We start from the raw sequence: 54,904 nt of genomic DNA, 5'->3' as shown, positions 1-54,904 counted from the left end.
CCATCGCATTTCATACGGGGCTGCTGACCGGACTCCTGGCCGTACTTTTGACTTTCACGCCCGTGGGGAAACTCTACGCGCATCGATACGGCAATGCGCTGGTCGTTGGGGTCCTGACAGCGTTGGGCGATGCATATTCACATACGAGTCACTACCGTATCCCCTACGTCGAGCACATCTTGACGGGAGCGATCTCAGGTCTCCTGACGCTTGCAGCCTCATATCTCTTTGAAGACCACGCGCGACGCCTTCGCGCGGTGTGGGCTCGGGTTTCCGGACAGCTTATCCGCTGACTTTCCGGGCAAGGTGTCGATAAGTGACCACGCCCGGGCCAGCCACAGCCGAACGCATTGGGCGGCATCCGGCCAGAAGTCGCCATTCGACATTAGCTGGCCAGGTCGTTCAGCCGACTGCTATCGCATTGATCGCACCTTTCGCGAGCGTAGTGTCTTCAATCGATCAGCCTTTCGAGCAAATGAGTCGCCGCCTTCAGGAGCCGGCGCTCCTCCGGGCTCGTCTTGACGAGCAGCCGCTCGGTTAGCCAGTGCACGCGCGCGGCCCTCTCTCGTGCCATCTGGTGCTGCCCGGCGTCGGACATGTGCACGAGGTAGGCGCGACGATCGTCGGGATCCTGCTTCAAGGTCAAAAGATTTTGCTCGACCAGTTTCATCACGATCAGCCGCATCGTTTGATGCGTCACATTCCTGCGTTCGGCCAGCGTCGCAATGCTTACCGGCCCCGTGCGCTCCAAAGCTGCGAGGGTCTCGCTCTGGGCGTTGGAGCCCGTGCCACTTTGTTCCCGGGCGCTCTTGACGAAACGGCTCACCACCTCGCGGAGGGATTCAGCAAGAAGCGCAGCTTCCGTAGCGTCGGAAGGTTGTGTTGTCGCTCGCCTTGACTGACTCATGTCGCGAGATTTCCCGCTTGCCGGAGTTGGGCCACAACCGCGGCCAGTGTATTGACACCCCAGTGCTCGAAGTAGCGCCCATCGCGGATGTGAACGATGTCGATCACGTCGATGGCAACATCCTTGCCGGTTGCTTCGATGCCAAGCAGAGGTCCGACGTGTTTGCCCGAGATGGTCTTTCGCGTGATCACTTTGTCGCCATCGCACAGTTGCTCGTGAATGTGCACTTGCAGACCCCCGATTGCGGGACGCAACACGGTGGCAAAGGTCCTCCACATCGTTTCGGCACCGCGTTGTGCTTCACTGGGCGCTGACCAGTTGACGAAGTCCGGCGCCATCAGTGCTTCGAAGGACTCACGATTGCCGTCCTGGATAACCTCGCGATTGAATCGCGTGACGATGGTTTTCAGATCGTGGCTGTTCATACCTTGTCCGGGCGTTTTGACGCAAGTGGGCGCGTCATGGAGTAGACGCGTCAACGGATGATATACAGCATGACTGTATATTTCAAGTTGGCGGCTTCCTCTGTCCGTCACGCCTGCTGCTCGGGCCGTACGTCGGTACGCTCGGCGATCACCACTGCGTAACGGCCAACCGCATCGGCGATGCGCTGTGCCAGTTCGGGATCACGCACCGCACGCGCGAGCGTGACGCCGCCGGAGAGCAGCGCGAGGAATGCGATCGCGCGGTCGTCGTCGGGCGTGTCGCCGAGCCCGGACGACACTTCGTCGACGATCTGCCGCAACGCCTGTTCATAGGCGTCGCGCGTATCGTCGTCGGCGCGCATCACTTCGGGCGACAGGCTCGGCAGCGCACAGCTTTCGCCGAGCGCGCAGGTGCGCCGCGGCCCCAGGTAGAACGACACGAACGGGCGCCGCCAGCGCGCGCCGTGCTCGGCCTTGAATGCCGCGACGCCTTGCCGGAGCTGGTCGAGGCCGTCGAGCACGATCTGGCGGAATGCTTCGCCCTTGGATTTGAAATGTCCGTAGAACGCGCCATTGGTGACGCCCGCCGCTTTCGTCAGCGGACCGATGCCGGAGCCGCCATAGCCCTCCTGGCGGAACAGGCGGCTCGCGGCTTCGAGGATGCGCGTGCGGGTTTCGTTCTTGTGCTCGGCGGAATAACGCATGACAGGCTCGCTTCAGAGCGATCGCTCTTTATCGCTTGCATAGAGAGCGATCAGTGTCTAATGTATAGAGAGTGACTGGTATTTATATCACGTCACGATTCCGATGACTTCCGATGACCTGACCTGGAGAAAGTGCGATGCCGATTACGCTGACAGTATCCGAAGGAGTTTTCACGCAGGAAGACGAAGGGCCGGTGTTTGCCGAACTGACCGATGCGCTGCTGGATGTCGAAGGGCTGACCGGGAACGCATTCCTGGCGCCGAACGTGATCGGCACGCTCAACGTGCTGCCGCGCGACCGGACCTTCGTGCAGGGCCGAGCGGAGCCCGCAGCGTTCGTCGAGCTGAAGCTGCCGGCAGTCGCGCTCGCCGCGCCCGACACGCAGCGGCAATTCGTCGAACGGGCGACCGAGATCGTGTTGCGCCGCGCGGGTGGACGACTCGCGCCCAGGCAGGTCTGGGTCAACGTCGTTCACGCGGTCGACGGCGGATGGGGTATCGCCGGACGACGTTACGACAACGCAGCGCTGGTCGATTCCATCCAGAGCGCGGCGGCGCAGTGACCGCAACTAACGGTCAAACCGTCGCGCGTTGACGGACGGTGCGGCGATGCCATCGCCGCACCGCTCAATGCCGGCCGTCTTCAGCGCGGAGCGCCCGCACGAGTTCCCCGGCGGCCTTGCCGATCCCGGCATGTTTCAGCCGCCGCAAAAACACGGGCAACGACAGCCCGTTGCGGATGTTCGCGAACACGAGCGGCGCGAGTTCGCCGTCGGCGACGTAGGGGCCGATCATCGACTCCGGCAAGTTCGCCCAGCCATGCCCGGCCTTCACGAGTGCGATCGCGGTCGCCATGTCGGTCGCTTTCCACGTGCGGTTGCCGATCAACGGCCGCACGTCGGTCAACGGCCGTTCGGGATCGGCGATCACGATCTGCCGGAAGCCCGACAGTCGCTCGATCGCCTCGGGTTGCGCACATTCGGCGATGGCCGGATGGCTCGGCGCGGCGACCGCGACGAGCGTCTCGGTCCACAACGCATGAATCTGTTCCTGCGGATGCAGATCGAGCCCGCCGAACGCGACGCAAAGGTCGACGGCGCCGCGATGCAGCGCATCGACGATCGCATCCTGCGGCGCCGTGACGATGCTGATCGCGAGCGCCGGATATTTCGCGGCCACGGCCGTGAGCGCGCGGGCGACCGGCGCGCCGTCGAGTTCGGCCGCGAGCCCGAGCCGCAGCGTGTCCTCGACACCTTCCGACAGGTGCTGCGCATGCGCACGCAGCGCGTGCAGCCGTTCGGCGATCGAGCGCGCGTCGGGCAGCAGCGCGGCCATTGCGGCGGTCGGCGTCGGCTCGCGCGTGCCGCGGTCAAACAGCACGAGGTCGAGTTCGGCCTCGAGGTTCGCGATCGCCATGCTGACCGCCGACGGCGTACGGCCGAGCGCACGCGCGGCGGCCGAGAACGAGCCTTTGTCGATGACGGTCAGCAGCATGTCGATGTGATCGCTGGTCAGCATGGTCAGCCGCCTCCTGTCAGAAAAATTGAAAGGACCTGACTTTTGCGGACGCCAGGCCCGCTGTAGTCTCGCCACCTTGTTCGAAACGAAGGTGGTCGGTCATGCAAGGATGGAAGAGACGCATAGTCTACGTCGTGATGTTCGAGGTGCTCGGCATCCTCGTCGCGTCGTCGGTGCTCGGCATGCTCAGCGGCGCGAGCGCGGCGACGAGCGGGCTGCTCGGCGTGATGATCTCGACGACGGGCGTCACCGTCAATTTTCTGTACAACCTCGGGTTCGAGGCATGGGAGCGACGGCGTGCGGAAACGACGCGCACTGTCGGGCGGCGCGTCGTGCATGCGATCGGGTTCCAGGTCGCGCTCGTGACGTTCCTGATCCCGCTGATCGCGTGGTGGCTCGACGTGTCGCTGCTGCAGGCGTTCCTGTACGACGCGGTGCTGATCGTGTTCTTCCCGATCTTCACGTTCACGTACAACTGGGCGTTCGACAGCGTGTTCGGGTTGCCGGATGCGGTCACGCGCAAGGCGGCGCCGGTGGCATGACGCAAAGGGATGCGAAACGATCCGACGCGGGCAATCCGCGTCGTTTCGTTTCGGTAGCCGTGCGGCAACAGCAGGGGAGACGGGCGGCGCGCATGCCGCCCGCGACGTTACGCGGCGACGAACTCGTGCACGTAGCGGTTGAACACGGCAGGGCTCGCAGCATTCATCCCGTGCGACGCGCCGGCGACGGTCTGCCGTTGCGCGTTGCCGATCCACTGCGACAGCGTATCGACGTTGTTGCGGAACATCTTCGGGCTGCGCTGGCCGTCGATCAGCAGCGTGCGGCATGCGATGTCGCCGGCCGTGTGCTGGGAGTACGCGGGCAGCGGGTCGCGCAGCTGCTTCGGCAGCGTGCTTGCATTGTCGATCGCCATCGTGCGGAAGCGCGACGTGCTCTTCTTCCACGCGCCCGGCAGGCTCACGGAATCGACGAACATCTCGAGGCCGGCTTCGACGTCGCCTTGATCGATCAGGTTCACGGCCTTCGTGCGCAGTGCGAGTGCGGCGGCCGGCAGCGCGGCTTCGCGCACGCCCGGCTGTTGCAGCGGGCCGCCCGGATCGGCGAGCGTCAGCGACTCGACGAGGTGCGGATGCTGGCGTGCGACGTTGAACGCGACGCTGCCGCCGCGCGAATGGCCGACCAGGTGCACGGCGCCGAGATCGAGCGCATCGATGAATTCGGCGAGCTCGTCGACGTGGTTCTGCCAGCTGAACTCGTCCTGGATGCCCGCCTCGACGGCCGGCCAGTAATGGCTCAGGCTCGGCGCGATGCAGCGGTAGTGGGCCGACAGCGCAGCGAGTTGCGGATCCCAGTAGCGGTAGTCGCACAGCGAGCCGTGCACGAACACCATCGGCGCACCGCTGCCCCGCTCGACATACGGCAGGCTGATGCCTGACGAAAGCGTCGCAAATTGCAGGTCGGGGTTCGCGAGCACGGACGGCTCGATTCGCATGTTCATGACTGAAAGACTCAAAGGTGCGTCAACACGACGCAACTATGCATCACGGCGACCTGCAAGGAAAACGCATAATTTTCATCGTGACGATCAATTTTTTTGATGGCTGCGCCGGAAACCCTTGTCGGAGCGTGGACATGTGTCGAAGCCTTCAATCGTCTAACGATTCATTTCACCGCTGAAAGGGCGTGCGGCGGCCTGCGCGCACGCGCCTTTGCAGCGGAAAAGGGGGCGCGCGTCAGCGCACCGTCAATGCGGGTGCGGTCTGAAGCTCGACGGGGAGATCGTTGTCGGCGGCGAACTGCATCGCGAAGTCGAATGCATCCGCGCACACGGTGCGCAATTCGTCCGACACGAACAGGCATTTGGCGCCGCCGTCGACGACGGGCATCGCGAGCCGCGACAGCGCGCACGGATAGCCTGGCCGCCGTTCGCCGACGAACAGCGTGATGACGCCCGCGAGGCGCTCGGGCCAGTCGCTGGGGCGGAAGGTTTTCTGCGCGCGGGTGACGCCGCGGATCAGGTGGCCGGCGATGCGGCCGTGTTCGGTGACTTCGATGCGATCCATGCTGTTCTGCGTATCCTCGTTCGCGTCATTCGCCGCCGTCGGCCGCCGCATCGCCGCGCGCGGGGATCCGCAGGTTGCGCAGCTTGTGATAGAGCGTCTTCTTCGGCATGCCGAGCGCGACGCTTGCGTCCGCAACGTTGCCGTTGTGACGCTGCAGCATGTCCTCGATCAGCATCCGTTCGAAGTACGCGAGCTGTTCCGCGAGCGTGTCGCCGACGGCCGGCGCTTCGCCGGACGACAGCAGGCTGTCGCCGGTCAGCCCCAGCACGAAGCGGTCGGCCACGTTCTGCAGCTCGCGCACGTTGCCGGGCCATGCATGCGTCATCAGTTCGGATACCTGCGCAGCCGTGACGACCGGCGCCGGTTGCCCGAAGCGCCGCGCGGCCGCGAGCACGAAGTGCTCGAACAGCAGCGGCACGTCCTCGCGCCGCTCGCGCAGCGGCGGCAGCTCGATCTGCGCGACGTTGAGGCGATACAGCAGATCCGCACGAAAGCGCCCGTCGGCCGCGAGTTCGGCGAGATCGGCCTTAGACGCGGCGACCACGCGGCAGTCGACCGGAATCAGCTCGTTCGCGCCGAGCCGCTCGACCACGCGCTCCTGCAGCACGCGCAGCATCTTGATCTGCAGCGCAACCGGCATCGTCTCGATCTCGTCGAGGAACAGCGTGCCGCCGTCCGCCCATTCGATCTTGCCGATGCGCTTCTTGATCGCGCCGGTGAACGCGCCGGCTTCATGGCCGAACAGTTCGCTCTCGAAGATCTGCTCGGGCAGGCCGCCGCAGTTCAGCGCGACGAAATGCGCGTCGCGCCGGCCGCCGAAGTCGTGCAGGCTGCGCGCGATCAGCTCCTTGCCGGTGCCCGTTTCACCGGTGATCAGCACCGACACCGACGTATCGGCGAGGCGCATGATCTTCTTGCGCACGTCGGCCATCGCGGGCGACTTGCCGAGCACGAACGCCTCGATGCCCTGCCAGTTGTTCAGCGCCGCGCGCAGCCCCTGCACCTCGAGCGTCAGGCGGCGCTTCTCGACCGCGCGCGCGACGCGGCCGGCGATCACGTCCGATGAAAACGGCTTCTCGATGAAGTCGTATGCGCCGACCTGCATCGCGCCGACGGCCGTCGAGATATCCGCGTGGCCGCTGATCAGCACGACCGGGATCTGCGCATCGATGGCCATCACGCGATCGAGCAGCTGCAGCCCGTCGATGCCCGGCATCCGCACGTCCGACACGATCACCACCGGCGCGCCGGGCGCGACGTGCGCGAGCGCGTCGGCAGCGGACGCGAATGCGTCGACCGGGAACCCGGCGAGCGCGACGGCCTGCTCGACGCCGATCCGGACGTTTTCATCGTCCTCGACGACCAGCACGCGAATCTCATCTTCCATGCTCTATCCTCTGTTGCGGCGTCGCCGCCGCGAATTCGATACTGAACTGCGCGCCGCCCTCGTCGCGGTTCGTCGCGTCGATCTTCGCGCCGAACGCCTCGACGATGCGCGACGTGATCGCCAGGCCGAGCCCGAGGCCCTGGCCGCGCGGCTTGGTCGTGACGAACGGCTCGAACAGGTGCGGCAGTACGTCGGGCGCAATGCCGGCGCCGCTGTCGGCCACCGTGAAGCGCACGCGGCCGGCATCGTCCGGCCCGCTGGCTTCGATGACGATGCGGCGCACCGGCGCGTCGTGCACTGCGTCGAGCGCATTGCCGAGCAGGTTCACGATCACTTGCTGCAACTGGCTCGATTCGGCCGACACCGTCGTGCCGGGCGCGATGTTCACGTCGAGCCGCACGCCTTCGTCGCGGATCCGCGCATCGTAGATCAGCCGCGCATGCGCGACGGCCTCGTTCAGCGACACCGCGACGCGCTCGACGTCGGGCTTGCGCGCGAAGGTCTTCAGCTCGCCGGTGAGCACGGCCATGCCGTCGACCAGCTTGCCGATCCGTTCGAGGTTCGCGAGCGCCGGCGCCGGCTGGCCGCGCTCGAAGAACGTGCGCGCGTTGTCGCACAGCGTGCGGATCGCGACGAGCGGCTGGTTCAGCTCGTGCGTGAGGCCGGCGGCCATCTGCCCGAGCACCGCGAGCTTGCCCGCATGCACGACTTCCTGCTGCGACGCGCGCAGCCGCTGCTCGGTGCGCTCGCGCTCGACGATCTCGCGCTGCATCCGCTCGTTGGTTGCCGTCAGCGCGGCCGTGCGCTGCGCGACGGTGAGTTCGAGCCGGTCGTTCGCACGGCGCAGCGCGTCCTGCGCATTCAGCCGTGCGACGATCGCCCGGCGCCGCTGGATCGCATAGCCGGCCAGCAGCGCGGCGATCAGGAACGCGCCGGTGACGAACACGAAGGCCGTCTGCTGCTGGCGCCGCGCACCCGCGATGTCGAGCAGCACCATCAGCGAATCGCCGGCCTGCGGCGCGGGGCGCGACATCACGAGATAGCGCGTGGTGCGGCCGGTGCGGCGCGGATCGGGGAAGGTGCCGAACCACGCGGCCGAGCTGCGGTCGCCGATGCGGCGGTACGGCAGCGCGTCGACGGTGCGGCCTGCATATTGGCGCGATGCCTGGATGTCGCGCTGCTGCTGCGCGGTGATCGGGCGCAGCGAGGTGAATTTCCACGCGGGCTCGGTCGAGATCACGACCACGCCGTTGCTGTCGACGACCATCGCGGCGACGCCCGGCGCGCGCCATGCCGATTCGAGCGGATCGACGCTGATCTTCACGGCGGCCACGCCGATCGGCACGCCGTCGTCGCGCACCGCGCTCGCGAAGTAGACGCCCGGCACGCCCGTGTTGGTGCCGATCCCGAAGAAGCGGCCGCTGCCGCGCGCGAGCGCGTCCTTGAAGTACGGCCGGTACGACACGTTGGTGCCGACGAAGCTGATCGTCTCGTTCCAGTTGCTGGCGGCGATCACGTCGCCTTGCAGATCGATCACGTCGACCGCGCCGCTGCCCGCGTCGCGGTTCACGGCTTCGAGATAGGTGTTCACCGCATGCACGAGCGCGGGCGCTTCGTTCGGCGCGGCTTTCAGCATCGCACGCACGCCGTCCTGCCGCGCGACCAGGCCGGGCAGGATCTCGAAGCGGCCGAGTTCGCTTTTCAGGCTCGACGCATACAGGTCGAGCCGGTGCGCGCCGGCTTCCTCGAGTGCGTCGATCGCGCGTTCCCATGCGAAATCGACAGCCGCGCCGGCCACGCCGACATACAGCACGGCGGCCGATGCCCAGCCCCACCACGGGATTCCCTTGAAGCCTTTCTGCACGTTCGCCCTCGTCGATGCCTGCTATCGGTCCGCCGCAACCGTGAGCCGGAACGACGCGCGCCGCGCGCCGGCAAGGCCGGCGGCGGCGCGTGCGAAGCAGCCTGCGCGACGGTGCGCGCGGCCGCGCATCATCCGAAGTGCGCGACCAGGATCAGCGTCACCGTGACGACGATCGCGCCGCCGATGCGCGTGGCGATCTGCGCGAACGGCATCAGCTGCATCCGGTTCGCGGCGGTCAGGATCGCGACGTCGCCGGTGCCGCCTTGCCCGCTGTGGCAGGCGTTCACGATTGCGGTGTCGATAGGGTACATCTTCAGCAGGCGGCCGACCACGAAACCGGTGCCCATCAGCGTCGCGACGGTCGACACGATCGTGACGACGTTGACGATCGTGAACGCGGCGGTCAGCTTGTCCCACGGCGTCATCGCGACGCCGATCGCGAACAGCAGCGGATACGTGACGGCGGTCGAGAAGAACTTGTAGACGACGAATGCGCCTTCCTGCAGCGGCGGCGACACGGCGCGCGCGAGCTTCACCAGCACCGCGAGGAACAGCATCGCGACCGGCGCGGGCAGGCCGAACAGCTTGTGCGCCATCAGGCCGACCAGGTACAGCGTGATCGCGGTGATGCCGGCGCCCGCGATGTGCGTGACGTCGACGTGGCCGCGGATCTCTTCGTTCTCCGGCGTCATGTCGCCGCTCTCGCCGACCTGCAGGCGGCCGTTGCCGGTCAGGTGCGGCAGGCGCTTGCCGAGCATGTCGAGCGCGCCCGACAGGATGATCGCGGTCAGGCTGCCGAGCATCACCGGCGGCAGCACCATCGCGAACATCTCGCCCTGCGGCAGGTGCATCAGTTCCGAATAGCCGATCGACAGCGGAATCGCGCCTTCGCCGACGCCGCCGGCCATGATCGGCACGACGATGTACAGCAGCGTGTGGCGTGCGCCGAGGCCGAGCGCGGTACCGACCGCCGTACCGACGATCGCCGCGGCGACCGAGCCGGCCGCGAGCGGGATGAAGATCTTCACGAAGCCCTGGATCAGCACGCGGCGATCCATGCTCAGGATGCTGCCGACGATGATCGACGCGATGAACAGGTACAGGAAGTTGGTCGACTTCGTGAATTCGACCGTCAGGTTCAGCACCGGCTTCGGCAGCACGTGGTAGTACGTGAGCGCCGACGGCACGAAGGTCGCGAAGATCGCGGCCGCGCCGATGTTGCGCAGCAGCGGCAGGCGCTTGCCGAGTTCGGCGCAGGTGAAGCCGAAGAATGCGAGCACGGCGATCGCCATCGAGATCTCGCCGGGCACCTTGCCCGTCACCGCGAAGCCGACGATCAGCGCGAACAGGATCACGTAGACCGGCAGCGGAATGATGCCGATGCGGATTTCCATCAGCTTCCACCAGCCTTCCGGCCAGAAGCGCTCGCGCGTGGCGGGGCCGGCTTCGGCAATCGGCTCGGGATGGGACGGGGTATGGATAGAGGTCTGCAAGACGTGTCTCCTGATGTTTGGAATGCCTGCATTGCTTCGCGGCATCGTGTGCCGTCTATTACGCAACCCCCGTGCCAGAATTCCGGCCGGCCTGAATATTTTCAGTGCCTTGATTCATAAGGGATTTGTTTCGTCTGCGGAAAGGGTTGGCCGGCAGGCTGGCCGAGATTTCGGAATTCGTCCGGCGCCCAGGCCGAGATTTCGGCCAGAGGGTCGGCCGGGCACCCGGTTCGGCGGTCGGCCGGGCCCGCGACCGAGCCTGGCCGCCCGCCATATCGCCGCGTGCGATTTTCTTCGCACAATCGCTTCGTAGACCGCCTTCCCGCGGCTCTCTATCATCGCCTGATCTATTTCCGATGCGACGACGACTGTCCGGAGAACGCCCGTGCGTTCGCCGCGGTGCCGCTCATCCATCGATACCGTCTTTGGACAGGAGAGTGGTTCCATGCTGCATCCCGTTTTTACCGCCCGCTTTTCCGCCGGCCGTGCGGCCCGCGTGCTGATGGCCGCGCTGCTCGGCGCCGTGCTGCTGAACGGCGCGCGCGCCGACACTGCGCCGCTGAAGGTCGGCATCTCGACCAGCCCGCAGATCGAAGCGCTGAAGATCGCCGCCAAGGAGGCGAAGGAGCAGGGGCTCGACGTGAAGATCGTCGAGTTCACCGACTGGAATACGCCGAACGCCGCGCTCGCGAACAAGGACATCGACGTCAACTACTTCCAGCACATCCCGTTTCTCGAGAACGCGAAGAAGCAGGGCGGCTACAACTTCATCTCGATCGCGCCCGGCACGATCATGAAGATCGGTCTCTATTCGAAGAAGGTGAAAAGCTTCGCCGAGCTGAAGGACGGCGCGCGCGTCGCGATCGCGAACGATCCGGTGAACGGCGGGCGCGGGCTGTTGCTGCTGCAGCGCGCGGGGCTCATCACGCTGACGCCGGGCGCCGACTACCGCGCGACCACGCACGACATCGTGGCCAACCCGAAGCACCTGAAGATCATCCCGCTCGAAGCGTCGCAGCTCGCGCGGTCGCTCGACGACGTCGATCTCGCGCAGGGCTACCCGAGCTTCATCAAGCTCGCCGGCACGACCGATCCGAACAGCGCGCTGCTGTTCGACGGCACCGAGAACAAGAACTTCGCGATCCAGTGGGTCGTGCGGCCCGAGAGCGCGAACGATCCGCGCATCCGCAAGTTCATCTCGATCTACCAGCACTCGCCGGCCGTGCGCAAGGCGCTCGACAACGCGTTCGGCTCGCTGTACGCGATCGCGTGGTGACGGAGGCAGGCATGACGACGGCGAACCGCAAGAAGATCCTGCTCAACGCGTTCAACATGAACTGCGTCGGGCACATCAACCACGGGCTGTGGACGCATCCGCGCGACCGCTCCGCGCACTACACCGATCTCGACTACTGGGCCGATCTCGCGAAGACGCTCGAACGCGGCAAGTTCGACGGGATCTTTCTCGCGGATATCGTCGGCGTGTACGACGTGTTCGGCGGCGGCCCCGACGCGGCGCTGCGCGAATCGGTGCAGGTGCCCGTCAACGATCCGCTGCTGCTCGTGCCCGCGATGGCGCAGGTCACGCGGCATCTCGGCTTCGGCGTGACCGCGAACCTGACCTACGAGCCGCCTTACCTGTTCGCGCGCCGCATGTCGACGCTCGATCATCTGACGAAAGGGCGCGTGGGCTGGAACATCGTGACCGGCTACCTCGACAGCGCCGCGCGCGGCATGGGCCTCGCGCAGCAGATCGGCCACGACGACCGCTACGAGCGCGCGGACGACTACATGGACGTCGTCTACAAGCTGTGGGAACAGAGCTGGGACGACGACGCGGTGATCCGCGACGCGCAGGCGCGCGTGTTCGCGCAGCCGGGCAAGGTGCGGCGCGTAAAGCACGACGGGCCGTTCTATTCGATCGACGCGATCCACCTGAGCGAGCCGTCGCTGCAGCGCACGCCGGTGCTGTACCAGGCCGGCTCGTCCGCGCGTGGTGTCGAGTTCGCGGGCCGTCACGCGGAATGCGTGTTCGTGAACGGGCAAAGCAAGGCCGCCGCGCGTGCGGCGACGCTCGACATCCGCGCGGCTGCCGCGCGGCAGGGACGCGACCCGGCATCGATCAAGATCTTTGCCGGCGTGAGCGTCGTGACGGCCGAGACCGAACTGCTCGCACGCGAAAAGTTCGACGAATATCGGCGCTATGCGAGCCCCGAAGCCGGCCTCGCGCATTTCGCGAGCTCGACCGGCATCGACTTCGCGCAGTACGGCCTCGACGAACCGATCTCGTACGTGAAGACCGATTCGATCCAGTCGGCCGTCGACGCGATCTCGCGCAAGAGCACGACCGGCACGTGGACCGTGCGCCGGATGCTCGAACAGATGTCGCTCGGCGGCCGCTATGCGCCGATCGTCGGCTCGCCGTCGCAGGTCGCGGACGAGCTGCAGTCGTGGATCGACGAGACCGGCATCGACGGCTTCAACCTGACGCGCACCGTGATGCCCGAGTCGTTCGAGGATTTCGTCGACTGGGTCGTGCCCGAGCTGCAGAACCGCGGCGTCTACAAGGAAGACTACGATCCCGCGCCGACGCTGCGCGAGAAGCTGTTCGGCGCGGGCCCGCGCCTGCCTGCGTGGCACACCGGCGCGCAGCACCGGCCGGCCGCCGTATCCGAACCCGCGCATCCCGCGCATGCCTGACCCTGACGGAGCGAAGCGATGACGCAATTGTTCGAGACGCTGGGTTTCATCGAGCCGTCGGCCGTGCGGGCCGGCGCCGTTGCGACGGCACATGAAGAAGCGGGTGCGTCGGCCGCCGGCGGCGCCGCCGTGTCGCTGGAGCAGGTCGGCAAGGTATTCGCGACGCCGCGCGGCCAGGCTGCCGCGCTGCGCGACGTGACGCTCGACGTGCGGCGCGGCGAGGTGTTCGGGATCATCGGCCGCAGCGGCGCGGGGAAGTCGACGCTGCTGCGGCTCGTGAACGGGCTGGAGCGGCCGAGCTCGGGCCGCGTGCGCGTGCAGGGCGTCGACGTCGGCGCGCTCGACGAGGACGGTCTCGTCGCGCTGCGCCGCCGTACCGGCATGGTGTTCCAGCATTTCAACCTGCTGTCCGCGAAGACGGTGTTCGAGAACGTCGCGCTGCCGCTGAAGATCGCCGGCGTGCCGAAGGCCGAGCGCGTGCGCAAGGTCGAGGCGCTGCTCGACCTCGTCGGGCTCGCCGCGAAGCGCGACGCGTATCCGGCGAGCCTGTCGGGCGGGCAGAAGCAGCGCGTCGGCATCGCCCGCGCGCTGGTGCACGATCCCGAGGTGCTGCTGTGCGACGAAGCGACGTCGGCGCTCGATCCCGAGACGACGCAATCGATCCTCGCGCTGCTCGCCGACATCAACCGCCGCCTCGGGCTGACGATCGTGCTGATCACGCACGAGATGGAAGTGATCCGAGCGGTGTGCGACACCGTCGCGGTCATCGAACAGGGTGAGGTCGTCGAAACGGGCCCCGTGTGGCGTGTGTTCGGCGATCCGCGCCACGGCGCGACGCGCGCGCTGCTCAGCACGCTGCAGCACGACCTGCCGGCAGAACTGGCCGCACGCGTGCAGCCGCTGCCCGAGCAGGCCGCGCTGCCCGCCGGCGCGCAGGTCGTGCTCGACGTCCGCTATACGGGCGAGAGCGGCGGCGAGCCGGATGTCGGCGCGCTCGCGGCAGCGCTCGGCGGATCCGTGCGGTTCCTGCACGGCGGGATCGAACGCATTCAAGGTCATGCACAGGGGCGGCTCGTGATCGCCGCGACGCCGCGTGCGGAAGACGCCGACCCGTCGGCGCCACGTGGCGGCGCAGTTGCCGCGCTGCTCGAACGCGCGCGCCGCCACGCGAATCACGCGGAGGTGCTCGGCTATGTTTGAACTCTGGTGGCCCGAACTGCTCGACGCGATCCGCGACACGCTGTCGATGGTCGCCGCGTCGGCCGCGATCGCCGCACTGCTCGGCATCCCGCTCGCGGTGATCCTCGTGACGACCGCACCGGGCGGCATCTATGCGCGGCGCGGCGTGAACGCGGTGCTCGGTGCGCTCGTCAACGTGTTCCGTTCGACGCCGTTCATCATCCTGCTCGTCGCGCTGCTGCCGTTCACGCGCGTGCTGATCGGCACGACGATCGGCGTGTGGGCGGCCGTCGTGCCGCTGTCGATCGCCGCGATCCCGTTCTTCGCGCGGATCGCCGAAGTGAGCCTGCGCGAAGTCGATCGCGGGTTGATCGAGGCCGCGCTCGCGATGGGCGCGAAGCGCCGCCACATCGTGTGGCACGTGCTGTTGCCGGAGGCGCTGCCCGGCATGCTCGGCGGCTTCACGATCACCGTCGTCGCGCTGATCGGCTCGACCGCGATGGCGGGCGCCGTCGGCGCGGGCGGGCTCGGCGATCTCGCGATCCGCTACGGCTATCAACGTTTCGACACTACCGTCATGGCGACCGTGATCGTGATCCTGATCGCGCTCGTCTCGGCCGTGCAAATCACGGGCGACCGCCTGGTCCGACGTGTGACCCGGCGTACCTGAGCGACGCCACAAGCGTCCGCTCGCTTCATTCACGATTCTGAGAGAACCAAAAACATGACCTTGCCCATCGGCGCGCCGCGCGAATGGAACGGACAATTCGAGGAAGCGCTGTTTCTCGACGTGGCGCGACGCCATCGTCCGGACTTCCCCGACAAGGTGGCGACGCCGCCGCGCGAGCCGCGCAATGACGACGAACTGGCCGCCGTCGCCGACTACTACACGAAGATGGCGTCGCACGACCTGTTCATCGTGCAGGTCGTCGCGAAGGCGATCGACACGCTGTTCCGCGACGATCCGCATTTCCAGCTGATCCTGTCGCGCCAGCTCGGCGACGACGGCGCGCACGCGGTGATCGGCCGCGAACGCGTGACCGAGCTGACGGGGCGCGATCCGCTGCCGGAGGTCGACCGGCTCGTCGCCGCGCATTGGGCCCGTATCGGCGACATCGCGGTGCGCGACGTCGCGGGCTTTCTCGCGTTCGAATGGCATTACGAGCTGCACATCCTCGCGAAGCTGTGGATCCAGCGCAAGACCGGCCGCATCGGCGACGGCGCGATGCGCGAGCACGGCGAGAACCGGATCCGGCCGGACGAGGAGTGGCATCGCGTGCAGATCGTCCAGTGGTGGTTCGACACGCTGAAAGCGCTGCCGGCCCCCGAGCGCGACGCGCTGATCGATCGCGTGATCGCGGCCGACGAGGAAATGCAGGCGCGGCTCGACGGCTATCTGCACGACGAGTACGCGCATACCGCGCTGGTGTTCGGCGCGGATATCGCCGAATATCGTGCGATCTACGACGACTGGCGGCGCGAGATCCTGTCGCGGCTGACCGGCCGTCCGCTCGGCGCGCTGGTGCCGCTGTCGGGTGCAACCGTTGAACAGGAAGCCATTGCATGAACGATCCACGCGGCCCGGCGACGCTGGCGCCGGATACCGATGCACCGGCCGTCGACCGCGAGGCGCTGGCGCGCGCGATCGACGCGCTGCGCGTGACGGCCGCCGCGCGCGACCGCGCGGGCGGCCACGCGGCGCAGGAGAAGCAGTGGCTCGCCGACGCGGGCCTGCTGACGCTCGCGGTGCCGCGCGCGTTCGGCGGGCAGGAAGCCGCGTGGCCCGCGATCTACGACGCGATCCGGCAGGTCGCGCGCGTCGACAGCGCGCTCGCGCATCTCGTCGGGTTCCAGTGCCTGCAGGTCGTGAGCGTCGACGTGTGGGGCAGCGCCGCGCAGCGTGAACGCTATCTGCGCGGCACGGTCGACGAGCGCTGGTGGTGGGGCAATGCGGTGAATCCCCTCGATACGCGGCTCGTGGCGACGGCCACGCCCGACGGCGGCTATCGGCTCGACGGCGTGAAAGGCTTCTGTTCGGGCACGCGCGGGTCGCAGCGGATGACGGTGTCCGCGCACGATCCGGCAATCGGCCGCACCGTCTTCGGCGTCGTGCCGACCGATCGCGCGGGAATCACGGTCAACGACGACTGGGATCCGGTCGGCCAGCGCCAGACCGACAGCGGCAGCGTGCGCTTCGACGGCGTGACGCTCGCGGCGGACGAGGTGCTGCACCGTTCCGAGGCGCCGCCGACGCCGCGCGCGACGCTGCGCACGCTCGTGTCGCAGCTCGTGCTGACGAACCTGTTCGTCGGGCTGGCGGAAGGCGCGCTGGCCGAGGCGCGCGATTACGTGCGGCAGCATGGCCGCCCGTGGATCCACTCGGACGTCGAGCGGGCCGAGGACGATCCGTACACGCTGCAGCGCTTCGGCGACATGCGCGTGCGTGCGGTTGCCGCGGCGGCCTTGGCCGATCGCGCGGCCGATGCATTGCAGCGCGCGTGGGTGCGGCAGGATGCGCTGACGGCCGACGAACGCGCGGAAGTCGCGCTGGCGGTATCGGAAGCGAAGATCGTCGCGCAGCGCGCGGCGCTCGACAACGGCGAGGCGCTGTTCGATGTGTGCGGTGCGCGCGCGACGGCTGCGTCGCTCGGCCTCGACCGCTTCTGGCGGAATGCGCGCACGCATACGCTGCACGATCCGCTCGACTATCGGCTGCGCGATGTCGGCCGGTTCGCGCTGACCGGTGAACTGCCGCCGGCGTCGCTCTATACGTAAGGGAGCGTGCGCGCCGTCACTGTGATTGATCGCCGGGAGGCGGGCCTTCCGGTGCGCCGGTGGCGACCGCGGGCCTGCTGGCCAGCGGCGTGACACCGTCCGTCCCGGCGCGCTTGTACGACGCCAGTTCGTCCGAATAGCGCGCCGTCCGTACGCCGTTCGCGTCGTAGTACTCCTCGACCGACTTGACCCAGCGGCCCACGGCCGGCACGTACCAGAACGCCTTGTAGGTCTTGCCGGTCTGTTCCGCCGTCCCGTTGTTGCGGCTTTGCATCACGATCGTCGAACCGCCCGCGTTGCGGGACACGCCCGACGTGATCGACTGTCCCGGCGCGGCCTGCGCCTTCCACGTGCCTTCGGCCTCGATCTTGATCGCATCGAACTTGCCGCCCGTCACCGTGACGGTGTCGGGGCCGACGACCTTGTAATGCGTGTCGTACGCTTCCGACGCATGCTGCGGATTCGGGTGCGCTTCGCTGTACCTGATCTCCCAGGTCTTGCCGGCCGTCAGCGGAAACGCCAGCGGGCGGTTCACGACGGTTTCGGTGCCGTTGACGCTGCGCGAACGGCTCCAGTCCGAGTCGACGATCATTTCGCGCGGCGCCTGCGTCGTGCCGCTTTGCTGCGTTTCGACATAGATGTGGTCGGACGTGGTGCGCTGCACGGAAATCTGGTCGCGCGTCTGGCGCCAGCCGTTCGGGCCGATTTCGACGGTATTGATGTAGGTCCAGGTATCGCCCGGCTTCAGTGCCGGGGCCGCGATCGATTGCGCGAGCGCGATGCCCGGCAGCATCGCGCAGAGTGACAACACGGCAAGGTTGTTCTTTTTCATGGTCGGGTGTGGGTAGCCATCGGTCTCGCCGGCGAGCTTATCAAGCACACCTTTCATTCGGCATGACATGCGCGGTGCTGCCGCCGCCTTCGGCTCGCGTCGAACCGGAGCGCTGGAGGCATCGTGAATCGCAACTCGCCGCATACGACCTGCTGGACGCCTGAAATGATATGTTATATCGTTGCGATACAATATATCATTCCCACTTCGACGTCCTCTTCCGGAATCGCCCGATGCGTACCGCACTCCAACCGCCCACGCGGCTTCCCGTGACCGTCCTGTCCGGCTTCCTCGGCGCGGGCAAGACGACGCTGCTCAACCACATCCTCAACAATCGCGAGGGCCGGCGCGTCGCGGTCATCGTCAACGACATGTCCGAGGTCAACATCGATGCGGCGCTCGTGCGCGACGGCGGCGCGGGCTTGTCGCGCACCGACGAGAAACTGGTCGAGATGAGCAACGGCTGCATCTGCTGCACGCTGCGCGAGGATTTGCTGATCGAGGTCGACCGGCTCGCGCGCGAAGGGCGCTTCGACCAGCTCGTGATCGAGTCGACCGGTATTTCGGAGCCGCTGCCGGTGGCCGAGACGTTCACGTTCGAAGGCGAGGACGGCCGCAGCCTCGGCGAAGTCGCGCGGCTCGACACGATGGTGACGGTGGTCGACGCATTCAATTTCCTGCGCGACTACGCGTCGCGCGACAGCCTGCAGTCGCGCGGCGAATCGATGGGCGACGAGGATGCACGCACGGTCGTCGATCTGCTGATCGACCAGATCGAGTTCTGCGACGTGATCGTGATCAACAAGATCGACCTGGTCGACGCCGGCGCGCGCGAGCGGCTGGTCGCGCTGCTGCGCGGGCTGAACCCGCGTGCGCGGATCGAGATCGCCGAGTTCGGCAAGGTGCCGCTCGAGCGCGTGCTCGACACCGGGCTGTTCGATTTCGACGCGGCGTCGCGCGCGCCGGGCTGGCTGCAGGAGATGCGCGGCACGCATACGCCGGAGACCGACGAATACGGGATCCGCAGCTTCGTCTACCGCGCGCGGCGGCCGTTCCATCCTCAGCGCTTCTTCGCGCTCGTCGAAAGCGAATGGCCGGGCGTCGTCCGCTCGAAGGGGTTCTTCTGGCTGGCCACGCATCCGACCGTCGCCGGGTCGTGGTCGCAGGCCGGCGCGGTCGCGCGGCACGGGCCGGCCGGCCACTGGTGGGCGGCCGTGCCGCCCGAGCGCTGGCCGCAGGACGCCGAAGCCGTCGCGCAGATCCGCGCGCGCTGGGACGAGCACGTCGGCGACGCACGCCAGGAACTCGTGCTGATCGGCATGGACATGGACGAGCCCGCGCTGCGCGCGCGCTTCGACGCGTGCCTGCTGACCGACGCCGAGATGGCCACCGGCCCCGAACACTGGACCACGTGGGACAACCCGTTTAGCGACTGGTCCTGACCTGAACGCGCGCTTCCTGCATCGATCCGGATGGAGAAGGCGCTCCACCGGATGCCGAGCATGAATGCAGCCCTTCCCGATGTTTCCCTGACCGATGTCGCGCCGGGCCGCCGCCCGCTCGAATGGGTCGGCATGCAGGGCATCGACCTGCCCGTGACGGTGGTCGAACCCGGCTGCCGGCGCGACGTGCATGCGCGCGCCGACGTGCAGGTCGATCTGCCTGCGCCGCACGTGAAAGGCATCCACATGTCGCGGCTGTACGGGCTGCTCGACCGGCTCGCGGATGGCGAGGCGCTGTCGCCGGCCGGCCTGCGGCGCGTGCTGCGCGCGATGGTCGACAGCCACCGCGACTGCGACACGCGCAGCGCGCGCGTGCGGCTGCGTTTTGACCTGCTGGCCCGTCGCACGGCGCTCGTGACCGAGGGGCTGGCCGGGTGGAAGGCCTATCCGGTTCAGGTCGATGCGAGGCTGGCGGGCGAAGCGTTCGAGCTGCGCGCGCAGGTGACGGTTGCCTATTCGTCGACGTGTCCGTGCTCGGCCGCGTTGTCGCGACATTGGGTCGAACAGGCATTCCTGACGGCGTTCGGCCGCGCGGATCGCGTGGAGGCGGCGGCGGTTGCCGCGTGGTTGAAGCAGCATGCGACGGCGGCCACGCCGCACAGCCAGCGCAGCGAAGCCGTCGCCAGCGTGGCGCTGCCCGCCGATGGCGCGGCGCTGGGGCTGATCGACCTGATCGATCGCGTCGAGCACGCGCTCGGCACGCCGGTGCAGACGGCTGTCAAGCGCGCGGACGAACAGGCGTTCGCGGTGCTGAACGGCGAAAACCTGATGTTCGTCGAGGATGCGGCGCGCCGCGTGCAGGCCGCGCTGGAACGTCATCACGCGAGCCCGCGCATTCACGTGCGCCATCTGGAGAGCCTGCACCCGCACGATGCGGTGGCCTGGGCCGCGCCGGTTCCGGAAGGTGCGGACGCATGCTGATCCGCAAGCTGTTCCGGTTCGAGAATGCGCACGTCGTGCGTGGTTGCAGCACGCGGCGCTGCTCGCATTCGATCCACGGCCATTCGTACCGCATCGAGCTGCTGCTCGAAGCGCATGCGCTGGATCGCGGGCAGATGATCTACGACTTCGGGTTGCTCAAGGGCGACGTGCGCGACCTGATCGACGCGTTCGACCATGCGGTGACGCTGTGGTCGGACGACGATCCACGCTACGTCGAGAGCATGCGCCGCCATTCCGAGCGCTGGGTGCTGCTGCCCGTTTCGCCGAGCGCCGAACAGTTCTCGCGCGTGTTCTTTCGTCTCGTCGACGCGGCGCTGTCGTGCACCCGCATGTCGAACGGCGAAGCCGACGTGCGGCTGCATTCGGTCATCGTGCACGAGACCGAGACCGGCTACGCGCAGTGCTTTCGCGACGATGCCTTCAATCCGCGCATGGGCCGCATCGACCTCGATGCGATCGTGTTCGCGCCGGCCATCGCCGCGCAGTGGCGCGATCCGGGCCTGTTCGAGCGGCTCAAGCGCGGCCACCTCCTTGCCAAGCAGGAATCCTCATGATCAGAAAGAACCCGCGCGGTGACCTGCCGCGGATTCATCCGAACGCGTTCGTCGACCCGACCGCCATCCTGTGCGGGCTCGTGATCGTCGAGGAGAACGTGTTCATCGGCCCTTACGCGGTGATCCGCGCCGACGAAACGGATGCCGACGGCCAGATCGCACCGATCGTGATCGGCGCGCATTCGAACATCCAGGACGGTGTGGTGATCCATTCGAAGTCGGGCGCGAGCGTGACGATCGGCCGGCATACGTCGATCGCGCATCGCGCGATCGTCCACGGACCGTGCAAGGTCGGCGACGGCGTGTTCGTCGGGTTCAACAGCGTGCTGTTCAACTGCACGATCGACGACGGTTGCGTGGTGCGGTACAACGCGGTCGTCGACGGCTGTCACCTGCCGCCGGGCTTCTACGTGCGTTCGACCGAGCGCATCGGGCCGGAAACCGACCTCGCCGCGTTGCCGCAGGTCACGGCCGACGCGAGCGATTTCTCCGAGGACGTCGCGCGCACGAACAATGCGCTGGTGCTCGGCTACAAGCATATCCAGAACGAGTTCTGAGTCATGGGCGAGCGGCTGCGACGTGAAGCCACCGACGTGCCGACGCGCCGCCACGTCGACCTGCTCGTGCAGGGCGGCACGGTGATGACGCCCAACGGCGCCGAACGGATCGACGTCGCGTGCGCGGAGGGCCGCGTGGTCGCGCTGGGCGCGTTGCACGGCACCTGGAGCGCCGACGTCGTGCTCGATGCACGCGGGTTGCATGTGCTGCCGGGCGTGGTCGACAGCCAGGTGCATTTCCGCGAGCCGGGGCTGACGCACAAGGAAACGATCGAGGCCGGCACGCGCGGCGCGGTGCTCGGCGGCGTCACGACGATCTTCGAGATGCCCAATACGCATCCGTTGACGCTGAGCGGGCAGGATCTGCAGGCGAAGCTGGATCTCGCGCACGGCCGTGCGTGGTGCGACTACGCGTTCTTCATCGGCGGCTCCGCCGTGAATGCTGAACGGCTGCCGGCGCTCGAGCGCCTGCCCGGCTGCGCGGGCGTGAAGGTGTTCATGGGGAGTTCGTTCGGCGATCTGCTGGCCGACGACGAAACCGTGTTGCGGCGGATCCTGCGCAACGGGCGGCGGCGCATGGCCGTGCATGCGGAGGACGAGGCGCGGCTGCGCGCACGCAAGGCGATCGTGGAAGCGAGCGGCGACGTGCGCGACCATCCGCGCTGGCGCGACGAGGAAAGTGCGCTGATCGCGACGCGGCGCATCGTCGGGCTGGCTGCCGAGACGGGCCGCCGGCTGCACGTGCTGCATGTGTCCACGGCGGCCGAAATGGCGTTTCTTGCGCAGCATCGGCGGCGCGTGACGGTCGAGGTCACGCCGCATCACCTGAGCCTGCATGCGCCCGATTGCTACCAGCGGCTCGGCACGTTCGCGCAGATGAATCCGCCCGTGCGCGACCGGCATCACCGGGATGCGTTGTGGCAGGCCGTGCGCGATGGCGTGGTCGACGTGATCGGCAGCGATCATGCGCCGCATACGCGTGACGAAAAGCGCCGCCCCTATCCGCAGTCGCCGAGCGGGATGACCGGCGTGCAGACGCTGCTGCCGCTGCTGCTCGACCACGTGCATGCGGGCCGCCTGAGCCTGGAGCGGCTGGTCGACCTGACCAGCGCCGGGCCGGCGCGCATTTTCGGCATCGAAGGGAAGGGGCGCATCGCGCTGGGCCACGACGCCGATTTCAGCATCGTCGACCTGCGCGCGCGGCGGGTCATCCGCGACGAATGGATCGCGAGCGTGAGCGGCTGGACGCCGTACGACGGATGCGCGGTCACGGGCTGGCCCGTGCATACGGTCGTGCGCGGGCAGGTCGTCGTGCGTGACGAGGCGCTGAGTGGACAGCCGGCAGGAGAGGCCGTGACGTTTCTGGACACCTAGATCGGCAGGCGCACCGTCTGCTTGATGCGCTTCAGCGGAATCTCGGTCTCGACGTTGCGGACGCCTTCGATCTGCGTGAGCGTTTCCATCTGGAAGCGCTGGTAGTCGTCGAGATCTTTCGCGATCACGCGCAGCAGGTAGTCGTAGCTGCCGGCCATCAGGTGGCACTCGAGCACTTCGGGCGCCTGTTCCATCTCGCGCGCGAAGCGTTCGACCGTCGTCTTGTCCTGGCGCTCCAGCGTGACGCGCACGAACGCGGTGAAGCGCAGGTCGACGGCGGCGGGATTCAACAGCGCGACATAGGCGTCGATCACGCCCTGTTCCTCGAGCAGATGCACGCGGCGCAGGCACGGCGTGGGCGACAGGCCGGCCTGTTGCGCGAGTTCGGCATTCGTCTGGTTCGAATTTCGTTGCAACGCACGCAGAATACGCCGGTCGATCGCGTCCAGTTTGGTTGACATTTTTGACTACCAGAAACGTGAATACTAGAGAATATCTCCAAATCGTGTACCTGAAGTAGCCGAATACGCATCCAATCTCCACGGAAGGGCGCCGATAATCTGACGACCGGCCGGACGATTCTCGTGCGCCGGCCGTCCCCTTCAGGAGCTTCCCCATGTCGCATCTGTCCTGGCTACCGTTCATCGCAACGTCGCTTCTGATCATCGTCACGCCGGGCCAGGACATGGTCCTCGTGATGTCGCGCACGCTGTCCGGCGGCACGCGCGCGGGCCTCGTGACCGCCGCGGGCGTCAGCGTCGGGCTGCTCGTGCATACGCTGCTCGCGACGCTCGGCCTGGGCGCACTTCTTCAGGCGTCCGAATGGCTGTTCACGGCGCTGAAGGTGATCGGCGCGCTTTACCTGCTGTACCTCGGCATCACGCTGTTGCGCTCGTCGGGCGAACTGACGCTCGCGAGCAGCAGCGGCGCGCAGGTGTCGCGGCTTCGCACGTTCGCGCAAGGCGCGCTGTCGAACGTGTCGAATCCGAAGGTCGCGCTTTTCTATCTGGCGTTCCTGCCGCAATTCGTGCCGGCGGGCGCCGCGCATCCGATGCTGTCGCTGTTCGTGCTGGGCGCGACGTTCGCCGGACTGACGTTTCTCGTCAAGGGGCCGGTCGCGTTGTTCGCGGGCCTGCTGTCGGCATCGATCCGCCGCAATCCGCGCATCCTGACGCGCATGCATCGCGTCAGCGGGGTGGTCCTGCTGGGGCTCGGCGTGAAGCTGGCGCTCGAACGCCGCTGATCGCGGCCGCGGCGCCGGCGCGCCTGCGGGCTTCATTCCACCGGCAACGCGTCCGCCAGCGCCCGCATCGCCTCCACCGTCTCCGGGTTCGCCGGAAAGAACGCCTCGATCGCGAGTTCCGACAGCGTCACGTCGACCGGTGTGCCGAATACCGTCGTCGTACTGAAGAACGTCAGCTCGCCGGTCGCCGTGCGTAGCCGCAGCGGCACCGCGATATCCGCGAAGTCGGCGCGCGCCGGCGCGTCGTCGGGCTGGCCGGCCGGCGCCGGATAGGCGGCGAGTTCGTCGCGCAGCGCATGCAGCGTGCGGTCGCCGCTCGCATCGATCTGCCGCTGCAGCCGATGCAGGATGTGCGCACGCCATTCATGCCAGTTGACGATCTGCGACGCGAGGCCGTCGGGATGCAGGCTGAGCCGCAGCACGTTGACGGGCGGCTGCAGCAGCGCGGGATCGGCCTGCGCGACCAGCGCGCCGAGCATCCGGTTCGCGGCGAGCAGCGTCCAGTGGCGGTCCACCGCGAGCGCCGGGTACGGCTCGTGGCCGCGCAGCACGGCTTCGACCGCATGGCGCGCGGCATCCAGTTGCGGGTCCGAAAACGGCCGTTCGCGAAACAGCGGCGCGAAGCCGGCCGCGACGAGCAGCGCATTGCGTTCGCGCAGCGGCACGTCGAGGCGTTCGGCGAGATGCAGCACCATCTCGCGGCTCGGCTGCGCGCGGCCCGATTCGACGAAGCTGAGGTGGCGCGCGGACACTTCCGCATCGAGCGCGAGCGCCATCTGGCTCAGGCGCCGGCGTTGCCGCCACGTGCGCAGCAGCGGGCCGATGCCGGACGCGCGGCCGGCGGACGGGGAGGGCGAATGGAACGTAGCGGTCGGGTTCATGGAGCAGATGATAGGCAATCCCGCGCCGCTTCGGCATTACCTGCGAGGTAAGCGCCGCGCCCCGCGCCGGTGGCGCGCGGCCGCTGCGTTACCATAGCCCCCGTGCCACCTGAGAGGCGGTGCCGGACCCGCGACGACAACGCATGGGCCGGTTGCCGCGCACATTCACAACAAGGCATTCCAGGGGAATCCAACAATGAAAAAACTTGCCGTCCGGCTCGCCTGCGTGGCGACGCTCGCACTCGCCGCGACCAGCGGCCACGCGCAGACCGAAGCTGCGCAGGTGGAAATGAGGGCCGCCGCCGCGGCCGCCAACGAAGCGGTCGTGAAGGGGCCGACCGACATCGACGTGAAACACGAAGCCGTGCTGAAGCTGAAGGCCGGCGAGTCGTTCGTGCCGGCCGCCGAAGCCGGCCGCTACCTGCGCTCGATGGGCAACTCGATCGACGAATCGAAACTGGTCGGCCTCGTGCTGCCCGACGATCCCGACGCCGACTGGATTTCCGTCGTGTCGTTCGAGCCGAGCGGCTATATCCGCGACGACGACGCGAAGGACTGGAAGCCCGACGAACTGCTGAAAAGCCTGCAAGCGGGCACCGAGGAAGACAACCCGGCGCGCAAGGAGCGCGGCCTGCCGGAAACCGAGGTGGTCGGCTGGGCGAAGGCGCCCGCGTACGACGCGGCCACGCACCGGCTCGTGTGGTCCGCGATCATCCGCGACAAGGGCGCGGCGCCGAACGCCGGGAACGACGGCGTGAACTACCGGACGCTCGTGCTGGGCCGCGACGGCTACCTGTCGCTGACGATGGCGTCGACGCTCGCCGACCTGCCGAAATACAAGGCATCGGCCGACGACCTGCTGTCGAACATCAGCTTCAACGACGGCAAGCGCTACGCCGATTTCAACAAGTCGACCGACCACGTCGCCGAGTACGGCCTCGCGGCGCTGATCGTCGGCGTCGGCGCGAAGAAGCTCGGCCTGCTCGCGCTGATCGGCGCGTTCGCGGTGAAGTTCTTCAAGATCGGCGCGGTCGCGCTCTTGGCCGGCGGCGCGGCGCTGAAACGCTTCTTCGGGCGCAAGCCGAAGGCGGCCGCGGTGCCGGTCGTCGCGGAGGCGTCCGATGCAGCCGCCACGGAGCGCAAGGAATGACGAAGCTGTTGCTGCTGATCTTCGGCGGCCTGAAGCTCGGCAAGGTGCTCGTGTCGGCGGGCACCATGCTCGCGTCGATCGCGGTCTACGCGCTGTTCTACGGCTGGCGCTTCGCGGCCGGCTTCGTCGCGCTGCTGCTGGTGCACGAAGCCGGCCACTACCTGGCCGCGCAGCGGCGCGGGCTCGACGTCGGGCTGCCGACCTTCATCCCGTTCGTCGGCGCGTGGATCCAGCTGAAGGAGATGCCGCACGACGCGGAAACCGAGGCGTACGTCGGGCTCGCCGGGCCGTTCGTCGGCACGCTCGGCGCGCTGGCCTGCTACGCGGCTGCACGCCACTACGACAGCAACCTGCTGCTCGCGCTGTCGTACACGGGCTTCTTCCTCAATCTGTTCAACATGATTCCGCTGTCGCCGTTCGACGGCGGGCGGATCACCGCGGTGCTGTCGCCGCGCATCTGGTTCGCGGGCGTGCCCGTGCTGATCGCGCTGTTCGTGTATCGCCCGAGCCCGCTGCTGATCGTGATGGCGATCCTCGCGCTGCCGCAGTTGAAGCGCGCGTGGCGCTACGATCCCGACGCGCCGGAGAACCGCGTGTATTACGCGACGTCGATCGAGACGAAGACGACGTACGCGCTCTGCTACGTCGGCCTGCTCGCGTTTCTCGCGCTGATGACGTCCGGCGTGCACGACATGCTGCGCGTCGCGCATGCGTCGAGCTGATGCAAAAGCGGCGGCCGCTGTTACGCGGCCGCCGTTTTTTAGCGTGAACCTCACGCGTCGCGATGACGCAATTCGACGCGCTTGATGTCCTTCACGATCACGAGATAGCTGAACACGGTGACGAGCGCGTTCAGCCCGACGAACACGAGCGCGCCGTTGAACGAGCCGCTCGCGCCGACGAGGTAGCCGATCGCGATCGGCGCGACGATGCCGGCCGTGTTGCCGAACATGTTGAACAGGCTGCCCGACAGGCCGATCGCTTCCTTCGGCGCGGTGTCCGCGACGACGGCCCAGCCGAGCGAGCCGATTCCCTTGCCGAAGAACGACACGGCCATCAGCACGATCACCAGCGCTTCGCTGTCGACGTAGTTGCAGCCGATGATCGCCATCGACAGCGCCATCCCGCCGACGATCGGAATCTTGCGTGCGAGCGTCAGCGACACGCCGCGACGGATCAGCGCGTCCGACAGCATCCCGCCGAGCACGCCGCCGAGGAACCCGCAGATCGCGGGCAGCGACGTCATGAAACCGGCCTTCAGCAGCGACATCCCGCGCGCCTGCACGAGGTAGATCGGAAACCACGTGAGGAAGAAGTACGTGAGCACGTTCACGCAGTACTGGCCGAGGTACACGCCGATCAGCATCCGGTTCGACAGCAGCTGGCGCACGTAGTACCAGCCGGCCACGCGGCTGCCTTCCGCGCGCGTGCCGTCGGCGCCGCGTGACCCGGTCGGCCGGCCCGTCGACCGCACGAGGCCGCCGCCCTGTTCGATATGGTCGAGTTCCGCGCGGTTCACGGCCGGATGGTCGGCCGGGTCCTTCATGACGCGCAGCCACAGGAACGCGAGCGCGATGCCGGCCAGGCCGAGCCACAGGTACACCTGGTGCCAGCCGTACGCATGCGTGAGCCACGCCATCAGCGGCGAGAACACGACGGCCGCGAAGTACTGCGCGGCGTTGAAGATCGCCGACGCGGTGCCGCGCTCGGCGGTCGGGAACCAGCTTGCGACGACTTTCGCATTGGCGGGGAACGCGGGCGCCTCGGCGATGCCGACCGCGAAGCGCATCGCGAACAGCGCGGCGACCGCGAACGCGGCGCTGCCGCCGAGGCCGATCGTGCTCTGCAGCAGCGTGAACGCGGACCACAGGAAGATGCTCGCCGCATACACGCGCCGCGCGCCGAAGCGGTCGAGCAGCCAGCCGCTCGGCAGCTGCGCGAGCACGTACGCCCAGCTGAACGCCGAGAAGATGTAGCCCATCGTCACCGGGTCGATGCCGAACGCCTTGCGGATCGGCATGCCGGTGATCGACAGCGTCGCGCGGTCCGCATAGTTGAGCGTCGTGACGACGAACAGCATCGCCAGGATCCAGTAGCGCACGGCGGTCCGGCGCGCGGTGCGCGCGAGATCGAGCGGAAGATCGCGAGGGGAAGTCTGATTGTTCACTTTAAATGTATGTCGTCGTATGACATGCCCGAGAGTTTATTGAGGATGGCCGAATTCAGAAACCTCGGGTTTTCCCTTTGTAAATCATCGTCACAGTGTGGGAATGTCGCGATTTTCTGGCCGGGCAACGCTTTCGGAGGTATCGTCGGCGCCTTCGCAGGCGGCGAGAGTGATACGATGATGTCGGCAGACATCGTATCTGTTGAGCTACAATGAGCAATTCATTCCCGAACCACGGAGCAACCCCATGCAACTGACAGGAGAGATGCTGATCGGCGCCGAAGCGGTGGCCGGCTCGGCCGGCACCTTGCACGCGTTCGACCCGACGAAGGGTGCGCCGATCGACGCGCCGGCGTTCGGCATCGCGACGCAGGCCGACGTCGAACGCGCGTGCGAACTCGCACGCGACGCGTTCGATGCGTACCGCACGCAGCCGCTCGCGGCCCGCGCGGCGTTTCTCGAAGCGATCGCCGATGAAATCGTCGCGCTCGGCGATGCGCTGATCGAGCGCGCGCACGCCGAGACGGGCCTGCCCGCCGCACGGCTGCAGGGCGAGCGCGCCCGCACCGTCGGCCAGCTCCGGCTGTTCGCGCGCGTCGTGCGCGACGGGCGCTTCCTCGCCGCGTCGATCGATCCCGCGCAGCCCGCGCGCACGCCGCTGCCGCGTTCGGACCTGCGTTTGCAGAAAGTCGCGCTCGGGCCCGTCGTCGTGTTCGGCGCGAGCAACTTCCCGCTCGCGTTCTCGGTGGCCGGCGGCGATACGGCGTCGGCACTCGCGGCCGGCTGTCCGGTGATCGTGAAGGCGCACGAAGCGCACCTCGGCACGTCCGAGCTGGTCGGCCGCGCGATCCGCGCCGCCGTCGCGAAATCCGGCATGCCGGCCGGCGTGTTCTCGCTGCTGGTCGGTCCCGGCCGCGTGATCGGCGCGCCGCTGGTCGGCCATCCGGCAGTCCAGGCCGTCGGCTTCACCGGTTCGCGCCAGGGCGGCATGGCGCTCGTGCAGATCGCGAACGCGCGCCCGCAGCCGATTCCCGTCTACGCGGAAATGAGCAGCATCAACCCGGTCGTGCTGTTCCCGGCCGCGCTTGCCGCGCGCGGCGACGCGATCGCGACGGGCTTCGTCGATTCGCTGACGCTCGGCGTCGGCCAGTTCTGTACGAACCCGGGTCTCGTGCTCGCGATCGACGGCCCCGATCTCGATCGCTTCGAAACCGTCGCCGCGCAGGCGCTCGCGAAGAAGCCGGCCGGCGTGATGCTCACGCCCGGCATTGCCGATGCGTACCGCAACGGCCGCGGCAAGCTGGCCGAACTGCCGGGCGTGCGCGAAATCGGCGCGGGCGAGGCCGCGCAGACCGACTGCCAGGCCGGCGGCGCGCTGTACGAAGTCGGCGCGCAGGCGTTCCTGGCCGAGCCGGCGTTCAGTCACGAGGTGTTCGGGCCGGCGTCGCTGATCGTGCGCTGCCGCGATCTCGACGAAGTCGCGCGCGTGCTCGACGCGCTCGAAGGCCAGTTGACGGCCACGCTGCAGATGGATGCCGACGACAAGCCGCTCGCGCGCCGGCTGTTGCCGGTCCTCGAACGCAAGGCCGGGCGCCTGCTCGTCAACGGTTACCCGACCGGCGTCGAGGTGTGCGATGCGATGGTGCACGGCGGGCCGTTCCCCGCGACGTCGAACCCGGCCGTCACGTCGGTCGGCGCGACGGCGATCGAGCGTTTCCTGCGGCCCGTGTGCTACCAGGACTTCCCGGACGACCTGCTGCCGGAGGGGTTGCAGGAAGGCAATCCGCTGGCGATTCCGCGTCTGCGGGACGGGAAGGCGGAATGACGGCGCGTGGCCGTTGAAGGCAGCGTCCCGCGAGGGACGCGTTCCGGCACGTTGAAACAAGGCGGCGGTGCCTGAGGGCACCGCCGCCTTGTTTTATTCAGCGCGGGCTTCCGTGCTGGTTGTGCCCGGTCAATGAGCAGGGTGGGCGACGAGTTGCAAACGCTCCGCTGCAGCCAGCAGGCGACGGTCGCGCGTCCACAGCTTGGTGCCGTCGGTCAGCCTGGCCGAGGCAAGCAGGTGGGCATCGACGTAACCGATGCCGAGCCCGTGAAGCGGTACGACGTCGATCATGCGCTGGACTTCGTCGTCGGTCGCTGGGGTTGCGGCGGGAAGGTCGCGCAGCGCATCCAGTACGGTCTGGCGATTGCGCATGCTGCCGAGCGCGAGTTCACCGACGATGAACGGATGGATCAACACTCGCTCAGCTTCCAGCAATGTTGTGAGCGCTGCGTCGCCGGCCCGCAAGTGGTCGATCCAGACTGACGTGTCGACAAGAATCATGCGGGCTCCGACGGGCGGCGCGGAACCGATTCAAGGTCGGGCTCGGTACCGCCGAGGCGAGCAAGTCGCCGCGCGCTTTCGCGGGCGATCAATGCGCGCAGCGCTTCTCTCACGAGCGCCGATTTTTCGGTGACGCCCGTCAATTGCTGCGCTTTGGCGAGCAGCGCGTCGTCGAGGGACAAGGTGGTGCGCATGTGCGGCTCCCGAGAAATTCCATGCATCAATTATGGCATCAAACGGTGCTTATGTTGATGCTCTGCCGAGGCGAGGCGAGGTCGGCTTTCCTGTCTCCCGATTTTCTCCTACAGTAGCGATGCCTCGGGCCGCCCGGCCCGCAGGCGAGCCTGAGAGACCGACAAAAGACAACGAGGGAACCTTCCAATGAACATCAACAAGCGTGGCGATCACCTGTTCGCGGCCGGATTGTGGAAAGCGATCGGCGACGTCGCGAAATCCGTGCGCACCCAGGTCGGCCAATACAGCGAAGGACGCGTGCTCGCGAACGCGCTGCAGGAATTCCAGCACGACCTCGGCGGCAGCGAATTCGACGTGACGATCAACCAGGGGCGCCTCGTCACGGGCGCCGACGCGCATTCGCTCGTGTTCGGGCAGGCCGTGCGCCGCTTCCGGCAGGACATGGAAGCGCTGGTGTTCGCGCTTCAGTACCGGCGCAGCATCGACGAACGCGACCCGAACCTGCGCACCGAAGCGCTGATGCAGGCGAACAGCCAGCTCGCGACCGCGAAGCAGTCGGCGACGATCACGGTCGGCCGGTTCTTCGATGCGGTCGTCGACCGCGACGTGCTCGGGCAGATCCTCGACGGCGAATCGAATACGCGCGCCCGCTCGGGTGCGCAGGGCCAGATCGAGGCGACGCGGGTGAAGCTGGGGAACGTGCGCTACCGGATCGTCGGGATCATCGCGCAGATGTGACGGCGACGGCATGCATCGCGGCGGATGCGTGCGTCATTGCCGAACAGAATGGCAAGGCAACACACAGAGATGATCGCGGCCGGCGCGTGCCGGCCGCGAGGCAGGACTGCCGGCCGCGGCGCCGATGAGGGCCCGCGTCGCCGGCCATGCCCGCTTACTGCGGGCCCATCTTCTTGATCAGCACGTCGAGCTCGGCCGCTTCTTCGTCGGTCAGGTCGACGAGCGGCGCACGCACCGGGCCCGCGTCGTGGCCGACGAGCTTCGCGCCCGCCTTGACGATGCTGACCGCATAGCCCGCGCGGCGGTTGCGGATCTTCAGGTACGGCAGGAAGAATTCGTCGATCAGGCGGCCGACCGTCGCGTGGTCGTCCTTCGCGATCGCTTCGTAGAATGCCATCGCCGTCTTCGGGATGAAGTTGAACACGGCCGACGAGTACACCGGCACGCCGAGCGCCTTGTACGCGGCCGCATAGACTTCCGCCGTCGGCAGGCCGCCGAGGTACGCGAACCGGTCGCCGAGGCGGCGGCGGATCGTGACCATGCTCTCAATTTCGCCGACGCCGTCCTTGAAGCCGATCAGGTTCGGGCAGCGGTCGGCGAGGCGCTCGAGCATGTCGGCGTTCAGCTTCGAATTCGCGCGGTTGTACACCACCACGCCGATCTTCAGCGCGCGGCACACCTGCTCGACGTGGTCGGCGATCCCTTCCTGGCTCGCTTCGGTCAGGTAGTGCGGCATCAGCAGCACGCCGCTCGCACCGAGGCGCTCGGCTTCCTGCGCATATTCGATCGCGACGCGCGTGGCGCCGCCCGCGCCGGCCAGGATCGGCACCTTGCCCTTGCAGGTTTCCGTCGCGACGCGGATCACGTCCGAATACTCACGCTGCGTGAGCGAGAAGAATTCGCCGGTGCCGCCGGCCGCGAACAGCGCGCTCGCGCCGTACGGCGCCAGCCATTCCAGGCGCTCCGCGTAGGTGGACGGGCGGAAGCTGCCGTCGGCATCGAAATCCGTCAGCGGAAACGACAGCAGGCCGTGGGAGATGATCTGTTTGAGTTCTTGCGGTGAAGTCATGGTTGGGGTCGTCCGTCTAGCGCGAGTGCTGGGTTCGTCGGGAACGGCATACGAGCCGAATTGGCGATGTCGTTGTATGTCATCGTACAACGAGGGAAAAGGTGGCGCAAGCGGTTTGCTAGTGGGTCAAGGGTAGGGTCTTTCCGGATAAGGGTTTACGCAGCATCGCCGGTTGAGGTTGAATGTCGTATGATGACTAACAATATGGCCGACAGCCCTCAGGAATTGCAATGACCGCTTCCCCTCTCTACATCCGCGTGCACCCGGACGACAACGTCGCGATCGTCGTCAACGACGGCGGCCTGCCCGAAGGTGCGACGTTCCCCGACGGGCTGACGCTGTGCGAAGGCGTGCCGCAGGGGCACAAGGTCGCGCTCGTCGATCTCGCGGCCGGCGACCCGGTCGTCCGCTACAACGTGGTGATCGGCTACGCGCTGACCGACCTGCGGCGCGGCAGCTGGGTCAACGAGCGCACGATGCGCATGCCCGAGCCGCCGGGGCTCGACGACCTGCCGCTCGCGACGCGCGCCGCGCCGCCGCTCGAGCCGCTCGAAGGCTATACCTTCGAAGGGTTCCGCAACGCCGACGGCTCGGTCGGCACGCGCAACATCCTCGCGATCACGACGACCGTGCAGTGCGTGTCGGGCGTCGTCGAGCATGCGGTGAAGCGGATCAAGGACGAACTGCTGCCGCGCTATCCGAACGTCGACGACGTGGTCGGGCTCGAGCACACGTACGGCTGCGGCGTCGCGATCGATGCGCCGGACGCCGACATCCCGATCCGTACGCTGCGCAACATCAGCCTGAACCCGAACTTCGGCGGCGAGGTGATGACCGTGAGCCTCGGCTGCGAGAAGCTGCAGCCCGAGCGCCTGCTGCCGCCCGGCGCGATTCCGGTGACCGCCGACGGCGCGGCCGGCAACGGCGGCGTCGTGTGCCTGCAGGACGCCGCGCACGTCGGCTTCAACTCGATGATCGACTCGATCATGAAGATGGCCGAAGCGCATCTCGAGCGGCTGAACCGCCGCCGTCGCGAGACGTGCCCGGCGTCGGATCTCGTCGTCGGCGTGCAGTGCGGCGGCAGCGACGCGTTTTCGGGGCTCACCGCGAACCCGGCCGTGGGTTTCGCGGCCGACCTGCTGGTGCGTGCCGGCGCGACGATCATGTTCTCGGAAGTGACCGAAGTGCGCGACGGCGTCGCACAGCTCACGTCCCGTGCCGCGAACGAACAGGTCGCGCGCGAGATCATCCGCGAGATGGACTGGTACGACCGCTACCTGCAGCGTGGCCGCGTCGACCGCAGCGCGAACACGACGCCCGGCAACAAGAAGGGCGGCCTGTCGAACATCGTCGAGAAGGCGATGGGGTCGATCGTGAAGTCGGGCAGTGCGCCGATCGCCGGCGTCGTGCGCCCCGGCGACCGCGCGCGGCAGAAGGGGCTGCTGTATGCGGCGACGCCCGCGAGCGACTTCATCTGCGGCACGCTGCAGCTTGCGGCGGGGATGAACCTGCACATCTTCACGACCGGCCGCGGCACGCCGTACGGCCTTGCGCAGGTGCCGGTGATCAAGGTCGCGACGCGCAGCGATCTCGCGCGCCGCTGGCACGACCTGATGGATCTCGACGCGGGGCAGATCGCGACCGGCGCGGCGACGATCGAGGACACCGGCTGGGCGCTGTTCCGGCTGATGCTCGACGTCGCGAGCGGCAAGCGCCGCACGTGGGCCGAGCAATGGAAGCTCGCGAATGCGCTGACGCTGTTCAATCCGGCGCCGGTGACCTGACACGCGCGGGCATGGCCGGCGAGACGATGCGGGCGCCTTCGGGCGCCCGTTTTCGTTGCGGCGGCGCGGGCGCGGACGCGGCTCGCGAGATTTCCTTACCTGTCACGTAATCGACCGTCCGCGCGCGCCCGGCGACGATAGCCGCACGCGGACCCGAAACGTTCGCGACCACGTCCTCTCATCGACACAAGGAGCCTCGCCATGAACACCGCCCAATCCGCTTCGTCCGTTCACGCCGACCTGATCGACCGCTACTTCGACGCATGGAACGAGTCCGACGCCGCGCGCCGCCGCGAACTGATCGATGCGACGTATGCGAGCGACGCGGCCTACCGCGATCCGCTGATGGCCGGCGACGGCCACGCAGGCATCGACACGATGATCGCGGCCGTGCAGGCGCGCTTCCCCGCCTACCGCTTCCGTCGCACGACCGACGTCGACGCGTTCGGCCAGCACCTGCGGTTCTCGTGGGCGCTCGTATCGCCCGACGGCGCGGCGATCGTGAAGGGTTCGGACTTCGGCACCGTCGATGCATCGGGCCGCCTTGCGTCGGTCACGGGTTTCATCGACGAAATGCCGGCCGCGGCGTCGTGACGCGAACATTGCATGCGCAACTGCCGCCGGGATCGGGTAACGTTATGCGGTTTGTTCCTGATCCCGGAGACTAGCCGACATGCTGAAGAATCTCGACCCGCTGCTGCACGCCGACATCCTGCACACGCTGCGTGCGATGGGCCACGGTGACGAAATTGCGATCTGCGACGCGAATTTCCCGGCGGAATCCGTCGCGGAGCACACGGTGGTCGGCCGCGCGCTGCGGATCGACGGCGCCGATTCGGCGCGCGTCGTGCGCGCGGTGCTGTCCGTGCTGCCGCTCGACACGTTCGTCGACACGCCGGCGTGGCGAATGGAGGTCGTCGGCGACGCAACCGCGGTGCCGCCCGTGCAGCGCGAAGTGCAGGCCGAGATCGATCGCGCGGAAGGGCGCACGGTGCCGCTGACCGGTGTCGAGCGTTTCGCGTTCTACGAACGCGCGCAGCAGACGTACGCGGTGATCGTCACCGGCGAAACGCGCGGCTACGGCTGCTTCATCTTCAAGAAAGGCGTGCTGTTGAGCGACGCGGGCTAAACGCGTTTTTCGCCGCGCCGGGCCGCCGGCACCGCCGCCGCAGTGTAAAGATTTGCTACAACCTTTTTCTTGGACACGGCGAAAAGACCCTCTATGCTGGCCCATTTGCCGCGCGCCCTCCCGGGCCGCGCGGCGCCGAACCGCACGGGCGCGCCCGGCGCGGCCGGCCGAATTGCATACGAGGAGAGAGGCATGACGCGTACCGTCGATTCCGGCGTCATTTTTTTCGCACGCCTGGCGCTGGCGGCGTTGTTCTTGTGGGGCGGCATCATGAAGCTGCTCGGCTACAGCGACTTCGTCGCGTACCTGCACGGGATGAACGTGCCCTATCAACAGGTCGTCGCGCCGATCGTCGTCGCGATCGAGGGGCTCGGCGGCCTGCTGCTGATCGTCGGCTACAAGGTACGGCCGCTCGCGTTGCTGATGGCGGTCTACACGATCGCGACCGCGATGGTCGGGCACAATTTCTGGGATGCCACCAACGCCGCCGTCCAGCACGACATGGTGATCCACTTCTGGAAGAACGTCGCGATTGCCGGCGGTTTCCTGCTGCTGTTCGTCACGGGCGCCGGCGGCGCGAGCATCGACGCGCTGCGCCGCCCGAGTTCGTCGTACGGCGTGCTGCGCTGATCGCACCACGCGTACCGCCGCGCTGAAGCAAAGACAAAGGGCCGAATCCCGCGGGATTCGGCCCTTTCTTCATGGAGCGAGCGCCGACGCCGGCGTTCCGCTCAGCGCGCGTCCTTCACGTCCTTCGCATCCTTCGAGAACTGCACGGCGATGGCGCCGAGCACGCAGATCGCCGCGACGTACACGACCGGCGCGAGCGGATTCGACTTCATCATCAGCGACACGATCACCGGCGTGAGGCCGCCGAAGATCGCGTACGCGACGTTGTACGAGAACGAGATGCCCGAGAAGCGCACGACGGCCGGGAAGCTCTTGACCATCACGAACGGCACCGCGCCGATCGTGCCGACCATGAAGCCCGCGATCCCGTAGTAGAGCGGCAGCGTCGACGCGTCGGCCGCGACCTGCACGAACAGCAGGTAGTAGCACGCGGCCAGCCCGAGGCCGCCGATGCCGAGCACGCGCTTCGCGCCGATCCAGCCCGCGAGCGAACCCGCGGTGATGCAGCCGGCCGTCAGGCACAGCGTCGCGACGCTGTTCGCGAACAGCGTCGTCGCGGGCGTCAGGTGGAACTGCTTCTGCAGCAGCGCGGGCGTCATCAGGATCACGACGACGATCGCGGCCGACAGCATCCATGTGAGCAGCATCGATACGATCACCGCGCGGCCGTGGTCGCGCAGCACGGCCTTCAGCGGGATCTCGGCCGCGAGCGCCTTCTTCGCCTTCATCTCGGCGAACACCGGCGTTTCGTGCAGCCAGCGGCGCAGGTACACGGAGAACAGCCCGAACACGCCGCCCAGCAGGAACGGGATGCGCCACGCGAACGCGCCGACTTCGGCGGCCGAATAGCGGCTGTTGATGCCGGCGGCGACGAGCGAGCCGAGCAGGATGCCGGCCGTGAGGCCTGCCGTCAGCGTGCCGCACGCATAGCCGATGTGGCGCGACGGCACGTGCTCGGACACGAACACCCACGCGCCCGGCACTTCGCCGCCGACTGCCGCGCCTTGCAGCACGCGGAACAGCAGCAGCAACACCGGCGCGAGGATGCCGATCGTGTCGTAGGTCGGCAGCAGGCCCATCAGCAGCGTCGGCACCGACATCATCAGCACGCTCAGCGTGAACATCCGCTTGCGGCCGAACAGGTCGCCGAAGTGCGCCATGATCACGCCGCCGAGCGGGCGCGCGAGATAGCCGGCCGCGAAGATGCCGAACGTCTGCAACTGGCGCAGCCAGTCCGGAATGTCGTGCGGGAAGAAGAGCTGCCCTATCGCCGGCGCGAAGAACACGAAGATGATGAAGTCGTAGAACTCGAGGGCGCCGCCGAGTGCGGCAAGGCCAAGGGTCTTGTAGTCGCTGCGCGTGAGCGCGCGTTCGGCGGCGCGAGGCACGCCGCTCAATTCGGAAGCTTGCATGGTCAGGACGATCGGTTTTTGAATGTAGTTGTCGGTGCTGCGTCTCCAGGGCCCGCTTTTCGGCATGGACTGACAAGGCGCGGCTTGCGTCGTCGAAACGTGGCGCGTGCCGGGTGAGGCACGAAACACGCGCCGCCGCACCGGGATGGGGCACGACGGAGACGAGGCGTCAAAGCGGGTTGGGGGATTCTACAGGAGCGCGAAATGCCTGCGCGCGAGTGCGTGCCGGGGACGGCTTCGGACCATGCAGCCGAAGCGTGCGCGGCGCGGGCGGCCGGTGAACCGCCCACGTGCCGTGCGAGAGGGTGTCGGCGTATCCGCCGGTTCAGTTGCCGGCGATCGTGTCGACCGGCTTGAACGCGCCGCGCTCGACCTTGTAGATCGTCACCGGCGCATCCCTCAGGTCGCCCTTCGGGTCGTACGCGATGCTCGGGGCCGACACGCCCTTGACCGACACCTTGCCGAGATACGGCGTGTACACCTTCGGATCGGTCGAGTTCGCGTCCTTCATCGCGGTGAGCAGCGCGATCGTGCCGTCATACGAGTACGGCGAGTAGGTGATTACGTCCTCGTTGAAGCGCGCCTTGTAGCGTGCCGCATAGCCGGAGAAGCCCGGCATCTTTTCCTTCGGCAGGCCGCCCATGTAGACGATCGCGCCTTCGGCCGCTTCGCCGCCGACCTTCAGGAACGTCGGCGAGCGCGACATCTCGCCCGTCACGAATGCCGACTTCATCCCGAGCTGGCGCATCTTGCGGATCATCGGCGACGATTGCGCGTCGCCGCCGCCGTAGAAGACCGCGTCCGGATTGACGCCCTTCAGGTTGGTCAGGATCGCGGAGAAATCGAGCGCCTTGTCGTTCGTGAAGTCGCGCTTCACGATCGTGCCGCCGGCTGCTTCGACGGCCTTCGCGAATTCGTCGGCGATGCCCTGGCCGTAGGCCGTGCGGTCGTCGATGATCGCGATGCGCTTGAAGCGCAGCGTCTTCACCGCGTACGTGCCGACGATGCGGCCGGCCTGCGCGTCGCTCGTCAGCAGCCGGTAGGTCGTCTTGTAGCCGCGCGCCGTGTATTGCGGCGACGTCGCCATCGAGATCTGCGGCAGCCCCGCGCGATCGTACAGGTCGGATGCCGGAATGCTGGTGCCCGAGTTGAAGTGGCCGATGATCCCGCGGACGTTGTCGTCGATCAGCCGCTGCGCGACGGTCGTGCCGGTGCGCGGGTCGGCCTGGTCGTCCTGCGAGTCGAGCTGGAACGTGACGGGCTTGCCGCCGATCGTCGGATGCGTCGCGTTGAAATCGGCGATCGCGAGTTGCACGCCCTTCTGCATGTCCGTGCCGTAGTTCGACTGCGGGCCGGTCAGCGGTGCGGCGAAACCGATCTTGACGACGTCGGCGGCGATGGCGTGTGCGCCCGACAGTGCGCAGGCAGCGGCCAGCGCGACGTGCGATAACTTCAGCTTCACTTTCACTTCCCCTTGATGGCGTGGTTGGGCCGCCGCCGGCATGCGGGCCGGCGCCGGTAAACCGGGCGAGACGGTTCGGTCGGCAGCCGATGCGACGGCCGTTCAGGCGCGCCGCGTGCTGCGCGTGCTGTGCCGGAATCGGCGTGCTCGGCGGCGCTTGTGGCGGGCCTTGCGTGCCGATTGCAGCAGCAGCGAGAGGTCGTCTCGTGACCGTGAAGCGAAGTCTAGATAGCGAAAATGCGGGCGTCTTGCGCGTTCGATGCGCAGCCGGCGACGATATCGGCATATCGTCGATAACCCTGATATATGCTGAAATCGTCATGTCGAATGCGCAATCGCGCCAAGACTCGGGGCGTGCGCATTTTTAGGATGGTGAATTCGGGCGTGCGTACCCGGCACGCCGGCGGCAAGCGCGCACCTGTCGCAGTAGTTGTGTGCACAACCTGTTTTGCATGACCGATGCCCACCGATCGCGATGTACGATGCGACCGGCGGGACATCATCAGCCTGCTTGCCCCACGCTCGGCGCGCCGCGATCGAAGGGGCGCTTCTATAATCGTCGCCATCTGCCACTCGCTTCGCGGTTGCCGGGATGACGACCTTGCTTGCCGTACCGCCCATGAGCCTGTCCGAACCGTTGCGCTACCAGCCCGACAACGCCGATTTCGGCGCGATGCTCGCGCACTTCCGCCTGCTCGAACCGGTGTTCGATGCGCTGCCGGACGTCGCGTTCTTCGTGAAGGATGCGAGCGGCCGCTACGCGATCGTCAATCGCACGCTGGCGATGCGCTGCGGCTACAAGGACAAGCGCGACCTGCTCGGCAAGACCGCCGACGAAGTGTTTCCGCGCCGCTTCGGCCGCAGCTATTTCGAGCAGGACATGGCGACGATCAACGCCGGCCAGCAACTGATGGACCAGCTCGAGCTGCACCTGTATCCGGGCCGCCAGCCGGGCTGGTGCCTGACCTGCAAGGAGCCGCTGCGCGACGCCGCGGGCAGGGTGGTCGGCCTTGCGGGCATCTCGCGCGACCTGAAGGCACACGAGGGATCGCACCCGGCGTACAGCCGGCTCGCCGACGTGGTCCAGCATATCCAGGATCACTACGTGCAGCCGCTGAACCTGAAGCAGCTCGCGCAGATGGCCGGGATGTCGGTCGCGCAGCTCGAACGCTACTTTCACAAGGTGTTCCACCTGACGCCGCGCCAGGTGCTGCTGAAGACGCGGCTCGACGCGGCCACCGCGCTGCTCGTCACGCACGACAAGGTCACCGACGTCGCGGCGCTATGCGGTTATACGGATCACAGCGCGTTCACGCGCCAGTTCAAGGCGACGGTCGGCGTGACGCCGACGGAATACCGGTTGATGCTGCAGGAGCGGGCAGGGTGACGCGATTCGCCGGCCGGGCCGGCGCATCGCAGGGATCGGGGGTGCTGCGGGGTACTGTGGGGAAACGGGGATGCCGTGAAATCGGCGGCTCAGCGGTAGCCGAGCCCTTTCAGGACGGCCGTGCCGTCTTCGGTCAGCCGGAAGCTCGGGGCCGTATCGGGGTCGAGCTTGACCATCTCGACGAGACCGGCTTCCTGCAGCGCGGGCAGTTCGGGTTTGGCGTTCGCGCCGATCGGTGCATGCAGCAGCACGAGCAGCGTCGCGATTTCATGATGACTGAGCAGGCGGCGCAGCATCGTCTTCTTTGCAGGGGGCGCGGCCGGGCGGCCCGCGGGTGCTTCTACGGCGCTCATCGCTTTCCTCCTTTTCGAGATAACCATCGGGTACTGGTTGCGGATGGTGCCGTCGAAGACTTAAGCGATTCTTAAAACCGTGGCGGGCGACGGGATGCTGCGCTGCGGTACGGGTTACCGTATGTAACGTCATACGCAGCGCGGCTCCCGGCCCGCTCGCGGCGAGCCGCGCGGGCGGGTCCGCGGCCGACCGATTCACCACGATGGTGCGCAGTTGATGCGGCCCTTTGTATCGACCGCGGACCCCGTCCACGGTCCGGCCCGCGATGCCCGATTTGCTTCCTTCCCTTATTTCCTGCGCTGCGCCTGCGCGGCGAGCCGCACGGCCGCGTTCGTCGCGCCGTAGCCGTCGTATCCGCCGCGCCGCTCGACGATTTCGAGCGAGAAACGGTTGTCGACCAGTTCTGTATACGCGTGCAGGAACTCGCCGCCGTGCTCGTCGCGGTCGTACAGCAGGTGGTGCGTGCTCAGCGTGTCGATCAATTCGTCCGGCAGCGCATAGCGCGCAGCGAGATCGTCGTAGTAATTGGGCGGAATGCGCAGGAACGGCACGCCGTCGGCGGCGAACGCGGCGACCGTCTTCACGATGTCGTCCGTGCGGAATGCGACGTGGTTCAGCCCCGTGCCGTGGTACCGGTCGAGCGATTCGGCGACGGCCGTATGGCGATCGACCGATGCGTTCAGCGCGATCCGCACCGAGCCGTCGGCGCTGCGCACCGCGCGGCTGCGCATCAGCCCGTACGGATCGGGCACGAGCCAGCTGCGCTCGGCCTCGAAGCCGAATGCCGTCTTGAAGAACAGGATCCACGTGTCGAGCGCGTCGCCCGGCAGCGCGAGGCACACATGGTCGATGCCCGTCAGCGGGCCGACTTCGCTCGGGCCGTCGATGTCGGTCAGCACGAAGTCCGATTCGTACAGCGTCGGCGCGTTGGGCGCTTCGTCGACGAAATACTCGAGGCTGCCGTCCGGCGCCTGCACGCTCGGCAGCACGCGTTCGTTCGGTCCGACACGGCCCGAGAACGGCGCGTAGCCGAAGCCGGCCGCGCGTTCGAATGCCACTTTCGCATCGTCGACGCGGAACGCCGACGCGCACAGCGACAGCCCGTGCTGCTGGAAGAATGCATCGGCGAACGAGTCGCGCTCCGCATTCAGCACGATCGATGCGGCGCCGTGCTGGAACAGCGTCACGTCCTTCGACCGATGCCGGCCGGCGAGCCGGAAGCGCATCCGGCCGAGCCATTCGCCGACGGTTGCCGCCGCCTGCGCGTCGACCGCGAATTCGATGAACTGGAAGCCGACGTGCGCGGGCGGCGCCGGCGGCGCGAACAGCGGCTGGCCGGCGGCCGGCGCGCGGCCGTCCTGCGCGAGCCGCGTGCGCGTCAGTTCTTCCAGATAGAGCAGCGACCGATGGCCGTCGGCAGCCGTGATCGCGGTCGGCGCCGCGCGGAAGCCGTCGTTGAAGATCTCGAGCGACAGCGGCCCCGTATAGCCCGACTCGATCACCCGCGCGGTGAAGCGCGCGAGGTCGAAGTCGCCCTGGCCCGGGAACGAGCGGAAGTGGCGGCTCCATTCGAGCACGTCCATCGCGAGCTTCGGCGCGTCGGCGATCTGCACGAACGCGATCCGGTCGCCGGGGATGTCGGCGATCGCATCCGGCGAATCGTCGAGCGACAGCGTGTGGAAGCTGTCGAGCGCGAGGCCGAGGTGCGGGCTGTTCACCGCATTCACGAGTTTCCATGCGTGGCCGTACCGCTTCACGACGCGGCCCCACGCGAGCGCTTCGTACGCGGCGACCACGCCGGCCTGCCGCGCCGCTTCGGCGAGCACGCCGAGCTGGTCGACGAGCAGCCCGTCGTCCGCGATCGTATCGGCCGACACGCTGCTGCAGACGAGGATGCGGTCGGTGCCGAGCGCATGCATCACGTCGAACTTGCGCTTGATCCGGTCGAGGTTGCGCGCGAGCTGTGCCGGGCTGACGCCCTCGAAGTCGCGAAACGGCTGGAACAGCACGATGTCGAGGCCGAGATCGGCGGCCATGCGCCGGACGTCGGCCGGCGATCCGTCGAAGTAGACGAGATCGTTTTCGAAGATTTCGACGCCGTCGAAGCCCGCGGCCTGGATGGCGGCGAGTTTCTCGGCGAGCGTGCCGGACAGTGACACAGTGGCGATCGAGCGCTGCATGGCGATTCCTGCGGATGAGCGGGGCATGGTGCCGTACGAACTGGCCCTGAATGGACCAGTCGTTGAGTCGTGAGCGGACGCCATATCCCGAATTTACTAGGCTAGTGGTGCATATTGTACAAACTAACTAGATGGTACAAATAAGCGAAAACCCGAAAAGACAGCGTCCCTTCGCGGGCGCACACTAGCGCTAATTCCCCATGTTTTCGGGGCGGCCGGTCCTGGTCCGCCCCTGTTTCAGGAGCAGAATCACCATGAGCAAGCACAAGGTACTGGTGCTGAACGGCCCGAACCTGAATCTGCTGGGCACGCGCCAGCCCCATATCTACGGCGCCGAAACGCTCGCCGACGTCGAGCAGCGCTGCCGTACGGCGGCAGAAGCGCTCGGGCTGGAGATCGAGTTCCGCCAGTCGAACGCAGAGCACGAGCTGATCGACTGGCTGCATGCTGCGCGTCTCGACACGCACGGCATCGTCATCAACCCGGCCGCCTATACGCATACGTCGGTCGCGCTGGCCGACGCGCTGTCCGCGATCGCGAAGCCGGTGATCGAAGTTCATATCTCGAACGTGCATCGCCGCGAGGCGTTCCGCCACCACTCGTATGTGTCGGCGGTCGCCGAAGGCGTGATCTGCGGCTGCGGCACCGAGGGCTACGTGTTCGCGCTGCAGCGCCTGGCGACGTTGTTCGCGCAGGAGGCCGCGCGATGAGCCGTCCGTCGTTTCTGATCGGCCTGATCGGCCAGGGCATCGGCGGCTCGCTGTCGCCCGCGATGCACGAGGAAGAAGGTTTCCGCCAGGGCTTCGGCTACGTGTACCGGCGCATCGATCTCGATGTGCTCGGCGTGAGCGCCGACGCGCTGCCGCAACTGCTCGATGCCGCGCAGCGGATGGGCTTCAACGGGCTGAACATCACGCATCCGTGCAAGCAGCGCGTGATCGAGCACCTCGATGAACTGTCGGACGACGCGCGCGCGCTCGGCGCGGTGAACACCGTGCTGTTCAAGGACGGCAAGCGGATCGGCCACAACACCGACTGGTCGGGCTTCGCGAAGTCGTTCCGCCGCGGGCTGCCCGACGCGCGGCTCGACAGCGTCGTCCAGCTCGGCGCGGGTGGCGCCGGTGCGGCCGTCGCGCACGCGGCGCTGCAGATGGGCGCGGCCGCGCTGACAATCTTCGATGTCGACGGCACGCGCGCCGCCGCGCTCGCGACCGAACTGCAGCAACGCTTCCCCGCCGCGCGGGTCGTGCCGGGCGGCGCGCCGTCCGGCGGCGCGCTCGCCGCCGCGATGCACGCCGCGACCGGCCTGATCCACGCCACGCCGACCGGCATGGCCAAGCATCCGGGCCTGCCGCTGCCGGCCGAGCTGCTCCATGCGGGCATGTGGGTGGCCGACATCGTCTACTTCCCGCTCGAAACCGAACTGATCCATGCCGCGCGTGCGGCCGGCTGCGCCACGCTGCCGGGCGGCGGGATGGCCGTGTATCAGGCCGTCGACGCGTTCGAGCTCTTCACCGGACGCACGCCCGACCCCGAGCGGATGTTCGATCACTTTCAGTCGCTCGTCGCGCGCTGACCCCCTTGCAGACACAGAAAGAGAGACCAGGAGACAATCATGCAGCACACTACCCACACGAGCGCCGCGCCGGCGCAGGCGGCCGGTACGGTCCGGCGCACGTCGGCGCGCTACAAGATCCTCGCGCTGCTCGCAATCGGCACGATGATCAACTATCTCGACCGCACCGTGCTGGGCGTGGCTGCGCCGCAGCTCACCAAGGAGCTCGGCATCAACGCAGCCGTGATGGGCATCATGTTCTCCGCGTTTTCGTGGACGTACGTGGCGATGCAGGTTCCCGGCGGCCTGTTCCTCGACCGCTTCGGCAGCAAGGTCACCTATTACTGGTCGATGACGCTGTGGTCGCTGTGCACGTTCCTGCAAGGCTTCGTGCCGGGCGTCGCGACGTTGCTCGCTTGCCGGCTCGGCCTCGGCGTGACTGAAGCGCCATGCTTCCCGACCAACAGCCGCGTCGTCGCGACGTGGTTCCCGCAGAACGAGCGCGCGATGGCGACGGGTACTTATACCGTCGGCGAATACATCGGCCTCGCATTCTTCAGCCCCGTGCTGTTCGCGCTGATGGGCGCATTCGGCTGGCGCTCGCTGTTCTGGGTCGTGGGCGCGGTCGGCATTGTGTTCGGCCTCGTCTGGTGGAAGTTCTACCACGAGCCGCGCAACCATCCGGGCGCCAACGCGGCGGAGCTCGCGTATATCGAGGCGGGCGGCGGCCTCGTTCACGGTGCGCGCAAGAGCGGCGACAAGGGCGACAAGTCGGTGCAGGCCAAGTTCAGCTGGGCGATGGTCGGCCAGCTGGTGAAGAAGCGCCAGCTCGCGGGCATCTGCCTCGGCCAGTTCGCCGGCAACTCGACGCTCGTGTTCTTCCTGACCTGGTTCCCGACCTATCTCGCCACCGAACGCCACATGGGCTGGCTGAAGATCGGCTTCTTCGCGGTGATGCCGTTCATCGCCGCGTCGGTCGGCGTGATGTTCGGCGGGATCTTCTCCGACTGGCTGCTGCGCCGCGGCAAGTCCGCGAACCTCGCGCGCAAGCTGCCGATCATCGCGGGCCTGCTGCTCGCGTCGACGATCATTCTCGCGAACTACGTGCAGAGCAACGAGGCCGTGATCGCGATCATGTCGGTCGCGTTCTTCGCGCAGGGGATGGCCGCGCTCGGCTGGACGCTCGTGTCGGACATCGCACCGGACGGCCTGCTCGGCGTGACGGGCGGCATCTTCAACTTCGCGGCGAACCTTGCCGGCATCATCACGCCGCTCGTCGTCGGCTTCATCGTCGCGTCGACCGGCTCGTTCGTCGGCGCGCTCGTGTTCATCGGCGTGATCGCGCTGGTCGGCGCGCTGTCGTACATCTTCGTCGTCGGCGACATCAAGCGGATCGAACTGTAAGCACCGGCTCCACGCACAGCCCGTGCGTTAGCCCGGCGGCCAACCGGCCGCCGGGCTTTTTTGTTTGCGCGCGCCGGCCGGCACGCGGCGCTCATGCGCGCTGCACGGCGATGCCGAGCGATTCGACGGCCTGCGCGATCGCCGCGACCGCACGCAGGATATCGTTCGAATCGATCGCGCCGATGCAGCCGACGCGGAACGTGTCGAGCTGCGTGAGCTTGCCCGGATACAGGATGAAGCCCGCGTCGCGCACTGCGTCGTAGAAGCGGCGGAACGCATAGGCCGGATGGTCGGGCGCATGGAACGTGACGATCACCGGCGCCTGCACGCTTGCGTCGAGGAACGGCACGAAGCCGAGCGCGCGCATCGATTCGACCAGCGTCCGGCAGTTGTCCACGTAGCGCGCGCCGCGTGCCGGCTGGCCGCCTTCGGCGAGATACTGGTCGAGGGCGGCGCGCAGCGCGGCGATCACGTGCGTCGGCGGCGTGAAGCGCCACTGGCCCGTCTTGCGCAGGTACGCGTACTGGTCGTGGAGGTCGAGCGCGAGCGACGGCGAGTTGCCTTCGCATGCGTCGAGCGCATCGCGCCGCACGATCGCGAACCCCATCCCCGGCACGCCTTCGAGGCATTTGCCGCTCGCCGAGACCAGTGCATCGATGCCGCTGTCCGCGAGCGTGATCGGCAATGCGCCGAACGAACTCATCGCGTCGACGATCAGCCGCTTGCCGTGGCGCCGGCACGCGGCTGCGATCGCGTCGAGCGGATTCAGGATCCCGGCACTCGTCTCCAGATGCACGAGCGCGACGTGCGTGATGCGCGGTTCGCGCGCGAACGCGGCCTCGACCGCCGCCGCGTCGACGGCCGCGTCCTCGCCGAACGGCAGCGCGATCGCGTCGATGCCGAGCCGGCCGAGGATCTTCAGGATGCGCGCGCAATACGCACCGTTGTCGGGCACGAGCACGACGCCGTCGCGCGGTACCAGCGTGCCGAGCGCGGCTTCGACCGAGAACGTGCCGCTGCCCTGCATCGGCACGCACACGTACTCGTCGCCGCCTTTCGCGATCGCGACGAGGTCGGCGCAGACGCTGGCCGTCAGTCGATTGAAAGCGGCGTCCCACGACCCCCAGTCATGTTGCATTGCGTGGCGCGTTGTGGCGGACGTGGTGAGCGGGCCGGGCGTAAGCAGAATCGGGTCGGGCATGGTTTTTCTCCAGCAGAGGTCGAACGAAACGCCGGGCGGCATTTCTGAATGACTTGCATGATATTGGCAAAATGTGTCATTTTTTGGAAATTGTGGCATTCGTCACGGGTTTGTCATCGAACGCTGTGATCCTTCGGTTGCCGCGCGAAGCCAACCGCAGCGCGGTAGCGCGGCGGGCCGTCGTTCGGCCTGCCCGGAGATAACAGGAGAGCCGGATCGTGCCCCGGCCGTTTGGTGTTCCGCCTACGGAGAAGTGAGATGACACTGCAGAAACCCTCGCGCGCCGCTGCCGGCGCGTTCCGCAAGCTCGCGCTGGCCGCCTGCGCCGCCGGTCTGCTGCAAGGTGCCGCGATGCCGGCGCATGCGGCGAACGCGGTCGTGCTGTACACGGCGGACGGTCTCGAGAACCTCTATCGCGATGTGCTGCCGGCCTTCGAGAAGAAGGAAGGCGTCAAGGTCAACATCGTGACGGCAGGTAGCGGCGAGGTCGTGAACCGCGCGAACATCGAGAAGAATTCTCCGAAGGCCGACGTGATCGTCACGCTGCCGCCGTTCATCCAGCAAGCCGGCCAGATGGGCCTGTTGCAGGCGTACCAGAGCGTGAACTACAAGAACGTGCCGGCCATCGCGAAGGCCGAGGACGGCACGTGGGCGACGTTCGTGAACAACTACTTCTCGTTCGCGATCAACCCGGACGTCGTGAAGAACCAGCCGAAGACGTTCGCCGACCTGCTGTCGCCGACCTACGCGGGCAAGGTCGCGTACTCGAACCCGGCCACGGCCGGCGACGGGATGGCCGTGCTGATCCTGACGACGTCGCTGATGGGCGAGGACAAGGCGTTCGACTACCTCGCGAAGCTGTCGCAGAGCGTGAAGTTCCACACGAAGGGCACGGGCTACCTGAACGTGCTGCTGTCGCGTAACGAGATCAGCGTCGCGAACGGCGACCTGCAGATGGACCTCGACGACGCCGAACACGGCGCGCTGTCCGTCAAGCCGATCTTCCTGGCCGCGAAGGACGGCGACCAGCCGACCACGTTCCAGCTCCCGTATGGCATCGGCCTGATCAAGAGCGGCCCGAACCAGGACGCCGGCAAGAAGCTGATCGACTACCTGATGTCGACGGACGTCCAGTCGAAGGTGCCGGACATGTACGGCATCCCGGGCCGCACGGACGTGCCGCTCGCCGGCAAGAACGGCGAGGCGGTCAAGAAGGCGATCGCGGGCGTGAAGCTGATCCCGGTCGACTGGACCCAGGTGATGGCGAAGAAGCCGGTGTGGATCGAGCGCTGGAAGAAGGATGTGATCGGCAGCTCGGGCAAGCAGCTCGACGTCGTCAAGCCGAAGTGATCGGCGCACGCCGCCTGTATTAGTGAGCAAGAGGATGAACCCGGTGGACACCACCCTGACCCATCCCGGCGCATTCGGCGCCGCCGAACCGCACGCGACGCTGCGGTCCGGCGCGCCGGGCGGCGTGCAGATCGAACACCTGAGCGTGCGCTACGGCGCACGCACGGTGCTGGAAGATCTGTCGCTGTCGATCGGTGCCGGTGAATTTCTGACCGTGCTCGGCAAGAGCGGCTGCGGCAAGACCACGCTGCTGCGCTTCATCGCCGGGTTCGTGAAGGCCGACGGCCTGACCGGCACGCTGACCGTTGCCGGGCGTGACCTGACCTATGCGCCGCCGCACAAGCGCAATCTCGGTCTGCTGTTCCAGAATTACGCGCTGTTCCCGCACCTGTCGGTGTTCGAGAACGTCGCATTCGGGCTGCGCGCACGCGGCATGGCGTCGTCGGAAGTGACGCGCCGCGTCGCCGACGCGCTGAAGCTCGTGCAGCTCGGCGATGCGGGCCATCATCTGCCCGCGCAGCTGTCGGGCGGGATGCAGCAGCGCGTCGCGCTGGCGCGCGCGCTCGTGATCGAGCCGGACGTGCTGCTGCTCGACGAGCCGCTGTCGGCCCTCGACGCCAACCTGCGCGCGTCGGTGCGCAGCGAATTGAAGGCGCTGCACGAGCGCCTGCCGAACCTGACCGTCGTCTGCGTGACGCACGACCGCGACGACGCGCTCGTGCTGTCCGACCGTGCGCTGCTGATGCGCGACGGCCGCATCGCGCAGCTCGGCACGCCGCAGCAGCTGTACGACGCGCCGCAGGACGGCTACGTCGCACGCTATCTCGGCCCGGCGAACCTGCTGCCGCCGCACGTGATCTTCCCGCTCGGCGATCCGCGCCACGACGTGCGCGGCAAGGTCGCGTGCGTGCGCCCCGAGCGCCTGACCGTGATGCCGCCGTCGGCCGGCGGCCTGCACGGCACGGTCGCGTCCGTCGAATGGCAGGGCGCGGACCTGTCGATCGCGGTCGTGATCGACGCGGCGCCCGACGAGCCCGTGCGCGTCACGATGCAACGCGGCCGCGGCGCGGCCCCCGAGCGCGGTGCGCGCGTGTCCCTGCAATGCGAGGCAGACGATGTCGTCCTTATCGAGCCCTGAAGCCGGCCTGCCGCCGCACGTGCTCGCGTCGGCCGCCGCGCATGCCGCCGCCGCGCGGCGCCGCAGGCGCATGGGCGACCTGCACCTGGCCGCGCTCGCGATCGTCGTGCTCGGCCCGCTCGTCGTCTATCCGCTGGTGCGGCTCGTGCTGCTGAGCGTGTCGGGCGATCACGGGCTGAGTTTCGCCGCGTACCGGACCTTCTTCGGCAACCCCGACACGCGCAGCGTGCTGCTGACGACGCTCGGCGTACTGTTCGCGAGCGCCGGCACCGCGTCGGTGCTCGGCGTGCTGCTGGCCGCGCTGCTGTTCTTCAAGCCGTTCCCGGGCGCATCGCTCGTCACGCGCTTCCTGGAACTGTACGTCGCGTTCCCGTCGTTCCTCGTCGCGTTCACACTGATCTTCCTGTACGGCTCGCAGGGGTCGATCAGCATCGCGCTGCAGCACCTGTTTCATCTCGAGAACCCGCCGCTCGATTTCCTGTTCGGCATCGGCGGCGTGATTCTCGCGCAGACCGTGTTCTATACGCCGTTCGTCGTGCGGCCGACGCTCGCGTCGTTCGCGACGCTCGACCTGCGTCTGATCGAAGCCGCGCGCAGCCTCGGCGCGCCCGGCTGGATGCTCGCGCGTCGCGTCGTGCTGCCGATCGCGTGGCCGGGCATCGCCGCCGGCACCGTGCTGTGCTTCCTGCTGACGCTGAACGAGTTCGGGATCCTGCTCGTGCTCGGCAGCGCGCGCCTCGTCACGCTGCCGGTCGCGATCTACAGCAGTGCGACCGTCGATCTCGACCTGCCGACCGCGTCGGCCGGCGCGGTCGTGATGCTGGCGTTGTCGCTGGCGCTGTATGCGGTTTATCGCCGGGTGAACCGGCGTGCGACGGGAGGGAACGATGTCCGCTGAATATCGTATCGGGCAAGCCGTGCCGCGCCACCGGATCGGCTGGAGCGACACGCTGCTCGAGCATGCGTCGCGCGCCGCGCTCGCGCTGGCCGCATTCGCGTGCTTCTGGTTGTTCGTGCTGCCGGTCGTCGTCGTCGCGCTGTCGAGCGTGTCGACCCAGTGGTCGGGCACGATTCTGCCGGCCGGCTACAGCCTGCGCTGGTTCGAACGGCTCGGGTCGCCGGAATACGACGCGCTGCTGACGAGCCTCGAAATCGGCTTCGGCGTGTCGGCGATCGGCACGATCCTCGGGCTGTGGCTCGCGCTGGCGCTCGAAGGGCGCGACCGGCGCGGCCTCGGTGCGGTGGTCGACGCGCTCGTGATGGTGCCGAACGGCGTGCCGAGCGTCGTCCTCGGGCTCGCGGTGCTGATCGCGTATCACCAGAAGCCGCTCGACCTGTCGAGCTCGGCGGCGATCGTCGTGCTCGTGCAGCTCGCGCTGATCTTGCCGTTCTGCTATCGCTGCGCGGCCGCCGCGCTGCGCCCGGAGCTGACCGTGCTGCGCGAAGCCGCGGCGAGCCTGGGCGCCCCGCCCGCGATGGTGCTGCGCCGCGTGCTGCTGCCGCAACTCGTGCCGGCGCTGCGCGCGAGCCTCGCGCTCGGCTTCGCGCTGTCGCTCGGCGAGCTCGGGGCGACGCTGACGGTCTATCCGCCCGGCTTCGCGACCGTGCCGATCGTCGTGATCGGCCAGGTCGAGCGCGGTTACTACCTTCCGGCATCGGCGCTGTCGCTGCTGATGCTCGGCGCGTCGCTCGCGGCGCTGCTGCTGATCGCTGCGCGCGTGCCGCGCGGCAAGCGGGCGGTCTCATGAACGCCGCGTTCGCATTGCGCCAACCCGGCGACCCGTCGGCGGCCGGTACCTCGACGGCGCTTGCGGGTCGCTCGGTCGACGTCAACGGCCGCCGCTACCGGCTGCCGGTCGAGCCGACCGTCGTCGTCTGCGTCGACGGCTGCGAGTACGACTATCTCGAACGGGCGGTGGCAGCGGGTGTCGCGCCGTTCACCGCCCGGATGATCGCGGAAGGCACGGCCTGGCGCGCCGATTGCGTCGTGCCGACCTTCACCAACCCGAACAACCTGTCGATCGTCTGCGGCGTGCCGCCGTCGGTCCACGGGATCTGCGGCAACTATTTCTGGGATCCGGCCGCCGACGGCGGGCGCGGTGCCGAAGTGATGATGAACGACCCGGCCTACCTGCGCGCCGGCACGCTGCTCGCGGCAGCGTCCGAAGCCGGTGCGCGGGTGGCCGTCGTGACCGCGAAGGACAAGCTGCGCCGGCTGCTCGGCTGGCAGATGCGCGGCATCTGCTTTTCCGCCGAGAAGGCCGCGCAGGCGAATCTCGCGGAAAACGGGATCGTCGACGTGCTCGACTGGGTCGGCCTGCCGTCGCCGGACGTCTACAGCGCGGCCCTGTCCGAATTCGTGTTCGCGGCCGGCGTACGGCTCGCGCAGACCCGGCAGGTCGACCTGATGTACCTGTCGACCACCGACTACGTGCAGCACAAGTGCGAGCCGGGCAGTGCGGGCGCGAACGCGTTCTACGCGATGATGGACGGCTACCTCGCGCAGCTCGACGCGCTCGGCTGGGCGATCGGCCTCACCGCCGACCACGGGATGAACGCGAAGCACGACCCGGCGACGGGCCGCCCGAACGTGATCTATCTGCAGGATGCCTGCGACGGCTGGTACGGCGCACAGGCTGCGCGCGTGATCCTGCCGATCACCGATCCGTACGTCGTGCACCACGGCGCGCTTGGTTCGTTCGCGACGATCTACCTGACGCCGTGCGTCGACCGGGCCGAGGCAATGTGGCGTGTCGGTAGCCTCGATGGTGTCGAACTCGTGCTCGACAACGCGGAGGCTGCCGCACGTTTCGAGCTGCCGGCCGACCGGATCGGCGATCTCGTCGTGATCGGCCGCCGCGACATGACGCTCGGCACACGCGAGCGCGAGCACGACCTGTCGGGCCTCACGGTGCCGCTGCGTTCGCACGGAGGCGTGTCGGAGCAGGAAGTGCCGCTGCTGTTCAACCGGCGCATCGAGCGGGACGATCCCGCGCGTCGCCCGCGCAACTTCGACGTGTTCGATTTGGTGCTGAACCGGGTCACGACATGATGGCGCATCCTCGACAGGACCATCCGGCGTTTCGCGCAGAGGCGCTGCGCTGGTGCGGCACGCGTGCGATGCGCGCACGCACGCTCGACGTCACCGACCCGTACACGGGCACGCGCGTCGGCACGGCGTCGCTCGCGAGCGTCGACGACGTGCGCGCGGCGTTCGATTACGCGATGGCCTACCGGCCGAAGCTCACGCGCTACGAGCGTTCGCAGATCCTCGAACGTGCGGCCGCGCTGCTGCGCGAGCGCACCGAGGAAGCGTCCGACCTGATCACGCTCGAATCGGGGCTGTCGAAGCAGGATTCCCGCTACGAGATCGGCCGCGTCGCCGACGTGCTGAAGCTCGCGGCGGTCGAGGCATTGCGCGACGATTCGCAAAGTTTCTCGTGCGACCTGACGCCTCATGGCAAGGCACGGCGCGTGTTTTCGCAGCGGCAGCCGCTCGACGGCGTGATCGTCGCGATCACGCCGTTCAATCACCCGATGAACCAGGTGGCGCACAAGATCGCGCCGGCGATCGCGACGAACAACCGCGTGATCGTGAAGCCGTCGGAGAAGGTGCCGCTGTCGGCGTTCTATCTGGCCGACCTGCTGTATGAGGCCGGGCTGCCCGAGCCGATGCTGCAGGTGCTGACCGGCGACCCGGCCGAGATCGCGGACGAACTCGTCACGCATCCGCATGCGTCGCTGATCACGTTCACGGGCGGCGTCGCGATCGGCAAGGCGATTGCCGCGCGGGCCGGCTATCGGCGCATCGTGCTGGAGTTGGGCGGCAACGATCCGCTGATCGTCCTCGACGATGCCGATCTCGAACGCGCGGCATCGCTGGCGGTGCTCGGCTCGTACCGGAACTCCGGCCAGCGCTGCACGGCCGTCAAGCGTATGCTGGTACAGCGCTCGATCGCACCGGCATTCACCGAATTGCTCGTCGAGAAGACGCGCGCGTGGAAGTACGGCGATCCGTTCGATCCCGCGAACGAAATGGGCACGGTGATCGACGAGGCGGCGGCGCGGCTGTTCGAGGCGCGCGTGGACGAGGCGGTCGCGCAGGGCGCGCGCCTGCTGACCGGCAACGTGCGGCGCGGCGCGCTGTATGCGCCGACCGTGCTCGACAACGTCGATCCGTCGATGACGATCGTGCGCGAGGAAACCTTCGGGCCGGTGTCGCCGGTGATCGCGTTCGATACGATCGACGACGCGATCCGGATCAGCAACGGGACGGCGTTCGGGCTGTCGTCGGGGCTGTGTACAGACAGCACGGCGGCGGTCGTGCGGTTCGTGAACGAACTGAACGTCGGTACGGTGAATGTATGGGAAGTGCCCGGCTACCGGATCGAGCTGTCGCCGTTCGGCGGAATCAAGGATTCGGGGCTCGGTTACAAGGAAGGCGTTCAGGAGGCGATGAAGAGCTTCACGAACCTGAAGACGTTTTCGCTGCCGTGGGAGTAAGGGAATGGCATTGACGGTGGAAGCGATCCACGGGCTGTACCGCGAGCATGGCCATGTGGCCTATAGCGGAGAGCCGGTCACGCAACTCGAGCATGCGTTGCAGAGCGGCATGCTGGCGGAGGAGGCGGGCGCGAATGAGGCGCTGGTCGCGGCGGCGTTCCTGCACGACCTCGGCCATCTGCTGAACCGCCAGGGGGAGACGCCGAGCGCACGCGGGATCGACGATCTGCATCAGTATTACGTGCTGCCGTTCCTGCGGCCGCTGTTTTCCGATGCGGTGCTGGAACCGATCCGGCTGCACGTCGATGCGAAGCGCTGCCTGTGCCGCACGGACACCGGCTACTTCGAGCGCCTGTCGCCGGACTCGGTGCGCAGTCTCGCGCTGCAGGGCGGCATCTTCAGCGAAGAGGAGACGGCGGTGTTCCTGCAGCGTCCGTTCGCGGAGGATGCGCTGCGTCTGCGCCGCTGGGACGACACGGCGAAGGAGGAGGGAAAAGTGACGCCGGATCTCGATCACTATATGGGGATCGTTGCGCGCCAGGTGCGCACGGCCTGACGGTTCGGCGGCCTCTATATAAGGCTCTGCACGCGGCAGCGTGCGGAGCCTTATATTTTTTGCGAAACCCCTTGCGCGATTGCCGTCAGGTGCATAGAATCACGCCTCTTTCGCGCTAACGGAAACGCGGCGCGGGAGGAAGGGAAGCAGTGCTGTTGAGGCTTGGTGGTAGCGGCCTCGGCGGTACGGAAGTTGAGCCCCGTAGTCGCAACGATGTGATGTAAAAAGTTGTTGACGAGCTGCGAAACACGGTTCATAATCTCGCTTCTCTGCTGCTGAAAACGCAGCGCTGCTGAGAAACTTCAGGTTCT

55 protein-coding genes and 1 pseudogene (1 of these 56 cut by a window edge) are annotated in these 54,904 nt (G+C 67.6%); 34 read left to right on the top strand and 22 right to left on the bottom strand.

The features are described from left to right. Window positions 1–293, top strand: the 3' portion of a protein-coding gene (locus U5798_RS07855) for a hypothetical protein (RefSeq protein ID WP_322081724.1). It extends 121 nt beyond the left edge of the window; the window shows 293 of its 414 coding nt (coding positions 122–414); the start codon falls outside the window, past its left edge; the stop codon is at window positions 291–293. Between the two features lie 158 nt (window positions 294–451). Here U5798_RS07855 and U5798_RS07850 read toward each other — a convergent pair whose 3' ends face one another. The 3 genes from U5798_RS07850 to U5798_RS07840 form a co-directional block, all read right to left on the bottom strand. Continuing rightward, entirely contained in the window at window positions 452–907 is a 456-nt protein-coding gene (locus tag U5798_RS07850) for a MarR family winged helix-turn-helix transcriptional regulator (protein WP_322081723.1), read from the bottom strand. Further along, window positions 904–1,332, bottom strand: coding sequence for an ester cyclase (locus tag U5798_RS07845; RefSeq protein WP_322081722.1), 429 nt, complete (start codon window positions 1,330–1,332; stop codon window positions 904–906). Before U5798_RS07845 ends, U5798_RS07850 begins: the two co-directional genes overlap by 4 nt. Before the next feature lie 107 nt (window positions 1,333–1,439). Next, complete coding sequence (locus U5798_RS07840) at window positions 1,440–2,036, bottom strand: TetR/AcrR family transcriptional regulator (RefSeq protein ID WP_124455560.1); 597 nt, start codon at window positions 2,034–2,036, stop codon at window positions 1,440–1,442. A 137-nt stretch (window positions 2,037–2,173) separates the two neighbouring features. On the opposite strand from U5798_RS07840, the gene U5798_RS07835 reads away from it, so the two are divergent. Then, window positions 2,174–2,599, top strand: a complete 426-nt coding sequence (locus U5798_RS07835; protein WP_124455561.1) for a Tautomerase enzyme — start codon at window positions 2,174–2,176, stop codon at window positions 2,597–2,599. 64 nt (window positions 2,600–2,663) lie between these two features. Here U5798_RS07835 and U5798_RS07830 read toward each other — a convergent pair whose 3' ends face one another. Beyond that, a complete protein-coding gene (locus U5798_RS07830) occupies window positions 2,664–3,554 on the bottom strand; it encodes a LysR family transcriptional regulator (protein WP_322081721.1) in 891 nt (296 codons plus the stop codon). Window positions 3,555–3,655: 101 nt separating this feature from the next. Between U5798_RS07830 and U5798_RS07825 the strand changes: the two genes are divergently transcribed. Then, entirely contained in the window at window positions 3,656–4,096 is a 441-nt protein-coding gene (locus U5798_RS07825; RefSeq protein WP_322081720.1) for a PACE efflux transporter, read from the top strand. A 107-nt stretch (window positions 4,097–4,203) separates the two neighbouring features. Here U5798_RS07825 and U5798_RS07820 read toward each other — a convergent pair whose 3' ends face one another. From U5798_RS07820 to U5798_RS07800, 5 genes are all read right to left on the bottom strand, one after another. Continuing rightward, a complete protein-coding gene (locus tag U5798_RS07820; RefSeq protein WP_322081719.1) occupies window positions 4,204–5,055 on the bottom strand; it encodes an alpha/beta hydrolase in 852 nt (283 codons plus the stop codon). Between the two features lie 235 nt (window positions 5,056–5,290). Further along, window positions 5,291–5,620, bottom strand: a complete 330-nt coding sequence (locus U5798_RS07815; protein ID WP_322081718.1) for a DUF3579 domain-containing protein — start codon at window positions 5,618–5,620, stop codon at window positions 5,291–5,293. 25 nt (window positions 5,621–5,645) lie between these two features. Then, entirely contained in the window at window positions 5,646–7,007 is a 1,362-nt protein-coding gene (locus U5798_RS07810; RefSeq protein ID WP_322081717.1) for a sigma-54 dependent transcriptional regulator, read from the bottom strand. Further along, window positions 6,997–8,871 (bottom strand): sensor histidine kinase, encoded by a 1,875-nt coding sequence (locus U5798_RS07805; protein WP_322081716.1) that lies wholly within the window; start codon window positions 8,869–8,871, stop codon window positions 6,997–6,999. The genes U5798_RS07810 and U5798_RS07805 overlap by 11 nt, the downstream gene beginning before the upstream one ends. A gap of 128 nt (window positions 8,872–8,999) precedes the next feature. Next, on the bottom strand, window positions 9,000–10,364 hold the full coding sequence (locus tag U5798_RS07800) for a 2-hydroxycarboxylate transporter family protein (protein ID WP_124455568.1): 1,365 nt from the start codon (window positions 10,362–10,364) through the stop codon (window positions 9,000–9,002). Between the two features lie 445 nt (window positions 10,365–10,809). Here U5798_RS07800 and U5798_RS07795 point away from each other — a divergent pair, with 445 nt between their 5' ends. The 6 genes from U5798_RS07795 to U5798_RS07770 are packed head-to-tail and all read left to right on the top strand — an operon-like array spanning window position 10,810 to window position 17,018. Continuing rightward, a complete protein-coding gene (locus U5798_RS07795) occupies window positions 10,810–11,640 on the top strand; it encodes a MetQ/NlpA family ABC transporter substrate-binding protein (protein WP_124455569.1) in 831 nt (276 codons plus the stop codon). 11 nt (window positions 11,641–11,651) lie between these two features. Further along, the gene (locus tag U5798_RS07790) at window positions 11,652–13,064 is read left to right on the top strand and encodes an LLM class flavin-dependent oxidoreductase (protein ID WP_322081715.1); all 1,413 of its coding nucleotides are present in this window, start codon (window positions 11,652–11,654) and stop codon (window positions 13,062–13,064) included. Window positions 13,065–13,082: 18 nt separating this feature from the next. After that, on the top strand, window positions 13,083–14,264 hold the full coding sequence (locus U5798_RS07785) for a methionine ABC transporter ATP-binding protein (protein WP_322081714.1): 1,182 nt from the start codon (window positions 13,083–13,085) through the stop codon (window positions 14,262–14,264). Continuing rightward, complete coding sequence (locus tag U5798_RS07780) at window positions 14,257–14,913, top strand: methionine ABC transporter permease (protein ID WP_034187801.1); 657 nt, start codon at window positions 14,257–14,259, stop codon at window positions 14,911–14,913. Before U5798_RS07785 ends, U5798_RS07780 begins: the two co-directional genes overlap by 8 nt. A gap of 54 nt (window positions 14,914–14,967) precedes the next feature. Continuing rightward, the gene (locus tag U5798_RS07775) at window positions 14,968–15,810 is read left to right on the top strand and encodes a hypothetical protein (RefSeq protein WP_322081713.1); all 843 of its coding nucleotides are present in this window, start codon (window positions 14,968–14,970) and stop codon (window positions 15,808–15,810) included. Continuing rightward, on the top strand, window positions 15,807–17,018 hold the full coding sequence (locus U5798_RS07770) for an acyl-CoA dehydrogenase family protein (protein WP_322081712.1): 1,212 nt from the start codon (window positions 15,807–15,809) through the stop codon (window positions 17,016–17,018). The genes U5798_RS07775 and U5798_RS07770 overlap by 4 nt, the downstream gene beginning before the upstream one ends. A 16-nt stretch (window positions 17,019–17,034) precedes the next feature. On the opposite strand, the gene U5798_RS07765 is transcribed toward U5798_RS07770, so the two are convergent. Then, entirely contained in the window at window positions 17,035–17,850 is an 816-nt protein-coding gene (locus U5798_RS07765) for a hypothetical protein (protein ID WP_124455573.1), read from the bottom strand. A 233-nt stretch (window positions 17,851–18,083) separates the two neighbouring features. On the opposite strand from U5798_RS07765, the gene zigA reads away from it, so the two are divergent. From zigA to U5798_RS07740, 5 genes are read left to right on the top strand one after another with little or no spacing between them, the layout of a single operon-like run. Further along, on the top strand, window positions 18,084–19,292 hold the full coding sequence (gene zigA, locus U5798_RS07760) for a zinc metallochaperone GTPase ZigA (protein WP_185658238.1): 1,209 nt from the start codon (window positions 18,084–18,086) through the stop codon (window positions 19,290–19,292). Window positions 19,293–19,352: 60 nt separating this feature from the next. Then, entirely contained in the window at window positions 19,353–20,273 is a 921-nt protein-coding gene (folE2, locus tag U5798_RS07755; protein ID WP_322081711.1) for a GTP cyclohydrolase FolE2, read from the top strand. Continuing rightward, complete coding sequence (locus U5798_RS07750) at window positions 20,267–20,848, top strand: 6-pyruvoyl trahydropterin synthase family protein (RefSeq protein ID WP_124455576.1); 582 nt, start codon at window positions 20,267–20,269, stop codon at window positions 20,846–20,848. The genes folE2 and U5798_RS07750 overlap by 7 nt, the downstream gene beginning before the upstream one ends. Next, window positions 20,845–21,405, top strand: coding sequence for a carbonate dehydratase (locus U5798_RS07745; protein ID WP_322081710.1), 561 nt, complete (start codon window positions 20,845–20,847; stop codon window positions 21,403–21,405). Before U5798_RS07750 ends, U5798_RS07745 begins: the two co-directional genes overlap by 4 nt. A 3-nt stretch (window positions 21,406–21,408) precedes the next feature. Further along, entirely contained in the window at window positions 21,409–22,779 is a 1,371-nt protein-coding gene (locus U5798_RS07740; RefSeq protein WP_322081709.1) for a dihydroorotase, read from the top strand. Here the strand turns inward: U5798_RS07740 and U5798_RS07735 are convergent. Then, a complete protein-coding gene (locus U5798_RS07735; protein WP_322081708.1) occupies window positions 22,776–23,240 on the bottom strand; it encodes an Lrp/AsnC family transcriptional regulator in 465 nt (154 codons plus the stop codon). The two genes, U5798_RS07740 and U5798_RS07735, sit on opposite strands and share 4 nt — an antisense overlap. Before the next feature lie 155 nt (window positions 23,241–23,395). Between U5798_RS07735 and U5798_RS07730 the strand changes: the two genes are divergently transcribed. Beyond that, window positions 23,396–24,022: a LysE family translocator gene (locus tag U5798_RS07730; RefSeq protein ID WP_124455580.1), complete on the top strand. Its 627-nt coding sequence runs from the start codon at window positions 23,396–23,398 to the stop codon at window positions 24,020–24,022. 32 nt (window positions 24,023–24,054) lie between these two features. On the opposite strand, the gene U5798_RS07725 is transcribed toward U5798_RS07730, so the two are convergent. Further along, window positions 24,055–24,903, bottom strand: a complete 849-nt coding sequence (locus U5798_RS07725; protein ID WP_322081707.1) for a helix-turn-helix transcriptional regulator — start codon at window positions 24,901–24,903, stop codon at window positions 24,055–24,057. A 196-nt stretch (window positions 24,904–25,099) separates the two neighbouring features. Here U5798_RS07725 and U5798_RS07720 point away from each other — a divergent pair, with 196 nt between their 5' ends. Further along, window positions 25,100–26,053: a DUF2167 domain-containing protein gene (locus tag U5798_RS07720; protein WP_322081706.1), complete on the top strand. Its 954-nt coding sequence runs from the start codon at window positions 25,100–25,102 to the stop codon at window positions 26,051–26,053. Then, the gene (locus U5798_RS07715; RefSeq protein ID WP_124455583.1) at window positions 26,050–26,775 is read left to right on the top strand and encodes a site-2 protease family protein; all 726 of its coding nucleotides are present in this window, start codon (window positions 26,050–26,052) and stop codon (window positions 26,773–26,775) included. Before U5798_RS07720 ends, U5798_RS07715 begins: the two co-directional genes overlap by 4 nt. A 50-nt stretch (window positions 26,776–26,825) precedes the next feature. On the opposite strand, the gene U5798_RS07710 is transcribed toward U5798_RS07715, so the two are convergent. Continuing rightward, entirely contained in the window at window positions 26,826–28,220 is a 1,395-nt protein-coding gene (locus U5798_RS07710) for an MFS transporter (RefSeq protein WP_322081705.1), read from the bottom strand. A 247-nt stretch (window positions 28,221–28,467) separates the two neighbouring features. On the opposite strand from U5798_RS07710, the gene U5798_RS07705 reads away from it, so the two are divergent. Further along, on the top strand, window positions 28,468–30,045 hold the full coding sequence (locus U5798_RS07705; protein WP_322081704.1) for an aldehyde dehydrogenase (NADP(+)): 1,578 nt from the start codon (window positions 28,468–28,470) through the stop codon (window positions 30,043–30,045). 129 nt (window positions 30,046–30,174) lie between these two features. On the opposite strand, the gene U5798_RS07700 is transcribed toward U5798_RS07705, so the two are convergent. Beyond that, window positions 30,175–30,546, bottom strand: coding sequence for a type II toxin-antitoxin system VapC family toxin (locus U5798_RS07700; protein ID WP_322081703.1), 372 nt, complete (start codon window positions 30,544–30,546; stop codon window positions 30,175–30,177). Then, entirely contained in the window at window positions 30,543–30,740 is a 198-nt protein-coding gene (locus U5798_RS07695) for a type II toxin-antitoxin system VapB family antitoxin (RefSeq protein ID WP_006752328.1), read from the bottom strand. The genes U5798_RS07700 and U5798_RS07695 overlap by 4 nt, the downstream gene beginning before the upstream one ends. Window positions 30,741–30,927: 187 nt before the next feature. Here U5798_RS07695 and U5798_RS07690 point away from each other — a divergent pair, with 187 nt between their 5' ends. Next, the gene (locus U5798_RS07690; RefSeq protein ID WP_124455587.1) at window positions 30,928–31,479 is read left to right on the top strand and encodes a hypothetical protein; all 552 of its coding nucleotides are present in this window, start codon (window positions 30,928–30,930) and stop codon (window positions 31,477–31,479) included. A 154-nt stretch (window positions 31,480–31,633) separates the two neighbouring features. On the opposite strand, the gene kdgD is transcribed toward U5798_RS07690, so the two are convergent. After that, window positions 31,634–32,548, bottom strand: coding sequence for a 5-dehydro-4-deoxyglucarate dehydratase (gene kdgD, locus U5798_RS07685; protein ID WP_011546881.1), 915 nt, complete (start codon window positions 32,546–32,548; stop codon window positions 31,634–31,636). 230 nt (window positions 32,549–32,778) lie between these two features. Between kdgD and garD the strand changes: the two genes are divergently transcribed. The 4 genes from garD (at window position 32,779) to U5798_RS07665 (ending at window position 36,091) form a co-directional block, all read left to right on the top strand. Further along, complete coding sequence (gene garD, locus U5798_RS07680) at window positions 32,779–34,332, top strand: galactarate dehydratase (RefSeq protein ID WP_124455588.1); 1,554 nt, start codon at window positions 32,779–32,781, stop codon at window positions 34,330–34,332. Window positions 34,333–34,533: 201 nt separating this feature from the next. Beyond that, a complete protein-coding gene (locus U5798_RS07675) occupies window positions 34,534–34,926 on the top strand; it encodes a nuclear transport factor 2 family protein (RefSeq protein WP_124455589.1) in 393 nt (130 codons plus the stop codon). Between the two features lie 79 nt (window positions 34,927–35,005). Continuing rightward, window positions 35,006–35,461, top strand: a complete 456-nt coding sequence (locus U5798_RS07670; RefSeq protein WP_124455590.1) for an RbsD/FucU family protein — start codon at window positions 35,006–35,008, stop codon at window positions 35,459–35,461. Between the two features lie 192 nt (window positions 35,462–35,653). Then, window positions 35,654–36,091, top strand: coding sequence for a DoxX family protein (locus U5798_RS07665; RefSeq protein ID WP_006491342.1), 438 nt, complete (start codon window positions 35,654–35,656; stop codon window positions 36,089–36,091). 101 nt (window positions 36,092–36,192) lie between these two features. Here U5798_RS07665 and U5798_RS07660 read toward each other — a convergent pair whose 3' ends face one another. Together U5798_RS07660 and U5798_RS07655 are read right to left on the bottom strand one after the other, a co-directional pair. Further along, window positions 36,193–37,503: an MFS transporter gene (locus tag U5798_RS07660; protein WP_124455591.1), complete on the bottom strand. Its 1,311-nt coding sequence runs from the start codon at window positions 37,501–37,503 to the stop codon at window positions 36,193–36,195. A gap of 325 nt (window positions 37,504–37,828) precedes the next feature. Continuing rightward, window positions 37,829–39,007, bottom strand: a complete 1,179-nt coding sequence (locus tag U5798_RS07655) for a branched-chain amino acid ABC transporter substrate-binding protein (protein WP_409364435.1) — start codon at window positions 39,005–39,007, stop codon at window positions 37,829–37,831. 550 nt (window positions 39,008–39,557) lie between these two features. On the opposite strand from U5798_RS07655, the gene U5798_RS07650 reads away from it, so the two are divergent. Then, window positions 39,558–40,352, top strand: a complete 795-nt coding sequence (locus U5798_RS07650; RefSeq protein WP_124455594.1) for an AraC family transcriptional regulator — start codon at window positions 39,558–39,560, stop codon at window positions 40,350–40,352. A gap of 89 nt (window positions 40,353–40,441) precedes the next feature. On the opposite strand, the gene U5798_RS07645 is transcribed toward U5798_RS07650, so the two are convergent. Further along, a complete protein-coding gene (locus U5798_RS07645; RefSeq protein ID WP_006489463.1) occupies window positions 40,442–40,705 on the bottom strand; it encodes a hypothetical protein in 264 nt (87 codons plus the stop codon). Window positions 40,706–40,993: 288 nt separating this feature from the next. Continuing rightward, entirely contained in the window at window positions 40,994–42,886 is a 1,893-nt protein-coding gene (locus U5798_RS07640) for a bifunctional sugar phosphate isomerase/epimerase/4-hydroxyphenylpyruvate dioxygenase family protein (RefSeq protein WP_124455595.1), read from the bottom strand. A 254-nt stretch (window positions 42,887–43,140) separates the two neighbouring features. On the opposite strand from U5798_RS07640, the gene aroQ reads away from it, so the two are divergent. The 3 genes from aroQ to U5798_RS07625 are packed head-to-tail and all read left to right on the top strand — an operon-like array spanning window position 43,141 to window position 45,845. Further along, a complete protein-coding gene (gene aroQ / locus U5798_RS07635) occupies window positions 43,141–43,596 on the top strand; it encodes a type II 3-dehydroquinate dehydratase (protein ID WP_124455596.1) in 456 nt (151 codons plus the stop codon). Beyond that, complete coding sequence (locus U5798_RS07630; protein ID WP_322081702.1) at window positions 43,593–44,462, top strand: shikimate dehydrogenase; 870 nt, start codon at window positions 43,593–43,595, stop codon at window positions 44,460–44,462. Before aroQ ends, U5798_RS07630 begins: the two co-directional genes overlap by 4 nt. Before the next feature lie 39 nt (window positions 44,463–44,501). Beyond that, window positions 44,502–45,845, top strand: a complete 1,344-nt coding sequence (locus tag U5798_RS07625; protein ID WP_322081701.1) for an MFS transporter — start codon at window positions 44,502–44,504, stop codon at window positions 45,843–45,845. Window positions 45,846–45,936: 91 nt separating this feature from the next. Here the strand turns inward: U5798_RS07625 and U5798_RS07620 are convergent, their stop codons facing one another. After that, entirely contained in the window at window positions 45,937–47,046 is a 1,110-nt protein-coding gene (locus U5798_RS07620) for a 2-aminoethylphosphonate--pyruvate transaminase (RefSeq protein WP_322081700.1), read from the bottom strand. Window positions 47,047–47,304: 258 nt separating this feature from the next. On the opposite strand from U5798_RS07620, the gene phnS reads away from it, so the two are divergent. The 7 genes from phnS to U5798_RS07585 are packed head-to-tail and all read left to right on the top strand — an operon-like array spanning window position 47,305 to window position 54,593. Further along, window positions 47,305–48,396 (top strand): 2-aminoethylphosphonate ABC transporter substrate-binding protein, encoded by a 1,092-nt coding sequence (gene phnS, locus U5798_RS07615; RefSeq protein WP_124455600.1) that lies wholly within the window; start codon window positions 47,305–47,307, stop codon window positions 48,394–48,396. A 34-nt stretch (window positions 48,397–48,430) separates the two neighbouring features. Further along, on the top strand, window positions 48,431–49,534 hold the full coding sequence (gene phnT, locus U5798_RS07610) for a 2-aminoethylphosphonate ABC transport system ATP-binding subunit PhnT (protein ID WP_185658240.1): 1,104 nt from the start codon (window positions 48,431–48,433) through the stop codon (window positions 49,532–49,534). Next, on the top strand, window positions 49,512–50,432 hold the full coding sequence (gene phnU, locus U5798_RS07605) for a 2-aminoethylphosphonate ABC transporter permease subunit (protein ID WP_124455602.1): 921 nt from the start codon (window positions 49,512–49,514) through the stop codon (window positions 50,430–50,432). Before phnT ends, phnU begins: the two co-directional genes overlap by 23 nt. Continuing rightward, window positions 50,422–51,282, top strand: a complete 861-nt coding sequence (phnV, locus tag U5798_RS07600; protein ID WP_322081699.1) for a 2-aminoethylphosphonate ABC transport system, membrane component PhnV — start codon at window positions 50,422–50,424, stop codon at window positions 51,280–51,282. The genes phnU and phnV overlap by 11 nt, the downstream gene beginning before the upstream one ends. After that, window positions 51,279–52,586, top strand: a complete 1,308-nt coding sequence (gene phnA, locus U5798_RS07595; RefSeq protein WP_322081698.1) for a phosphonoacetate hydrolase — start codon at window positions 51,279–51,281, stop codon at window positions 52,584–52,586. Before phnV ends, phnA begins: the two co-directional genes overlap by 4 nt. Continuing rightward, a complete protein-coding gene (gene phnY, locus U5798_RS07590; RefSeq protein WP_322081697.1) occupies window positions 52,583–54,037 on the top strand; it encodes a phosphonoacetaldehyde dehydrogenase in 1,455 nt (484 codons plus the stop codon). The genes phnA and phnY overlap by 4 nt, the downstream gene beginning before the upstream one ends. 4 nt (window positions 54,038–54,041) lie before the next feature. Further along, window positions 54,042–54,593 carry a phosphonate degradation HD-domain oxygenase gene (locus U5798_RS07585; RefSeq protein ID WP_322081696.1) on the top strand — a complete coding sequence of 184 codons (552 nt, stop codon included), beginning with the start codon at window positions 54,042–54,044 and terminating at the stop codon, window positions 54,591–54,593. A 99-nt stretch (window positions 54,594–54,692) separates the two neighbouring features. Here U5798_RS07585 and U5798_RS07580 read toward each other — a convergent pair. Beyond that, window positions 54,693–54,904: pseudogene (locus U5798_RS07580) on the bottom strand (hypothetical protein); the annotation flags it as partial.

The sequence above is a fragment of the Burkholderia sp. BCC1972 genome (assembly GCF_905339605.1).
In the GTDB taxonomy this organism is placed as follows: Bacteria; Pseudomonadota; Gammaproteobacteria; order Burkholderiales; family Burkholderiaceae; genus Burkholderia.
The sequence above is the reverse complement of the archived record's forward strand: the minus strand, read 5'-3'. Positions and strand labels throughout refer to the sequence as shown.

Bases quoted from the DNA above. Each gene is read 5' to 3' on its own strand.
- U5798_RS07790 (WP_322081715.1), top strand. From the start codon at position 11,652: ATGACGACGGCGAACCGCAAGAAGATCCTGCTCAACGCGTTCAACATG.
- U5798_RS07695 (WP_006752328.1), bottom strand. From the start codon at position 30,740: ATGCGCACCACCTTGTCCCTCGACGACGCGCTGCTCGCCAAAGCGCAG.
- U5798_RS07845 (WP_322081722.1), bottom strand. From the start codon at position 1,332: ATGAACAGCCACGATCTGAAAACCATCGTCACGCGATTCAATCGCGAG.
- U5798_RS07850 (WP_322081723.1), bottom strand. From the start codon at position 907: ATGAGTCAGTCAAGGCGAGCGACAACACAACCTTCCGACGCTACGGAA.
- U5798_RS07625 (WP_322081701.1), top strand. From the start codon at position 44,502: ATGCAGCACACTACCCACACGAGCGCCGCGCCGGCGCAGGCGGCCGGT.
- U5798_RS07585 (WP_322081696.1), top strand. From the start codon at position 54,042: ATGGCATTGACGGTGGAAGCGATCCACGGGCTGTACCGCGAGCATGGC.
- U5798_RS07735 (WP_322081708.1), bottom strand. From the start codon at position 23,240: ATGTCAACCAAACTGGACGCGATCGACCGGCGTATTCTGCGTGCGTTG.
- U5798_RS07830 (WP_322081721.1), bottom strand. From the start codon at position 3,554: ATGCTGACCAGCGATCACATCGACATGCTGCTGACCGTCATCGACAAA.
- U5798_RS07640 (WP_124455595.1), bottom strand. From the start codon at position 42,886: ATGCAGCGCTCGATCGCCACTGTGTCACTGTCCGGCACGCTCGCCGAG.
- U5798_RS07745 (WP_322081710.1), top strand. From the start codon at position 20,845: ATGATCAGAAAGAACCCGCGCGGTGACCTGCCGCGGATTCATCCGAAC.
- kdgD (WP_011546881.1), bottom strand. From the start codon at position 32,548: ATGACTTCACCGCAAGAACTCAAACAGATCATCTCCCACGGCCTGCTG.
- U5798_RS07780 (WP_034187801.1), top strand. From the start codon at position 14,257: ATGTTTGAACTCTGGTGGCCCGAACTGCTCGACGCGATCCGCGACACG.
- U5798_RS07725 (WP_322081707.1), bottom strand. From the start codon at position 24,903: ATGAACCCGACCGCTACGTTCCATTCGCCCTCCCCGTCCGCCGGCCGC.
- U5798_RS07645 (WP_006489463.1), bottom strand. From the start codon at position 40,705: ATGAGCGCCGTAGAAGCACCCGCGGGCCGCCCGGCCGCGCCCCCTGCA.
- zigA (WP_185658238.1), top strand. From the start codon at position 18,084: ATGCGTACCGCACTCCAACCGCCCACGCGGCTTCCCGTGACCGTCCTG.
- phnV (WP_322081699.1), top strand. From the start codon at position 50,422: ATGTCCGCTGAATATCGTATCGGGCAAGCCGTGCCGCGCCACCGGATC.
- U5798_RS07655 (WP_409364435.1), bottom strand. From the start codon at position 39,007: ATGCCGGCGGCGGCCCAACCACGCCATCAAGGGGAAGTGAAAGTGAAG.
- U5798_RS07740 (WP_322081709.1), top strand. From the start codon at position 21,409: ATGGGCGAGCGGCTGCGACGTGAAGCCACCGACGTGCCGACGCGCCGC.
- U5798_RS07825 (WP_322081720.1), top strand. From the start codon at position 3,656: ATGCAAGGATGGAAGAGACGCATAGTCTACGTCGTGATGTTCGAGGTG.
- U5798_RS07720 (WP_322081706.1), top strand. From the start codon at position 25,100: ATGAAAAAACTTGCCGTCCGGCTCGCCTGCGTGGCGACGCTCGCACTC.
- phnU (WP_124455602.1), top strand. From the start codon at position 49,512: ATGTCGTCCTTATCGAGCCCTGAAGCCGGCCTGCCGCCGCACGTGCTC.
- phnS (WP_124455600.1), top strand. From the start codon at position 47,305: ATGACACTGCAGAAACCCTCGCGCGCCGCTGCCGGCGCGTTCCGCAAG.
- U5798_RS07795 (WP_124455569.1), top strand. From the start codon at position 10,810: ATGCTGCATCCCGTTTTTACCGCCCGCTTTTCCGCCGGCCGTGCGGCC.
- U5798_RS07660 (WP_124455591.1), bottom strand. From the start codon at position 37,503: ATGCAAGCTTCCGAATTGAGCGGCGTGCCTCGCGCCGCCGAACGCGCG.
- U5798_RS07665 (WP_006491342.1), top strand. From the start codon at position 35,654: ATGACGCGTACCGTCGATTCCGGCGTCATTTTTTTCGCACGCCTGGCG.
- U5798_RS07690 (WP_124455587.1), top strand. From the start codon at position 30,928: ATGAACATCAACAAGCGTGGCGATCACCTGTTCGCGGCCGGATTGTGG.
- aroQ (WP_124455596.1), top strand. From the start codon at position 43,141: ATGAGCAAGCACAAGGTACTGGTGCTGAACGGCCCGAACCTGAATCTG.
- U5798_RS07670 (WP_124455590.1), top strand. From the start codon at position 35,006: ATGCTGAAGAATCTCGACCCGCTGCTGCACGCCGACATCCTGCACACG.
- garD (WP_124455588.1), top strand. From the start codon at position 32,779: ATGACCGCTTCCCCTCTCTACATCCGCGTGCACCCGGACGACAACGTC.
- U5798_RS07750 (WP_124455576.1), top strand. From the start codon at position 20,267: ATGCTGATCCGCAAGCTGTTCCGGTTCGAGAATGCGCACGTCGTGCGT.
- U5798_RS07810 (WP_322081717.1), bottom strand. From the start codon at position 7,007: ATGGAAGATGAGATTCGCGTGCTGGTCGTCGAGGACGATGAAAACGTC.
- U5798_RS07650 (WP_124455594.1), top strand. From the start codon at position 39,558: ATGACGACCTTGCTTGCCGTACCGCCCATGAGCCTGTCCGAACCGTTG.
- phnT (WP_185658240.1), top strand. From the start codon at position 48,431: ATGAACCCGGTGGACACCACCCTGACCCATCCCGGCGCATTCGGCGCC.
- phnA (WP_322081698.1), top strand. From the start codon at position 51,279: ATGAACGCCGCGTTCGCATTGCGCCAACCCGGCGACCCGTCGGCGGCC.
- U5798_RS07765 (WP_124455573.1), bottom strand. From the start codon at position 17,850: ATGAAAAAGAACAACCTTGCCGTGTTGTCACTCTGCGCGATGCTGCCG.
- U5798_RS07675 (WP_124455589.1), top strand. From the start codon at position 34,534: ATGAACACCGCCCAATCCGCTTCGTCCGTTCACGCCGACCTGATCGAC.
- phnY (WP_322081697.1), top strand. From the start codon at position 52,583: ATGATGGCGCATCCTCGACAGGACCATCCGGCGTTTCGCGCAGAGGCG.
- folE2 (WP_322081711.1), top strand. From the start codon at position 19,353: ATGAATGCAGCCCTTCCCGATGTTTCCCTGACCGATGTCGCGCCGGGC.
- U5798_RS07815 (WP_322081718.1), bottom strand. From the start codon at position 5,620: ATGGATCGCATCGAAGTCACCGAACACGGCCGCATCGCCGGCCACCTG.
- U5798_RS07835 (WP_124455561.1), top strand. From the start codon at position 2,174: ATGCCGATTACGCTGACAGTATCCGAAGGAGTTTTCACGCAGGAAGAC.
- U5798_RS07730 (WP_124455580.1), top strand. From the start codon at position 23,396: ATGTCGCATCTGTCCTGGCTACCGTTCATCGCAACGTCGCTTCTGATC.
- U5798_RS07620 (WP_322081700.1), bottom strand. From the start codon at position 47,046: ATGCCCGACCCGATTCTGCTTACGCCCGGCCCGCTCACCACGTCCGCC.
- U5798_RS07840 (WP_124455560.1), bottom strand. From the start codon at position 2,036: ATGCGTTATTCCGCCGAGCACAAGAACGAAACCCGCACGCGCATCCTC.
- U5798_RS07705 (WP_322081704.1), top strand. From the start codon at position 28,468: ATGCAACTGACAGGAGAGATGCTGATCGGCGCCGAAGCGGTGGCCGGC.
- U5798_RS07770 (WP_322081712.1), top strand. From the start codon at position 15,807: ATGAACGATCCACGCGGCCCGGCGACGCTGGCGCCGGATACCGATGCA.
- U5798_RS07775 (WP_322081713.1), top strand. From the start codon at position 14,968: ATGACCTTGCCCATCGGCGCGCCGCGCGAATGGAACGGACAATTCGAG.
- U5798_RS07630 (WP_322081702.1), top strand. From the start codon at position 43,593: ATGAGCCGTCCGTCGTTTCTGATCGGCCTGATCGGCCAGGGCATCGGC.
- U5798_RS07820 (WP_322081719.1), bottom strand. From the start codon at position 5,055: ATGAACATGCGAATCGAGCCGTCCGTGCTCGCGAACCCCGACCTGCAA.
- U5798_RS07700 (WP_322081703.1), bottom strand. From the start codon at position 30,546: ATGATTCTTGTCGACACGTCAGTCTGGATCGACCACTTGCGGGCCGGC.
- U5798_RS07785 (WP_322081714.1), top strand. From the start codon at position 13,083: ATGACGCAATTGTTCGAGACGCTGGGTTTCATCGAGCCGTCGGCCGTG.
- U5798_RS07715 (WP_124455583.1), top strand. From the start codon at position 26,050: ATGACGAAGCTGTTGCTGCTGATCTTCGGCGGCCTGAAGCTCGGCAAG.